Raw genomic sequence first — 57,671 nt, forward strand, 5'->3', positions numbered from 1 at the left:
CCAGGCGCAGTGCGCGTTGGTATTCATGGGGCGATCCCCAGGGCAGTTTTATGCTGAGCCCGCTGTTGGCCATTAAGGCAATAAGCTCGCGCCAGTGTGACTCCGGCCAATGCTTATTATCTCTGGTGGTTGCATGAAGGAACATCAGGTAGCGGTTTGCATCTGTCGGCAGGTTGCTGAGAAAATGCCCGGCAATCGCATAATCACCCACTGTTTCTGGTTTTTCATAGTCAAGACTTTTGGCAAAAAGCTCGCGCATGCGCTCAACGGCATGCTGCTTTTTACTGATCTCATGGCGTTTGTCGTACCACCAGCTGGCAAATGATTCGCGCGCGCTGTTGCTATCCAGACCATGCTTTTCACCTTTCGCCAGTCGGGTAACCAGCGCGGCACTTTTGATAAGCCCCTGAGCATCAATGATTCGATCGTAACTCTGCAACTGGAGCTCACGTTTAAAGGTAACGCGCTCTTCGCGCGCCTGGCTACCAAACCAGTTTTTACGCCAGCGGCGGATAGCCACCGGAAGTACGCGCTCAACGGCAGGATGCCAGCCTGGGATCTGGCTAAAATTTTCTTCTACAACCCAATCAAAGCGAATGTCTTTAACTGCGCACATTGCATCCGTCAGTGCTGGTAGGGTATGCAATACGTCTCCCATTGAGGAGGTTTTAACAATCAGAACCTTCATTCATGCTCCGCACTGGGGGTCAGTAGGCTATCAAGCTCGGCGATAACCCGTTCGGGCTTAATATCGATCAAGCTTTGATGATAGCCCTCAAGGGCATTGCCTTTACGAATTTTATGATAACCGCTGATTAGACGGATTATCCGGGCCTTATCGGAAAGTGGTGGGGTAAAATCAGGGCTGGTGGGGCCATAAAGAGCAACCAGCGGTTTATTCAGCGCTGCGGCTATATGCATCAGGCCGGAATCGTTGCTTACCACGGCGTCACAATTCGCCAGCAGTAATATTGCTTGTTCCAGCTGCGTCTTACCCGCCAGATTATGGCACCAGGTGCGCAGCTTACCGGCCAGAGTCATTCGAATTTGTTCACCGGCCAGTTCGTCTTTCGCCGAGCCAAATATTACAACCTGCCAGCCGCGTTGAATGAGTTCGCCCGCCAGCGTGGCATAGTGATAATGTGGCCAGCGTTTGGCTGGCCCAAATTCTGCGCCGGGGCAAAAACCGATGATCGGTCTTTCGCCCTGAAGCCCAAATTGCGCGGCGGCTTCAATTTTCTCCTGTCTGCTGACCTCAAGTTTTGGCCAGAGTAGTTCAGGGAGGTCGCTGGCCTGCCGAATTTTATCCGCAGGACAGGCTAAGGCTGCATAGCGTTGGACCATTAAAGGAAACGCGGTTTTATTAAGCTTACGGAGGTCGTTTAATAAACCGTAACGCATTTCACCGCGCCAGCCGGTACGCTGCGGAATATCGGCAAAGAAAGGGACCAGCGCTGATTTAAATGAGTTCGGCAGCACGAAAGCGTGTTCATAGCCGCAGCCGCGCAGCGCGCTGCCGATACGGCGGCGCTCTCCCAGCCTCAGCGCACCGTGACTTAATGGCATATCTAGCGCCTGATTAACTTCCGGCATACGGGACAGTAATGGGCGGCACCAGGCCGGAGCCATCACATCAATCACCCTGTCAGGCTGCTCAGCTTTAAGCATGCGATAAAGCGTCTGCGACATCATCATATCGCCTACCCATGAGGGGCCGATTATCAAAGCTTTCATTACTGAACCTCGTTATGCGCCGCGGTTCAGCCACGCCATATAGGCATAAACCCCTTCAGCGACAGTTTTGAATGGTTTGTCGTAGCCCGCTGCGCGCAGTTTAGTCAGATTGGCCAGTGTATAAGCCTGATAGCGGCCTTTCAGTTTGTCCGGGAAGGGTATGTATTCAACATCGCCTTTTTTATGAAAACCCAGGGTTGCGTCAGCTACGGCCTGGAAAGATTCAGCGCGCCCGGACCCGCAATTGAATATGCCTGATATAGCGTGCTCCCAGCACCAAAGATTGACGTTCACCACGTCATCAACATGAATAAAGTCACGTTTGAAGTTTTCGCTGCCTTCGAAAAGCTTAGGATTCTCTCCTTTTAAAATCTGTTCGTTGAGATGAAAAGCGACGCTGGCCATGCTGCCTTTGTGTCCCTCACGCGGCCCATAAACGTTAAAGTAGCGAAAACCGCACACCGGCGATTGAGCCTCAGGCAATATGTCGCGAACGTAGTGATCAAACAGCATCTTGGAATAGCCGTAAACGTTCAATGGCTGCTCGTACTGGCGCTCTTCAATGAAGTTTTCATTGCGGCCGCCGTAGGTGGCTGCAGATGAGGCATAAAGAAAAGGGATCTGGCGTTCGAGGCAGTAATGGAGTAACTCTTTAGAGTACTGATAGTTGTTATCCATCATGTACTTACCGTCCCACTCGGTTGTCGCGGAACAGGCCCCCTCGTGGAAAACGGCGTCAATATGACCAAAATCATCACCGGCAACAATGCTGGCAATGAAATCTTCTTTATCCATGTAGTCTGCTATATCCAGATCCGCCAGATTGATGAATTTAGTGCCATCTTTCAGGTTATCTATCACCAGAATATCGCTGCGCCCCAAGTCATTCAGCTTTTTAACAATATTGCTGCCGATAAAACCGGCGCCGCCTGTGACTATAATCATCTGCTTTACCTTAGATTACGGGAGTGAAAAAGGAGTTTTCACATGTTATATGGCCACTATCATAGCATCTCATCTTTCTGCACACAGCCAGATGACTCTGCAACTGAAAGGATAGCGTTGGGATTATGCATAAACTTTTCTGGAATCATGTGATTTGTCATGATGATTTCTCGTTCATTTGCTGATCCTCCAGTGATAGTGGCTAAGCATTATCCTATAAATGAGGTTAAAAACGTGGGGAAGGAAATGCTACCAGCGTTTTTATCAACCGCCGGGCACTGCGTCTGAAGAGGGGGAGCGTGTTTTTGGAATATGGGGACGGCCATACTGGATAAGCGCACTTTCTCCGTAATACGTAATACAGGTGTAAATTATCAGGGCGGCTTTGCCTGATATCGGGTTATTCATGTCCGATGCGCTGCGATCCTGAAAGTCAGATAAATTTATTCTGAGCGAGTAATACCGTTCACGGCTGGCGAATTGCCTTGGCCTTCAGACTGTTTAAGTCGATATGCAGCCCGGAGAAGCAGGCAGCCACCTTTTGTAACAGGGGACTGGAGGAGAGGCTGTCACTGACCAATATGAGCGCCCGGCTAGCCGGAACCGGAGGAAGCGGGTGTTTAATCATGCAGGTCTGAACGCCACGGAAAGAATCATGCCGTTTGTTACCAGGAAGTTTGACCGGTGGCGCGTTATTCGCGCTTCGCGCCTCATTAAGTAATTGGCTGGGGGGCACCAACGTTATATCAGCGGGAAGTTTGGGTAGCATTTGCTGTAGCACGCGTAGGGTGTTGGTATGTGGATGACCAATTGCGATTGCCCAGCCGTCGCGCTCAGCCAGTCGCACCGCGCGTATCAACTGCTATCGGATTGATGCTTCACTCTGATTGTCATCGAGAAAAACGCGCCGTTTAATGACCTTAACATTTGTACCCGTAGCTGCACTGATGGCCTGACTGCTACCGATCGTCATGCTGTCGAGAAAATAGTAGTTATAGTGACTCAATACCTGCATGACTTTATGCATTCCCTCCAGGCTGGAGGTCATGGCGCTGCCCATATGATTATTCAGCCCCACGGCATAGGGAACTTTGCGCGTAGCGTCGTGAATGATGAGAGCAATTTCTTCCTGGCTCATGCCAGGACGCAGTGTGTCTTTTTCCAGCGGCTGTTTACTGAGGGGCGCCATGGGCAGATGAATAAGAACTTCCCGCCCCTGCTGGTGAGCTTGCATCGCCATCTGACGTGCCAACGGTGCATTGGGTAATATGGCAATCGAAATAGCGACAGGCAATTTAAGCACCTGATTCTCTTCTTTTTGCCGATAACCAACGTCATCAATTACCAGTGCCAGTTTGCCGGCCCAGGCATTGCCGCTTATCAGCAGAGCGACAAGCGCACTAAGCAATATACGTTGTTGCAGCAAACCCTATTTTCCTAACCACGGTAGTGGATTGACTGCCTGTCCCTGGCGGCGAATTTCAAAATAGAGCGAAGGGGTGCCCCGACCGCCACTGGTGCCGACCCGTGCGATCGGTTGGCCTGCTGTAACCTCTTCACCGACTTTCACCAGTGCGCTCTGGTTATAGCCGTAAAGGCTCATATCGCCTTTGCCGTGATCGATCACCACCACCAGACCGTAACCTTGCAGCCAGTCGGCCATCAGTACCCGTCCGGCAGCGATAGCGTGAACCTCGCTACCTTCCGGTGCGTCAATAACTAAACCTTTCCAGCGTAGCTCACCCTGTAACAGTTCGCCGAAGCGATGGATGACAGTACCGCGTACCGGCCATACATCCTGTCCCGCAGGGCGACCCAGACCACCGATGCGCGACATCAAATTGCGCTCACTGGCGGTTGGTTTATATGTTGAGCCTCTACGGCGAGCCTGTTCCTGACGTTTACGTATCTGCTCGGCTTCACGCGTCTCGCGCTCTGTGCGTGCACGCGCTTCCCGCTCGGCTTTGGCAATTTCATCCCGCAGTCGGCTTTCGTTCTCACGCATTTCGACCAGCTGGGCCTGATCTTTTTCAAGGGAGGCTTCCAATTTTGTCAGCGTGTACTTACGTTCTGTACGCGCTTCTTCCAGCCTTTTCCGCTGGTTCTGATGTTGTATGAGTAACGTTTTTTGTTGCTGAAGTTTATGAGTCAGCGTTGCTTTCTGTTCCGCCAGCTGTTGTCGGGTCTGCTGGAGCGCGGTAATTATCTTTTCACGGGCTCTATTGAGATAGCCAAAGTAGGCAAGGATGCGCTCACTGCGCAGACTTTCTTGACCGCTTAGCACCATCTGTAGCGCGCTGTGCTGCCCCTGGCGGAAAGCGGCATCGAGCTGTTGGGCGAGGATCGCTTCCTGTTGCTTCTGCTGTTTTTCCAGTCTGGCGATTGAGGCTGTCAGGTCGATGATATCTCTTCTCAAGCCATCCAGGGCAATTTGCGAATCACGCAGCTGGCGGCTCGCCAGTGCAATGACTTTTTCCTGGCTTTGTAGCTGTGTCAATAGCTTGCTACGCTGCTGTTTTTGTTGCTGAACGCGTTTTTCTTTATCTGCGATGTTTTGCTGTATGGATTTAAGCTGTGCTTTATTATCAACGGCGGCGTTGGCGGAAAAAGAGCAGAGCAGAACCCCAGTAAAGATTGCACTGGCGCAAAAAGCGGACAATAGAGCACGTAACTGTGGTGAGTGACGTGGCGTCCTTGTCCTTGTTTTAGGTTGCGTCGCTTTAACCCTCATGGCGACGGATTATTTCACGTTGAATCAACTCTTACCAGCGATCTCACTACTCCGCTACTGATTTGCCTTAAAAAGAATCATTTTTTCTGCGTGGTTCGAACGCCAGTTTTTTGACTATATTGCGTTACCGAAGAGGTATCAATTGGTGGATATTGATATTATGAACGGGTTTCTGTAACTGAACGAGTTTTGGAAATTGGGCTACAGAAAGTGTCACTCTCATTGCCGGATGGCTGTACATGCAGCGTCCGGAATGTATACTCAGAGCCTTTGATTTAGCTTATTAACCCTTTCGGGAGTTCTTACCCCTCATGCAAGAGATTATGCAATTCGCAAGCAATCACACCATACTTAGTCTGGCATGGGTTGTTCTGCTGGTTCTGGTGATCGTGACTACCGTTAAGGGCATGTTCTCCAAAGTAAAAGTTATTAGCCGGGGTGAGGCCACCCGCCTGATTAACAAAGAAGATGCTATCGTGGTCGATATTCGTGGCCGCGATGAGTTCCGTCAGGGGCATATTTCAGGTGCATTGAACGTCCTGGCGAGCGAAATCAAAAAAGATAGCTTCGGTGAACTGGAAAAGCACAAAATACAGCCGATTATCGTGGTTTGCGCGACCGGTCAGAACGCACAGGACGCGGCAGCTAAGCTCTATGCAGCCGGGTTTGCTCAGGTTTCGGTGCTGAAAGACGGCGTTTCAGGCTGGAGCGGTGAAAACCTGCCGCTGGTTCGTGGTAAATAAAGGCGGAATTCTCATGGCGAACGTTGAAATCTATACCAAAACAACCTGTCCTTTTTGTCATCGTGCTAAAGCGCTGCTCAGTCAAAAAGGCGCTACTTATCAGGAAATCCCTATTGATGGTGATGCTGATAAACGCAATGAAATGATAACTCGCAGCGGGCGAACGACTGTCCCACAGATTTTTATTAATGCACAGCACATTGGCGGTTGCGATGATCTTTATGCGCTGGATGCCCGCGCGGATCTCGATCGTCTACTGAAATAAAATATGACGCGCACACAGCGCGCTGATGGATAACTTCATTTAACAGGACTATTAATATTATGTCAGAACAAAATAACACCGAGATGACTTTTCAGATCCAGCGTATCTATACGAAAGACGTCTCTTTTGAAGCGCCAAATGCACCGCAGATATTTCAGAAAGAGTGGGAACCGGAAGTTAAACTGGATCTGGATACGGCTTCCAGTCAGCTGGCTGAAGAAGTCTACGAGGTTGTTTTGCGCGTGACAGTGACCGCAAGTGTTGGGGAAGACTCCGCATTTTTGTGTGAAGTACAGCAGGCGGGTATATTCAGCATTGCCGGTATTGATGGCAACCAGATGGCCCATTGCCTTGGAGCCTACTGCCCGAATATTCTTTTCCCCTATGCCCGTGAGTGCATTACCAGCCTGGTTTCACGGGGTACTTTCCCGCAGCTGAACCTGGCACCGGTTAACTTTGACGCGTTATTTATGAACTATCTGCAACAGCAGGCAGGTGAAGAGCCGCAGCAGGATGCATGATGCAACGGGTAACGGATTCAATTAGCGTTATTGGTGCTGGTTCATACGGTACCGCACTGGCCATTACCCTGGCGCGTAATGGTCAGCCGGTTACGCTGTGGGGGCATAATCCAGCTCATCTGGCTCAGCTTGAAGCCGATCGCAGCAACCAGGCGTTTCTACCTGATATTCCGTTCCCTGATGTGTTAAATATCAACGCCTCCCTGGCTGGCACCATTGCGGTTAGCCGCGACCTGCTGGTAGTGGTGCCCAGTCATGTATTCGGCGAAGTATTGAAGCAAATTAAACCCTACCTGCAAGCCGATTCACGCATTGTCTGGGCGACCAAAGGTCTCGAAGTAGATACCGGACGGCTGTTGCAAGATGTGGCGCGTGAGATCCTTGGTAACGCTACTCCACTGGCTGTGATTTCCGGACCGACCTTTGCCAAGGAGATGGCTGCTGGATTGCCAACCGCCATCGCGTTGGCAGCGACCGATTTCCTGTTTGCTGAGCAGTTGCAGAAGCGTATGCACTGCGGTAAAAGCTTCCGAGTCTACAGTAACCCTGATTTCATTGGCGTTCAGCTGGGTGGCGCGGTAAAAAACGTGATTGCGATAGGCGCGGGTATGTCTGATGGTATCGGCTTTGGTGCTAACGCGCGTACGGCATTGATTACCCGAGGCCTTGCAGAAATGACGAGGCTGGGTAATGCGCTTGGCGCAGATCCCACCACGTTCATGGGCATGGCCGGATTGGGCGATCTGGTGCTGACTTGTACTGATAATCAGTCCCGAAACCGGCGGTTTGGTATGATGCTCGGTCAGGGCTGCGGAGTTGAAAAGGCTCAAGATAGCATTGGCCAGGTTGTGGAAGGATTCCGTAATACCAAAGAAGTCAGGTCTCTGGCGGCGCGGGTAGGTGTTGAAATGCCGATAACTGAGCAAATTTATCAGGTGTTGTATTGCGAAAAAAGCGCGCAAGAGGCAGCATTGACCTTATTGGGACGTACGAGAAAAGACGAAAATAGCCAGCGCTGAAACTGAACAAGATGTAGTACCACACTTGGCGCCGAGCGGCGCTTTTTTTTCATGAGGATTTAAGCAATGCAGTGTGTTGAGCTGGATCTTGTCTGGAGTCACATCAAAGCAGAGGCGCGAGCGCTGGCCGACTGTGAACCCATGTTGGCAAGTTTCTATCACGCGACGCTGCTTAAACATGAAAATCTCGGTAGAGCATTGAGCTATATACTGGCAAACAAGCTGGCTAATCCTATTATGCCTGCGATTACGTTTCGTGAAATAATCGAAGAGGCATATAAAGAAGATCCTTCCATGATTGATTCTGCCGCCTGCGATATTCAGGCCGTTTGCCTGCGTGATCCCGCGGTAGATAAATACTCCACACCGTTGCTCTATCTTAAAGGCTTTCACGCGTTGCAGGCTTATCGCATTGGCCATTGGCTGTGGAATGAAGGGCGCAGAGCGCTGGCGCTCTATTTACAGAACGAAATATCGGTTTCTTTTGCCGTTGATATTCATCCGGCGGCAAAGATAGGGCACAGTATTATGCTCGATCACGCAACCGGAATTGTTATTGGCGAAACCGCGGTCGTAGAAAATGATGTTTCCATTCTACAGTCTGTCACGCTTGGCGGTACCGGAAAAACCAGTGGGGATCGTCATCCTAAAATTCGCGAAGGCGTGATGATTGGCGCTGGGGCTAAAGTTCTCGGCAATATTGAAGTGGGGCGTGGTGCTAAAATTGGCGCGGGTTCCGTGGTATTGCATTCGGTGCCGCCGCATACTACTGCGGCTGGTGTACCCGCACGTGTAGTAGGCAAGCCTGCGTCGGAAAAGCCTGCCGTCGATATGGACCAACATTTTAACGGCACTGTGGCGGGATTTGAGTTTGGCGACGGTATTTGATCGCTGTCCGGGGTGACTCGGTTGGTTATTGCTGCCAGCCGACGCAGGCCACTCCCTATTGAGTATGACAAGTCGTTCCTAGCCATTCTTTTCTAATCATTTTCGATGCGCGAGAGAATTCGCTTATTCCCGTAACAACGCACCGGCATAATTCAGCTGGCGCCAGGCCTCATAAACTACCACCGATACAGCATTCGAAAGATTCATGCTGCGGCTTCCTGTGACCATTGGAATGCGGATTTTATGCTGTACTGGCAATGCGTCAAGGATCGTGGCAGGCAGCCCACGGCTCTCCGGACCAAACATAAGATAGTCACCCGGTTGATAACTCACCGTGCTGTGTGCAGAAGTGCCTTTCGTGGTGAGGGCAAACAAGCGTGAGGGCTGCTCCTGGGCAATGAATTCCTGGTAACTGGCATGGTGCTGGACGCGGGTAAATTCATGGTAATCAAGGCCGGCCCGGCGCAGGCGTTTATCATCCCAGGCAAACCCAATAGGTTCAATAAGGTGCAGACGAAAGCCAGTGTTAGCGCAAAGGCGAATAATATTGCCGGTATTGGGTGGAATTTCAGGTTCAAATAGTACGATATTCAGCATCAGTAGCGGCCCTCTGTAACGAAGGCCGCAGAATAGCAAATTAAATACGCTTGTTGTATAACGGTAGCCAAAGAGTAAGTCGCAGGCCTCCTAGAGGACTGTCATCTGCTTTGACCCAGCCATCGTGTTGCTGAATAGCGGTTTCAACAATCGCCAGCCCCAGACCGGTCCCGCCGGATGCGCGATCTCGTGCTTCATCAGTACGATAAAAGGGCCGAAAAATTTGCTCGCGATCTTCTTCGCTGACGCCCGGGCCATCATCATCAACATGGATGGTGATCCCTTGGTTGTCTACTGAAAAGCTTACTGATATGTGGTTATGAGAATAGCGCAACGCATTACGTACGATATTTTCCAGTGCGCTTTCCAGGGCATTAGGGTTGCCGTAAAGCAGCCAGGGGCCGGGGTGATAAGGTACATCCAGCTTCTTACCCATTTGTTCAGCTTCAAAGCTGGCATTATCCAGTACCTCTTCCCACAGATGATTTGCTTTAATTGCTTCACTGATCAGCGCATTTTTGTGCTGGGTACGGGATAATACCAACAGGTCGTTTATCATGCCGTCAAGTCGCTGCGCCTCGGTTTCGATACGTTCAAGCTCTTTTCCCTCGCCAAAGCGGCGACGCATCAATGCGGTTGCCAGTTGCAAACGGGTCAGCGGAGTGCGTAGCTCATGAGAAATATCAGAAAGCAGGCGCTGTTGAGCAGACATCATGTGCTCCAGCGCGCTGATCATCTGGTTAAAACTGGAGCCGACCGCGAGAAACTCCTGAGGGCCTGACTCCAGTTCGGGATGCTGGCGCAGGTTACCGCTGGCGACCTCATCGGCGGCAAACTTTAGCTTACGAGCTGGCTTTGCCAGGCTCCAGGCAAGCCAAAGGAGCAGCGGTGCGCTGATTAACATGGTCACCATCAGTAGCAGGAACGGACGGTCAAACAGCAAGTTAATGAAGTCAAGCTGAGAACTGCTGGCAGGGCGAATCAGATAGAGTTGATAATTATCTTCGCCATCCCGCACCAAAAATGGCCCCAGTATTTCGATGCGGCCATATTTTTTCTTTTGTGGATGGTCGGCATTATCGGATTGCCCGATAAAGTTTCGTATGATTTGCATTTCACTACGCTGAGCGCCAAGAACTCTGCCTTCGCTGGTCACCAGCAGTAAACGTTGTCCCGGTGGTGCCCATTTGTCGATGGCGCGGAACAGACGTTTCCACCACATGAGATCGTTAGGAGGATCCTGGCGCAGCTCAGCTTCAATGTGCTGTTCAATCATCAAACCCTGCCGCTGCTCACTATCGAGCAGCGGGGTTATCTGACGTGAATCAAGCTTAGGCAACAGCAATACCAGCATCAGCACCAATGCCAGCGTTAGCCAGAAAATGGCGAAGATACGGGTGGTAAGGCTTGAAATCATGCTACTGAGACCATCAGATATCCACGTCCACGTAAGGTTTTGAACCAAGGATGTCCATCGCTGCGATCGGGTAATTTACGACGTAAATTGGATATGTGCATATCGATAGCACGATCGAACGGTGTCAGACGTTTACCCAAAACCTCCTGACTAAGATGCTCACGTGAAACCACCTGACCAAGATGCTGAGCCAGCAGATAGAGCAAGGTAAATTCAGTTCCGGTCAGTTCAAGTGTCAGATCACCGAAGCTGGCCTCCTGGCGGCCGGGATTCAAGCGCAATAAATCCACTTCCAGCGTAGGGGAGCTGGCATCTTGCTGCTGTTGCTGCTCGCTCCAGTGAGAACGGCGTAAAATAGCGCGGATGCGGGCTACTAACTCGCGATCGTTGAAGGGTTTAGGTAAATAATCATCAGCGCCCAGTTCCAGGCCCAAAACGCGGTCCAGTTCGCTGCCGCGAGCAGTGAGCATAATCACCGGGGTTTGATGCTGCTGGCGTAGTTCTTTCAATGTATCGATGCCGTTCTTTTTCGGCATCATGACGTCGAGTAATAATAAATCAATTGAGCTGTCCAGGAGACTTAGCGCCTGTTCACCGTCACCGGCAACTACGACGTTAAAGCCTTCCATTTCCAGTAGTTCTTTCAAAAGCGAAGTCAGTTCGCGGTCATCGTCAACCAACAGGATTTTATTCATCTTTTCTTGCCCTCCGCAGGCAAAATACCTTGAACAAATGCGGTCATCCTATCACTTTACTTAGTTTTACACCCCCTGACGCATGTTTGCAGCGTGCCTCGTAGACTGAATTGCGTACCAACACAATACAGCGATAAATTTGGGAGTAAGCGATGCGCAAACTTACAGCCGTCGTTGCGATTTTACCGCTGATGGTTAGTTGCTCTGCTACTCTGGCTGCAAACGTTACGACGAGTGATGAAGCGCATCAACAATATCGTGGAATGACGACAGGCAGTATGACGCAATTTCCTCGAAATCACATGTTTGATGGCATTCAATTGACTGAGACGCAGCGTCAAAGGATGCGCGACTTGATGCAGCAGACGAGGCACGAACGGCCTTCCGTCGACATTACTGACCTGGAAACATTGCATGAATTAACTACGGCAGACCAGTTTAATGTAGCGGCCTACCGAGCGGAGTTAGAGAAAATAGCTCAGGCGGAAGTTGAAAGGCAGCTTGAATTCGCCAGGGTCAGGCATCAGATGTATCAGCAATTAACGCCAGCGCAACGAGCAGTTTTAGAACAGAATTATCAGCAGCGTATGCATGAACTGCGTGAAAGATAGAAGGTTAAATCGCTGCAAGTATTGAGTAAAAATCAGTAACAGAATATCCCTGTTTTCCTTGCCATAGACACCATCCCTGTCTTCCCCGCCATAATGGCGGGGTCTTTTTTATCAGGTACTTAGAAAAAATCCTATATAAATCAATCCTCCTTGCAACAGCCATAAGCAGTAACAAGAAGGATACAGCGCTACGGGTGTAGACAAGATGTAGACAATATTGTCACACCGCCAGCCCGCCGCCTGAGAATTTAACGTCACTGTATGTTGCTGTAATGGGAGGATCGTTAATTTTCGTATGTCCGGGATAACGCTGTAAAAAGGTGTATCGCGAGGCATATCGTTATCCCGATGCGTATACCTTCTCTTTCGTCACCGGTCAGCGATATAATAAGCGTCTGCAATATGCATACAAATTGGCGAGATAATATGTCTGAAATGGTTTTTTGTCGGGGATGTGGAAAACCGATCCACAGTACGGCTAGATCCTGCCCGAATTGCGGTGCGATTCAGTATCCTGAAGGCCGCAAAAGCAAAGTGGCCGCAGCATTGCTGGCATTTTTCCTGGGGGGATTCGGGGTTCATAAATTTTATTTAGGTCAGGTGGGGCTGGGTATTTTGTATCTGCTGTTTTGCTGGACGGCAATTCCGGCAATCATAGCCTTTATCGAATTCATCATTTATCTCTGTATGTCTGACGAAAAATTTGCCCGTAAGTACGGTTGATAGAGACGTATAGTCCCAGCTGGCGGCCATCGCACGTTAGAATCATCGTCGGCATTATTATCTAGCTGTCCTACTTAACTGATGGAGTCAGAATGTTATCAACAATGCTGGCGGCCATCCTGGCCCGGTTTATGGCACGGCAATCTTCCAAATTTAAGCTTCATCAACCTCTATTACGCTTTCAGGCGTGATTAAATCACCGTTATAAATGTCAGTCTGGTTTTGTTTGCCAGCAGTTTGAACGCTACGTGGTAGAAAGCCTGTTTTATATGAGCGGCTCGATGGGAAGACTACGGCCTGTCTTCGTTTTTACTAGGCGGAATAAATTTGGGCGGCTTTCTTGGGTTGCTGACGCAATAATTTTTCGACCGGAGCAAAACAGGAGGCAGCGCTGTGTAGCCATTTTGTTTCAGGTCTCTGACACAGAGGCGTTTTGTTTTCCTGTTAGAATTGTAGTTTAAAGGATCGAATAACTCAGAGATGTTATCTATGGATCATCAATACGGACGGCTGGTCAGCCGCGCCGCTTTTGCGGCAACGATAATGGCGCTGATGTTATTACTGATTAAAATTTACGCCTGGTGGTATTCCGGTTCGGTCAGCTTATTGGCGTCTGTGGTCGATTCGTTAGTGGATATTGCCGCATCGCTGACTAATGTTCTGGTAGTGCGCTATTCGCTACAACCAGCCGATGAGGATCATCGTTTTGGCCACGGAAAAGCGGAGTCACTGGCTGCGTTGGCGCAAAGTATGTTTATTTCCGGCTCGGCACTTTTCCTATTGTTGACCGGGTTTAAACACCTGGTTGAACCTCAATTGATGCAAGGCACCGGTCTTGGCGTTGTCGTTACGCTGATTGCGCTTTTCAGTACCCTTATCCTGGTATCTTTTCAGCGCTGGGTGATACGCAAAACGCGCAGCCAGGTGGTACGTGCGGATATGTTGCATTATCAGGCTGATGTAATGATGAACGGCGCAATTTTGATAGCACTGGTGCTGAGTTGGCATGGCTTTCTGCAAGCCGATGCGCTTTTCGCTCTGGGGATTGGCATTTATATTCTCTACAGTGCTTTGCGTATGGGGCATGAGGCCGTGCAGGTCCTGCTCGATCGAGCTTTGCCAGATGAAGAGCGTCAGGAAATTATTTCAATTGTTTCTGGCTGGCCAGGCATTGATGGGGCACACGAGTTACGTACCAGAATATCAGGTCCGACGCGTTTTATTCAGCTACATCTGGAAATGAATGATAGTCTGGCATTGGTAGATGCCCATAAGGTCGCCGAGCAAATGGAGCTGGCGCTATTAAGAAAATTCCCTGGCTCGGATATCATTATTCATATTGATCCTTGCTCGGTGGTGCCGCTCGATCGTCGTGGGCAGTACGAGTTATAGCTGGCTATCTATGCAATTGAAGCGGGAATTCCGGGGCAGCCATGTTAAAATGTGAAAAATAATAGCCGGATGTTGTCTGACCTGAATCAATTCAGCATCAGGTCTTTGATATAGTATAGCTATTAATCATTTTAATGCCGGTGGTACATTACCATTGCCAAAACGGCTTTGCCGGCCAGGAATTCAATGAGCTTCAACAGTATAGAGGTTGTCATGATCAAAAAAATCGGTGTACTGACAAGCGGCGGCGACGCACCCGGAATGAATGCCGCCATACGTGGTGTGGTGCGTGCAGCGCTGAGTGAAGGACTGGAAGTTTTTGGCATTTATGATGGCTATCTTGGCTTGTATGAAGATCGGATGATTAATCTGGACCGCTACAGCGTTTCTGACATGATAAACCGCGGTGGTACTTTCCTGGGTTCCGCGCGTTTTCCGGAGTTTCGTAATGAAGAAGTGCGGGCGATTGCCATTGATAATATGAAAAAACGCGGTATTGACGCGCTGGTTGTCATTGGCGGCGATGGTTCTTACATGGGCGCAAAGCGTCTGACCGAAATGGGCTTCCCATGTATTGGTCTGCCAGGAACTATTGATAACGACGTCGCCGGCACTGACTACACTATTGGTTATTTTACCGCGCTGGAAACCGTGGTAGAGGCGATCGACCGACTGCGTGATACTTCTTCTTCTCATCAACGTATTTCAATTGTTGAAGTTATGGGGCGCTACTGTGGCGATTTGACTCTCGCTGCTGCGATAGCGGGTGGTTGTGAATTTATTGTATTACCGGAAACGCCTTATACCCGTGAAGAGCTGCTGGAGGAAATAAAAGCTGGCATTGCCAAAGGCAAAAAACATGCGATTGTCGCGATTACCGAGCATATCTGCGATATTAATGAGCTGGCTCGCTATATTGAAACTGAAACCAAGCGAGAAACCCGCTCAACGGTGCTGGGACATATTCAGCGCGGCGGCGCACCGGTGGCCTATGATCGTATTCTTGCCTCACGTATGGGTGCCTATTCGATAGAGTTGCTATTACAGGGTTATGGTGGGCGCTGCGTTGGAATTCAGAATGAAAAGATGGTGCATCATGACATTATCGACGCCATTGAAAACATGAAGCGGCCGTTTAAAAGCGACTGGCTGGAAATGGCGAAAAAACTTTATTGATTTATCAGGGCGCTGGTTTAAGCGCCTTTTTGATATTCAGTATATTCTATAAAGTTATTACATTTTATTTTTAATTCTTTAATATTTTGGTAGGTCTGTGTCACGCTCTACTTATCCATTATCCTGGAGAGCGTAATAATGAAAAAGTGGCGTGTCGGCGCTGTCCTGCTGCTGGCCTCTGGCAGCGTGCTGGCGAAAGATATAAATCTGCTAAACGTTTCATATGACCCGACGCGCGAATTGTATGATCAATATAATCAGGCGTTCTCTGCATATTATAAAAAACAAACCGGCGATAATGTCACTATTCGTCAGTCCCATGGAGGGTCGGGTAAGCAGGCGACCTCGGTTATTAACGGTATTCGCGCCGACGTAGTGACGCTGGCGCTACAATCGGACATCGACGCGATTGCTCAACGCGGACGCATTGACAAGAACTGGATTAAACGCCTGCCTGATAACTCCGCGCCTTATACCTCCACCATCGTTTTTCTGGTACGCAAAGGCAATCCAAAGCAGATCCATGATTGGCGCGACCTTACGAAACCCGGCATCTCAATTATTACACCAAATCCGAAAACTTCCGGCGGAGCGCGCTGGAATTATCTGGCAGCCTGGGGCTACGCCCTCGACCAAAACCATGCGGATCAGCAGAAGGCGCTAAAGTTTGTACGCGCGCTGTTTAAAAATGTCACCGTGCAGGATCCCGGCGCACGTAGCGCGACAAATACCTTTGTGGAGCGCGGGCTGGGTGATGTCCTGATTGCATGGGAAAATGAAGCCTATATGGCAGTAAATAAGCTGCACGGTGGCAACGACAAGTTTGAAATCGTTACGCCGAGCGAGTCTATTCTCGCTGAGCCTACCGTATCCGTTGTGGATAAAGTGGTAGAGCAGCGCGATACGCGTAAAGTAGCCGAGGATTACCTTAAATATCTCTATTCGCCGGAAGGACAGACCATTGCGGCAGAAAATTTTTATCGACCGCGTGATCCCGTGGTGGCCAAAAAATTCGCACATCTGTTCGCTACGATAAAGCTGTTTACCATTGATGAGAAGTTCGGTGGCTGGCAAAAGGCGCAGAAAGCGCATTTTGCCGATGGAGGCTCCTATGATCAGGTAATGAAGCCTTGAGCGTCATAATCTCTGATTGCTGCGATGTAAGATTTGCATGATCTTCACCTCTGGTTCCATTACTTTAATATTTAATGATTACCAGGGGTGGCTGTGATGAAAGGACGAAAGCTCTTTTTCATTGGATTTTGCATTGTCATACTGTTCGCGCTTGTCGCCGGTGGTTATCTGGCATTTATCTTCCATAAAAACTCCGACGCGCTGTGGCGAATCATTAGCCAGCAGTGTGTTCCTAATCAGATCGCGCATCAGACACCGGCCCCCTGCCAGGAAGTTGATTTACGCAATGGCTTTGTGGTGATGAAAGACCGTAACGGCCCGCTGCAGTTTTTACTGATGCCCATCGAACCTATAAACGGTATCGAAAGTCCGGCACTGCTTCATCCCACGAAAGCTAATTTTTTTGCTGAAGCATGGTATGCCCGACACTACGCTGAGGCGCTTTACGGAAAGAGGCTGGATAGCTCTATTTTTTCCCTTGCGGTAAATTCCCCCTGGGGACGTACACAAAATCAGCTGCATATCCATATATCCTGCCTGCAGCCTGATGTTCGTCAGCGGCTTGATACGCTGGTATCGCAGCTTGATAGCCGCTGGCGTAGAGAGAAGCTGAATCAGCACGAGTGGTTAATAAAAGCCGTTTCACGTGACGAATTCAACCATAAGAGTCCATTTATATTCCTTGCCAATGGTGTTCCTGGCGCCCGGGAAAAAATGGGGAATTATGGGATAGCTATTGCGGTGCTAAGTGATGGGCGTCGGGCGATCATGGCCATTCAGCGCAACCTGCTTACCCTCAACCGTGCTTCAGCCGAAGAGATCCAGGACCATAGTTGCGCGCTGGTATATGGCCATAGCAGCGCGCCCGCTGTAGCAAAATAAATTAGTGAGGATCATCGTCTTCAACCGGCTTATCGTCCTTGTATTCGGCAGTGGCTATCCAGGCCGAGCAGAACAGCGTCAGGCGGGCAAATAAGTAAAAGAAGGCCATTAATCCGAGAACTGAACCAAATGCAGCCCCTGAAGGGGAAGTAGCCAGTTTAGGTAGTGTTAGCGTCATAACGAATTTAATCACTTCAAAGCCAATTGCGGCCAGCAGCGTGCCGCGAAACAGGGCTTTCTTGCGCGGTTTGTGGCGGGGTAATCTCCAGAATATCCATAAGAAAAGCAAATAGTTAGCCAGAACAGAAATGCTGGTTGCAATCAGGGTCAATGCCGGTTTCAGCCATTCAATATGCTCAAGTCCCAGCGCTGTTACGATAGCATTTTGCGCCGACCCGGCAACCGAGGTGAGGGTCAGCGTAATAATCAGTGCCAAAACCAGCCCGATCAGAGAGATGAAATCCCGGATATATTTACGCCAAAATTTTTCTTGATCCTGTGGGTTGCGCTCCCATACGTCGCGCGACTGAGCGCGAACGGCCTCGCGCAGATTACCCATCCAGCTGATGCCGGAATAGAGCGCGACCAGCAAACCCGTTAAACCAACGGTGGTTCGTTGTTGTACTGCTGTATTGACGGTATTTTTCAGGGTGTTCGCCAGGTTTGGATCGCTAATATTATTGGCGATTTTATTAATCAGTTCGGTAAGCAGGCCCGGATGCGATGCCAGAATGAAACCGATGGCGGCGAAAGATACCATCAGGATAGGGATCAGAGACAAAAATGAAAAGTAGGTAATGGCGGCGCCAAACTGACTGCCGAGTCGATCGTTAAAACGTTCACCGGTGCGTATTAAGTGTGCTACTGCTGGAATTGCCTGAAACCAGCTGACAAAACGGGAAACCCGGCTAATTGACTGATCTACGGTTTTATTACCGGTTTTAATATTGATCAGTGGCTGGGCATCGCCGTTGTTTTTCTCCTGCGGACGGGGAGTATGATGATTGTCCGTCATGAAACCTTTTTTCCTTTGCCAGTAAGATTCTTAGCTAGTATAGCCTTCATGGCTCAAGGTGCCTCTCCAATGACGGATTCAGTCGATTGATAAAAATATGAACGCGTTGGCCCTGATTGTTCGGGTTCTCTGTGGAAAGCGGTGGGCAATTAGCTTTGTCAGCCGCTTATTTTAATCGGGTCAACCTTTAAGACTGTATATCCTGCATAAACCAGAATGGTCGGTTGAGGGGTAGCCAGAGATAAAAAAACCACCTGCAAGCAGGTGGTTTTTACAGGCAATTCGCTTAGCCGTTTTTAGCTTGCGCGGCGGCTTTAACGATGGCACTGAAGGCGTCAGCTTTCAGTGAGGCACCGCCAACCAGCGCGCCATCGATATCTGGCTGAGCAAACAGCTCCGACGCGTTTTTATCATTGACTGAACCGCCGTATTGCAGGATTAGCTGCTGTGCAACAGCCGCATTCTTTTTGGCAATGTGGTCACGAATAAACTTATGTACAGCCTGGGCCTGGGCAGGCGTAGCGGATTTACCGGTGCCGATTGCCCAAACAGGCTCATAAGCAATAACAGTATTGTTAAACGCTTCGACACCCAGTGTGTTCAGCACGGCATCAATTTGACGGGAGCAGACCTCTTTCGTTTTGCCCGCTTCGTTTTCAGCTTCGGTTTCGCCAATACACAATACCGGGATCAGGCCAGCATCTTTAAGTACAGCGAATTTCTTAGCGACAAGCTCATCGCTCTCTTTATGATAGGTACGGCGCTCAGAATGGCCAATAATAACGTAACGGACGCCGATGTCTTTCAGCATCTCTGCGGAGATCTCACCGGTAAATGCGCCGTTGAGATTAATGTCTACGTTCTGAGCACTCAGCGTAATGTGGCTGCCAGCAATATCCTGATGAGCCTGCCCCAGATACATCACCGGAGGCGCAATAGCGACATCACAGCCGTCTACGCTGCTCAGCGCGTTACGCAGACCGGCGATCAGGTCGGCCGTCATATGTTTGCTACCGTTGAGCTTCCAGTTCCCCATTACTAATGGATGTCGCATCATATCCTCCACGCGAAACGCGATAGTGTTAATCTGACCGCCCGGTGGGCGGCATAATCTGCCTGACAGTATAAAGATCAAAAGGCCGTAGGGCTTTGCTTTTTGTCATTTTGTCTGGTTATCGGGAGCCAGAACCAGCTTAAGTGGCTCAATGGCCAGGGTAATTCCCTTTTCGCCATTGTCGGCGACGACGTATCGCAACGCGCCTTCATTTTTAGCTACGTAGCGCTGTCCTTTGCCTTCCGCCAGCAGGGTTGTTACCCGATTCAGGCTTTGTTCTTCATTAAGCATCGGTTCGAAGTAGCGCACGAAGGCTGCCATGTAGGCCAGTGCCTTATCATAGGCCGTTTTCTGCTCCGGCCCCTGGACGGGTAGCCAGGTGATTTGTAGGGTTTTGATTTTCCCTGTGCCGCGTTCCAGTGCCGTTGACGAGTAAAGGTTTTCATTAATTTTACTGGCGGCTCGCGTCAGATTGCTCTTGTCACTCCGGTTATCGATTGCCCGGTATTCGCTTAGCGGAAGTGAAGGATTACTGGCATTGTATTTCTCACGAAACTGACCGATTGTCATATCAAAAGTGGGCGCTCCAGTCAGCAAATATGCCGCCATTGGCATTTGGGCGCTTTGTTCCTGGGGATCGGCGTGACACAGACCGCTAATCAAAATAGAGACCGCTATTAAGCCTGTACGCAGCAAGTTGTTCATCGTTCATTTGCCCTGAAATTAACCAGGTCCCGATTAAAACCGAGTCGGGCGATTAATGTCAAAGGCGAGCAGGGGTTGTGACTTCGCATCGTTGACTGTCTGCGGCTAAATGCCAAATTTTAATCGTTATCATGCCGTGGCAGATTATTCTCAACGCGTTTATGCCGACGTGGATCCTCCTGATTCCAACGATGGCACTAAGCGTGTAAACCATTTGGTATAAGCCACGCAGCAGATTGTTTTCTTTGGCCGCCGTCACGGGGCCCGTTACCAGTAATGTTCGCTGGTTATATGCCCAGGCTTGCGTCGCAGATGCTTACGCATACCGCGACTCTCTTTCAGCAATTGCTGGGTGTCGCGCACCATTTGGGGATTTCCACACAGCATTATGTGGCTATGTTCGGCACGCATTGGTAGTCCAGTTGCTTCCTCCAGCGCGCCGCTTTCAATCAGCCCCGGGATGCGCCCGGTCAGCGAGCCGGTGCTCTCCTCACGGCTGACTACTGTCTGTATGCGCAGTTGACCCGCATAACGTTGCTGTAATTGCCGCATCAGCGGCAAGTAGCTGAGATCGGCAGCGTAACGTACTGCGTGAACTAACACTATATTACGAAAGCGATCAAGGTCCTCCCCCTGCTGCAGGATAGACAGGTAGGGACCAATAGCCGTACCGGTGGCCAGCATCCAGAGCGTGTCGCACTCAGGAAGTTCTTCCAGCACAAAAAAGCCGGCGGCGTCCCTGGTAATCATAATCTGATCACCGTTTTTAAGCGCATAAAGGCGAGGGCTTAACTTACCCTGAGGGACCATCACAAGATAAAACTCAAGGTTTTCATCGTTGGGTGCGTTAACGTATGAATAGGCACGCTGAACGCGTTCACCATCGATTTCCAGCGCCAGCTTGGCAAACTGTCCGGCAGTGAAATGCGCTATGGGTGCATTTACCGTGATGCTGAACAGGGCATCTGTCCAGTAATTTACCTGTTTCACCGTAGCATTGACCCACTCGGCCATGACGACTCCTCATATTGTGATTACGCGCAACAATTAGCATCATCTTCGCTACTGTATTGCTGAATTTCCAGTGCTGATCCACTACAAAGCTCTTGACGACAAATCTGGCGCAATTGAATGCAGCTGTAAATAGCCTCTGACAGAACGAATTCTGTATGTAAATCGTGACACCTGAGTGGGCAGAAATTTTCAGTCTGCCTCTCGAATTGTTAGGGATTTTTGGTATTTTTTCCGGCGAATTATTTTTATACCCGTCGTTCTTACTGAAAAATTAAAAAATGGCGAGTTATCACTCTGTGGTGAGCCTGATGAAAGGTCAAAAAAATAACGCGGTTTTGCTGATGCTGACCATGCTGGTCGCCGTGGGGCAGATGGCACAAACCGTTTATGTTCCTGCCATGTCGGCTATTGCTGCCACGCTGCATGTTTCCGATGGCTCGGTGCAGCGAGTCATGGCCGCTTATCTGATGACCTATGGTGGTTCACAGCTTATCTATGGGCCGCTATCCGATTCTTACGGACGGCGGCCAGTTATTTTGACCGGCATGGTCATTTTTATCATCGGTACGCTAACCGCTTTGTTTGCCAGCAACTTTGGCAGCCTGGTGCTGGGAAGCGCAATTCAGGGTCTAGGTACGGGTGTGGCTGGCGTAATGGCCCGCACGTTGCCGCGTGATGTTTATCAGGGCGCGGCACTACGCCATGCTAATAGCTTGCTGAATATGGGTATTCTGGTCAGTCCGCTGATCGCTCCGTTGATTGGCGCAGTGCTAATGTCATTGTATGGCTGGCGTGCCTGCTTTGCTTTTTTACTGGCCCTTTGCCTGGTCGTGAGTTTTACGATGCTGCGTTGGCTACCGGAAACCCGCCCCCATTATGAGGGGGTCAGGCTACCGTTTTTTTCCCGTTACCGCCCGTTGCTTATGGAGGGTAATTTCGTTCGCTACATGATTATGCTGATCGGTGCTCTGGCTGGTATCGCAGTATTTGAAGCCTGCTGTGGTGTGCTGCTCGGCGGTGTGCTTGGCCTGAACAGCATGACCGTCAGCATTTTGTTTATTTTGCCTATTCCGGCGGCATTTTTCGGTGCGTGGTTTGCTGGTAGTGATAGTCGTAGCAGTCAGACAATCATGTGGTATGCGGTTAATAGTTGTCTGACTGCAGGGCTGCTGATGTGGTTGCCATCATGGTTTGGCGTTATGAATGTCTGGACGCTGTTGGTTCCAGCGGCACTGTTCTTCTTTGGTGCCGGAATGTTGTTTCCGCTGGCGACCACCGGGGCGATGGAGCCTTGGCCGTGGCTGGCCGGTACTGCCGGCGCACTGCTTGGCGGCTTACAGAATCTCGGCGCAGGGGTCAGTGCCTGGTTATCCGCGATGCTGCCGCAGCACGGTCAGTTCAGTCTTGGGATGCTGATGTTTGCGCTCGCGCTGCTGATTTTAATCTGCTGGCTACCGCTTTCACGCCAGCCAGCAGACAGTTCAGTCAGTTCACACTGATCGCCGCCTTCAGCGTATCAAGTGGCGCAGCTCACTGTCTTTGCGGTCGAGATAATGTATCGACTGAATACGGCGAATGGTACGCGATTTACCGCGTATCAGCAGCGTTTCACTACTGGCTATATTGCCACGGAGGCTAATACCTTTTAGCAGATCTCCACTGGTGATGCCGGTAGCGGCGAAAACCACGTTATCGGTGCGGGCCATCTCCGACAGCGTCAGCACTGCGTCGGCTCTGATGCCCATCTGTTGACAGCGGCGAAGTTCTTCCTCACCGGTACGACGATTCTCGGGCGTATTACCTTTAACGTGATGACGTGCCAGCAGACGTCCCTGCATATCGCCATCCAGCGCGCGGATCACCGCAGCCGAAATCACCCCTTCGGGGGCGCCGCCAATACCATAGAGAACATCCATCTCGTTGTCTGGCATACAGGCCAGAATCGAGGCGGCGACATCCCCATCAGGAATAGCAAAAACCCGTATCCCCCACTGCTGCATTTGTTGAATTATTTCCTCGTGGCGAGGTTTTGCCAGAATGCTGACGGTCAACTGACTGAGCGGTTTATTCATCGCCCTGGCAACATTGCTGAGGTTGGTCTGCAAAGGCAGCGTCAGGTCAATGCTGCCTTTGGCTTGTGGCCCGACGATGAGTTTTTCCATGTACATGTCCGGCGCGTGTAAAAAGCAGCCTTTTTCGCCGACGGCCATTACCGCCAGCGCGTTGGCCTGCCCCATCGCCGTCATGCGCGTGCCGTCGATGGGATCGACGGCAATATCGACGCTGTCGCCCTGACCACTGCCGACCTTTTCACCGATCCATAGCATCGGTGCTTCATCGATCTCACCCTCGCCGATGACGATCTGGCCATCGATATCAATCTGATTTAACACGTGACGCATGGCCTGGACTGCGGCACCATCGGCCGCGTTTTTATCACCGCGCCCTAGCCAGCGATAACCGGCCAGCGCAGCGGCTTCCCTTACCCGTGAAAATTCAATTGCAAGCTCTCGTTTCATCGCCTTTTCCGGCTTTATAAGGAGGGCTGGTAGTTTAACACAGGCGGGATAGCTAAAAAAAACCTGCGGATGAAGCCCATAGGTTTCATGCCCCCCCGATTATTTGCTGATATTATTCCGCTTCGTCTTCCCAGGCCTGAGCGCGTTTTACCGCTTTTTTCCAGCCAGCATATTTATAATTACGCTCAGTGGTTTCAATCCCGGGGCGGAACTCGCGTTCAATCACCGACCTGGCGCGAACCTCTTCCAGATCGTTCCAGAAACCAACCGCCAGGCCTGCCAGATAAGCAGCACCCAGCGCGGTAACTTCCCGCACTTCCGGGCGCTCAACCCGCACGCCGAGAATATCGGACTGGAACTGCATCAGGAAATTATTAGCAACGGCTCCGCCGTCCACACGGAGTGATTGTAAGCGTGTATTGGCATCGTTTTGCATTGCTTCCAGTACATCGCGGGTCTGGTAGGCAATCGACTCCAGCGTCGCGCGGATAAGATGATTGGCGTTAGCGCCACGCGTCAGGCCAAAAATAGCGCCGCGGGCGTAGGGATCCCAATAGGGAGCGCCGAGACCGGTAAAAGCCGGAACCATATATACACCATTAGTATCTTTAACTTTTAACGCGAAGTATTCGGAGTCGGTTGAGTCGCCAATCAGCTTCATCTCATCACGCAGCCACTGAATTGAAGCACCGCCGATAAATACCGCGCCTTCCAGCGCATAGTTTACTTCGCCGCGCGGGCCGCAGGCGATGGTGGTGAGTAAGCCGTGTGAAGAGGTGACCGCTTCTGTCCCGGTATTCATCAGCATAAAACAGCCGGTGCCGTAGGTGTTTTTCGCCATGCCGGGTTGAACACAGAGCTGCCCGTAAAGCGCCGCTTGCTGGTCGCCAGCGATACCGGCAATAGGAATACGTGTGCCGCCTTTACCGCCGATATTGGTCTGACCGTAAACCTCGCAGGAGCTTTTCACTTCCGGCAGTATTTCTCGCGGTATATCAAGAATTTCCAGCATCCTCTGGTCCCATTCCAGAGTATGAATATTAAACATCATGGTACGCGAGGCGTTAGTGTAATCGGTAATATGTACACGACCCTGGGTCATCTTCCAGACCAGCCAGGAATCAACTGTGCCAAAAAGCAGCTCACCGCGTTTGGCGCGCTCGCGTGACCCTTCAACATGATCGAGGATCCATTTCACCTTAGTTCCGGAAAAATAGGGATTAATGACCAGTCCGGTCGTGTGCTGAATATATTCTCCCAGCCCCTCTTTTTTCAGTTTTGCGCAGTAATCTGCGGTGCGAGGATCCTGCCAGACGATAGCGTTATAAATAGGCTTACCGCTCTCTTTATCCCATACGATTGCGGTTTCCCGCTGATTGGTAATACCGATAGCGGAAATTTGATCAGAACTGATGTCCGCGTGTGCCAGCACTTCGACCAGCGTTGAACTCTGCGATGCCCATATGTCCATGGGATCGTGTTCCACCCAACCGGTTTTAGGATAAATTTGTTCAAACTCACGTTGTGATACCGCTACGATGTTGGCGTCGTGGTCCAGTACCACCGCACGGGAGCTGGTGGTGCCCTGATCGAGTGCGACGATAAATTTTTTATCTGTTCTCATAATACTGTCCTGATGATGTCAAGAGTCTGAGACCGCGGCCCGTTACCGTGGCAGTTCTGCTCTGAGGCAGATAAACAACATCGATAACGGGCGGCGATAAATTACACTTTCCGTTGTGCTTGCGCTGCGCCCGTAACAGGTTCCGCCAGTGTTTCGTTTTCAGTCGCTTTTCCCGGCAGGTTACGGGCAATCAGGCTGCGATAGGCGAAAGCGCCGACGATGGCCCCGACAATAGGACCGAAAATAGGGACCAGGAAGTACGGAATCTTTTCGCCACCGGTAAGGGCAACCTTGCCCCACCCGGCAAGAAAAGCGAACAATTTAGGCCCAAAATCACGGGCAGGATTCAGGGCAAAGCCGGTCAGTGGCCCCATAGATGCGCCGGTAATGGCGATTAGCAGGCCAATCAGCAGCGGTGCTAATGGGCCCTTTGGCAGTCCATTGCCGTCATCTGTTAACGCCATGATCAGACCCATCATCAAGGCGGTAATCACTGCTTCAACCAGAAAGGCCTGGCCGACGCTAATGTGTGGGTTAGGGTAAGTTGAGAAGATACTGGCTAATTCAAGGCTTTGAACGCTGCCACGCGCCATGTGATGCGTCTGCTCATAATCGTAAAACAGGCTGTAGTAAAGGCCGTATACCAGCGCTGCTGCGCAAAAGGCGCCCGCTATCTGAGCGAGGATGTAAGGAATAACTTTATCTCTTTCGAAATTGGCAAATAGCCACAGTGCCAAAGTGACTGCCGGGTTAAGATGCGCACCCGATACGCCAGCGCTGAGGTAAATGGCCATTGAGACCGCAATACCCCAGATAATGCTGATTTCCCACTGTCCGAAGCTGGCGCCGGTTAGTTTCATCGCAGCAACACAGCCTGCGCCGAAGAATAAAATGATACCGACTCCGAGAAATTCGGCGATGCACTGCCCTTTGAGCCTGCTGGTTGAATAACTCATAATGAATGTCCTGAAAGCGAAGTTAATTTTTTCTGCTGTTTGTATCATTCCATTGAGTTGCCCTCCTTAATGTTGGGCTGCTGTAAATTTATCGTTAACGAACATGTTCGAGAAATAGCGAAATCAAAAAATGTGTATTACGTCATATAAATGAGCGTTTTCGCGTATTCTGGTTTTACTGAAACGCTATTTTTATTTTCCTTTTAGCCCGAATTTTGAGCATTTTGTTAACAATTTTACCGCTCTTCACGTGAGAATTGTAAAAATAACCAGGTATAAACTGAAAAACGTTAAAAACCTTTTTCACTGTGACTTCGCTGCTGGACTTGAGCTAACCCTCTACTTACAATCGGGTATCTGTTGCTAACCGCGCAATCCGGCCTGGCCTGTTCATCCGCGGCTAGCATCATCATCGCCTTGCGATTAGGAGAGAATAAAAGATGTCATTTGAAGTTTTTGAAAAACTGGAAGCGAAAGTACAGCAGGCGATTGATACTATCACGCTATTGCAAATGGAAATTGAAGAGCTAAAAGAGCAGAAAGCGCATCTCAATCTGCAGATCCAACAGTCTGCTGGCAGCAGCGAGTCCCTGGCGCGGGAAAATCAGCAGTTGAAAGAGGAACAACATGTCTGGCAGGAGCGTTTACGTGCACTGCTGGGTAAGATGGAAGAAGTGTAACGCCAGCGTCAACTTTAAATATGAACGGGTGCCGCAGGCACCCGTTTTACATCGGTACGCGATGCGTTATTCGATGTCAAGTGCATCTTCAGAAAGGATGATGCCAGTATTGTCGGCATAAAGGTGGTCACCTGAGAAGAAGGTGACGCCGCCGAAGTTAACCCGCACGTCGCTTTCGCCTCCGCCCTCGCCGGCAGCACCGACGGGAATTGCGGCAATGGCCTGGATACCGATATCCAGCTCTTCCAGATCATCGACCTGCCGCACTGAGCCATATACGACGATGCCTTCCCACTCATTTTGCAGAGCAATGCGTGCCAGCGCAGCGTCTACCAGCGCACGCCGTACCGAGCCACCGCCGTCTACCAGCAGAACGCGACCGCGACCATTCTCTTCAAGTAAATCATATAGCAGACCGTTATCCTCGAAACATTTTACCGTAGTAATCTGCCCACCGAAGGAGGTGCGGCCACCAAAATTAGAAAACAGCGGTTCAACTACGTTTACCTCTTCATGGTAAATATCGCAGAGTTCAGAAGTATCGTATTTCATAGATTATTCTTCAGTTTGCCGCAGGATGAATGAGTATATCGCTTTAGGGCGGAAGATGGCAAAAACCCGCTTTGATTAAAATTGCGCTACGTCAAGTACATCGCGGATGTTGATACTATCAGTGAAATGAAGCCGGTCTGATGACCGGCTGTGGGAAGCGTTACAGAATGAAACGGCTCAAATCTTCATCAGCAACCAGTTCATCCAGGTGGCTGGAGACATAAGCGGCATCAATAGTGATAGATTCGCCATTGCGCTCGCTGGCATCATAGGAAATATCCTCCATCAAACGCTCAAGTACGGTATGTAAGCGGCGTGCGCCAATATTTTCTGCCGTTTCGTTAACCTGCCAGGCAGCTTCGGCAATGCGTCGAATTCCGTCCTCGGTAAAATGGACATCCACGCCTTCAGTCTTCATCAGCGCTTTGTATTGAACGGTCACCGAAGCGCTTGGCTCAGTGAGGATGCGTTCGAAATCGCCGGTAGTCAGCGCCTGCAATTCTACGCGAATGGGCAGGCGGCCTTGCAGTTCAGGGATCAGATCCGATGGACTGGCAACCTGGAAAGCACCGGAGGCAATAAATAAGATATGGTCAGTTTTAACCATGCCGTGTTTGGTTGAAACCGTACAGCCTTCAACCAGTGGCAGCAGGTCGCGCTGAACCCCTTCGCGTGAAACGTCCGGCCCGGACGTTTCACCGCGCTTACAAACTTTATCTATCTCATCGATAAAGACGATACCATGCTGCTCAACGGCTTCAATAGCCTGCTCTTTTAGCTCTTCATGATTAACCAGTTTCGCAGCTTCTTCTTCAATCAGAAGCTTGATTGCCTCTTTAATTTTCAGCTTACGCGGCTTTTGCTTCTGGCTCCCCAGGTTCTGAAACATGGACTGCAATTGATTGGTCATTTCTTCCATGCCTGGGGGGGCCATAATTTCAACGCCCATCGGCGAGGTAGCCAGATTTATCTCAATCTCTTTATCATCCAGCTCCCCTTCACGTAGCTTTTTGCGAAATGACTGACGTGCTGAGGAAGGCTCTGGTGTTGACTCGGACTGACCCCAGTTATTTTTTGCTGGTGGGATTAGCACATCAAGGATGCGCTCTTCCGCCATCTCTTCGGCGCGATAGCGATGTTTCTCAATGGCCTGCTGGCGTACCATTTTTAGCGCCGAGTCGGTCAGGTCCCGAATAATCGAGTCAACTTCTTTGCCGACATAGCCTACTTCGGTAAATTTGGTTGCCTCAACCTTGATGAAGGGCGCGTTGGCCAACTTAGCGAGGCGACGGGCAATTTCCGTTTTGCCGACGCCGGTCGGGCCGATCATCAGGATGTTCTTGGGCGTTACTTCGTGGCGAAGATCTTCGTCCAGCTGCATGCGGCGCCAGCGGTTGCGCAGCGCGATAGCAACGGCGCGCTTTGCACCTTCCTGGCCGATGATGAAGCGATTAAGTTCGCTTACTATCTCGCGAGGCGTCATTTCAGACATTATCAGGATTCCTTACGCTTTGGACGTTAATTCTTCGATAGTCAGATTATGGTTGGTATAGATGCAGATATCGCCAGCAATATTCAACGCTTTTTCGGTAATTTCACGTGCGCTCAGATCGGAGTTTTCCAGCAGGGCGCGCGCTGCTGCCTGCGCATAAGGACCACCTGAACCAATGGCAATCAGATCGTTTTCGGGTTGGATAACATCGCCGTTACCGGTGATGATCAGTGAAGCTGTTTCATCAGCGACCGCCAGTAACGCTTCCAGTTTGCGTAGTATACGATCGGTGCGCCAGTCTTTAGCAAGTTCAACGGCAGCTTTAACCAGATGTCCCTGATGCATTTCCAGCTTACGCTCAAAGCGTTCAAACAGGGTAAAAGCATCTGCCGTGCCGCCAGCGAATCCGGCAATAACCTTGTCATTATAAAGACGACGCACTTTTTTAACGTTGCCTTTCATTACGGTGTTGCCGAGGGTAGCCTGGCCATCGCCGCCAATCACTACCTGGCCATTGCGTCGAACACTAACAATTGTTGTCACGGGCAGACCCCTTAATGCAATCGAATAAGAATCCCCGCAGTTTACGCTGCGGGGTGAGTGCAATCAGATATGGGGCGGCTTTGACGGGTTTCAACCCCCGATGGCGATAGGGATGCAGTTTGTATGGCCGGAACCGCGCAAGGTTTGCAGGGCGCTATCGACCCCGGTGCGGCTGTTGTAAGGCCCTATAACGACGCGGTTCCAGCCGGAGCCAGAGGTGATCCGGCTTTCAAAGCCTTCAAAAGCCAGCTTAGCGCGTGTTGATTCGGCTTGTCCGACGCTTTTAAAAGAGCCACATTGTAACATCCAGCGCGGGGACTTGACTTTTTCCGTTGCGGACTCAGGCTGTTTAGCGGTGGTCTGCGGCTGAGGCGTGCGTGGCGTAGGTTGTGTCGGACGAGGCTGTAGAGATTGCACGGGCAGGCGTGACTGCATTTCAAGCTGATTTTGCAGGCGCTGCCGCTGTAAGGTTTGCTGGCGCTGTACAGGCGTCTGCTCATTCCAGGGAACCTCATTGAGCTGGGTTGGCTGCTGCTTCATATCAGCCTGCATTTGATCGAGCAGCTGGCGCTGTTCGTTCGTCAGTTGTGTTTGTGGATGAATAAAGCCGCCGGCTGATGGTTCTGTCGGGCTGGGGACCGTTACCTGACTATTCTCCAGCTCTTTGATGTAGCGCCAGCGCTCCTCCGGTTTAGGAGGCAGGCCATTACCGGGCGTTTTGTGATTGGGAATGACCAGCGCATCTTCTTTTTTATGATGGGCTATAAACCACAGGCCACCGGCAAAGGTAACCAGTACCGCGACGGCCAACGCAACCATAAATTTAGAAACAGCGGAGTTATTACCGCGTCTTTTTCCGCTGCGGCCGTTTGACGTTTTTTTACGGCGCGTGCCTGTCGAACGCCCGCGGCCTACATAATCTTTTTGTGCCACTAATCGTTCCGTCACTGATCAAGAGAAAGTGTCTGGCCAACATCCGGCGATGGAGACAAAGTTATTCGCCCGCCATGTTACTTAAGGGCCGGAGGTTTGACCAGCAAAGATACGCCCGATGTTCTGCTATAGCGCAGGTAAAAGCGCCATTCAGGCGCGCGGAGGCGCAGTGCTGGCTCGGACTTTCAGTCTAAACTCGCGCAGTCGGGAACCGTTGCTGATGGTTTTTCCTTCTAATTTTTCCAGTAACAGCGTCATTGCGTCCGCGCCAATTGCAAAGCGCGGCTGAATAACCGTTGTCAGCGGTGGATCGCAATACTGAGCCAGCTCAATATCGTCAAATCCAATCACCGAAATATCCTGTGGTACCCGCAGCCCCACACTCTTCGCCTGAGCGATAATACCCAGTGCCATAATATCGTTATGACAAAATATCGCTTCAGGGGGATTTGCCAGTGCTATCAGGACTTTCAGCGCATTTTTTCCGGCCTCGAAGGTAAAGTCTCCACGAATGATATAGGTGTTATCAATAGCGATGCCGCTACGACGTAGCGCCTGAATGTAACCCTGCAGACGATATTGGCTCAGGGGCGTGTCTTCCGGGCCGGTCAGGCAGGCAATTCGCCTGTGGCCATATTTTAATAAATGATTCACTGCTTCAAAGGCGGCGGTCAGATTATCAATGTGAACCGCCGGTAGCTCCAGTTCAGGGGCAAATTCGTTCGCCATTACCATCGGCGGCAGGAGGCGCACGTCGTTCGGGCTGCTGATAAAAGGCAGGTGCGATCCAAGCAGAACCATACCATCAATTTGACGCGTAACCACTAAATCCATCAGTGATGATTCTCGCTGATTCTGATGGGCACAATCGCTAATGAGTACCAGGTAGCCGTGACGGGTTGCGGTGACTTCAATACCCCGAATCATCTCACCGAAAAAAGGGTCGCAGATATCCGGCACGATAACCAAAATAGTATGTGTCTCGTTACGCTTTATGCTACGGGTTAATGGGTGGGGCAAATAGCCGATCGATTTTGCGGCTGCTTCAACCTTTTCTCTGGTGGTAGCCGAAACCTTTTCCGGATTCATCAGCGCGCGGGAGACTGTCGCAGTGGATACGCCTGCTTTCTCCGCGACCTCTTTCATCGTCGCACCCGGGGACACCTGTTTCCGCTCCAACGTTTTTACCTCTTTTCAGGCAACGGCTTCCCGGCCTGATTTTTTGCATGTCACTATTTTGTATAAAACCTTTCTCCATTGTTATCAGATAAACAATGTAATCCGTTACTTAAATTGCAAAAAAAATGTGACTTTCACCACTTTTTTCGATCCGTCTCGCACCGTTCAGCATTCGGTTGGATCGACATCCAGCGTCCACTTAACTTTTCGCGTCTCAGGAAGGGTTGCGACTAACGGCAGGCTCGATTGCAGCAGGCGCTGCAAACGGGGGCGTGAAGGATGTTGCAGCAATAGCTGCCAACGGTAACGACCACTTCGCTTTGCTTGCAAGGACGGTACTGGTCCCATGATCCAGCAGGCCTCATCTTTCAGAGGACTGGCCTCAAGCAGGTTACGCAGCTGCTGGAGGAAAAGTGCGGCTTGCTGGTTGTCCTGGTCTTCGGCACGAAACAGAATATGGCGGGTAAAGGGGGGGAGAAAAACGCTCTTTCGCTCGATAAGAGCCTGACGCGCGAAGGCGTCATAACCCTGATGCAGCAAGGTTTGCAGCAGGGGATGTTCAGGATGATGCGTTTGCAGCAAGACTTCACCCTGTTTACCCGCGCGCCCAGCCCGGCCTGCTACCTGAGTGTAAAGTTGAGCGAAGCGTTCTGCAGAGCGAAAGTCTGCAGAAAACAGCGCACCGTCGACATCCAGTAATGACACCAGCGTAACATCTTTGAAATGATGCCCTTTGGCCAGCATCTGGGTGCCGACCAGAATGCGGGCGCCACCGCGATGTACCTGAGCCAACTGTTGTTCAAGTGCGCCTTTCCGGCTGGTGGTGTCCCGATCGATACGGGAAATGGCAATACCAGGAAACAGATTGGCTAAGTTTTGCTCCAACTGCTCAGTGCCAAGCCCGACGGGCATCAGCTGAGTTGAACCGCACTGCGGACATTGATGCGGCACCTGACGCTGGCTGTCGCAGTGGTGGCAACGTAGCTGGCGCTGATGCTGATGCAGGGTATAATAGTGGTCACAGCGCTGGCACTCAGCAATCCAGCCGCATTCATGGCACATCAGTGCTGGAGAATAACCGCGACGATTGAGAAACAGTAGCACCTGGTTATCTGCTTGCAGATGTTGCGCTATTTTGCCCGCCAGCTGGGGAGATAGCCCTCCTTGTAGTTTAACGCCTTTCAGATCGATCAGCTGCTGTGTTGCCAGCCTGGCATTACCGGCACGTTTGCTCAACGTTAGCTGACGATATTTGCCGTTATGTACGTTTTGCAGCGTTTCCAGCGCCGGTGTCGCTGAGCCCATAATTACCGGAATATTTTCCTCGCGGGCGCGCATCACCGCCAGATCGCGCGCGTGGTAGCGCCAACCTTCTTGCTGTTTATAGGAGCTGTCATGCTCTTCATCGATGATAATCACGCCTGGACGAGCCAATGGTGTGAAAAGAGCCGAGCGCGTGCCGATGATAATGGCGTTTTCTCCCCGACGGGCGCGTAGCCAAACCGCCAGCCTTTCATTTTCATTCAGCGCAGAATGCAGCACATCAATGGGAGCGTTAAAACGCTCACGAAAGCGCGCGATGGTTTGCGGTGTGAGGCCAATTTCTGGTACCAGTACCAGCGCCTGACGACCACTATTAATCACATTCTCCAGTACGCTGAGATAAACTTCGGTTTTACCTGAACCCGTTATACCAGCCAGCAGCCAGGCGCTAAAGCAATTATCCGCACTGCGGATTGCACCGACGGCTGTGGCCTGTTCGGTATTAAGGCACAGGCGTTGGCCATGCATGATGGTTAGCTGACGCCAGTCGGCTACCGTGGCGTAGTATGGTCGCAGATCGCAAAGTCCTTTTTTACGTAACCCCTGCAAAACGGCGTTGCTGATATCATGTTGACTGATTTCGTGACGATAAAGTGCCCCCTGACGTAGAACGGCCAGCGCCTGGCGCTGTTTATGTGCGCTTTTCAGACTTTCAGGCGCCGTCTCCTTACCCTGCGAGGTGATATACCATTGCCAGAGGGGTGTTTCACGCGCTGGCTTCCCCTGACGTAAAAGTGTAGGAAGGGCGTGAAACAGTACTTCGCCAGGCGGATAATGGTAATAGCTGGTTGCCCAGTTGAGAAGCCGCCACAGAGAGGGAGGATAAAGAGAATCTCCGTCCAGCACCTCCTGAACGTTTTTTAACTGGGCTTGCGGTAGCTCGCTGTGAGTTTTAATTGCGGTGACGATGCCAATCGCGTTGCGCTTTCCGAATGGAACGCTTACCCGACCGCCGATACTCGCGGGTGGCAGGCCATCCGGCAGCAGGTAGTCAAACCGGCGGGCCAGCGGGACGGGTAAGGCGATCTCAACAACGGTCATCAAACATTCCGGCGGCAGCATAGAGTTGGACAGTGTACACCGTGATGGCGAAAATGTGAGGATCAGATTGCGCCAGACGGTTATTTTCTGTATAGTTCGCGGCCTTCGGCGTGTAATCATCGACGTCGGAATACACTAACTTTTTAACATCGTGTGGTGCCGGTGCAGACCAGTGGTCTGGCACGGGAGAGCGACACGGCCTTACTGAGGTCCGCCATGAAAAAAGATATCCATCCCAAATACGTCGAAGTTACTGCAACCTGTTCTTGCGGTAACGTTATCAAAACCCACTCTACCGTGGGTCGTGACCTGAACCTGGACGTGTGCAGCAACTGCCACCCGTTCTTTACCGGCAAGCAGCGCGTAGTTGATACCGGCGGTCGCGTTGAGCGTTTCAACAAACGCTTTAGCATCCCGGGCAGCAAATAAGTCCTGCGGATATAAAAAAAACCCAGCTTTGCTGGGTTTTTTTTATGCTTGATGATCGATTATTGCGCTTTAGCCTGATTGAGAATATTGCCTTCCCAACCGTGTAAGGCGTAATCGTTCAGGTGCAGAATGCGCTTTACCGGCTGCCCGACGTTAAAATTCACTTCGCTAAGTTTGATATAAACTTCTGAAGGTGCAAAGGTGGATTTGAAGTGATACTCACCGTGGCTTAGATCAGAAATTGTTGTCCAGTAAGTGCCAACTCCCTTATCTTGATTCTTCCGTTTCGTGTATTTCTCATAGACGTTAGACACCGCATTTTCTTCTTTACCGCTTGGATATCCGATTGGATAGGCCACGTTGTTTAGTGCCGACTCCACAAAACCTTGCGCCTGGTATTTATTATCAGGCTGCGGCAGATTGTGCAGGTTGAAGCTGGCGCGCACAAAGCGGGCGTCAGCCTCCTGGGTACCTGGGATGGCGTTACGATCGACATGCTGGTATTTCTTCAGATTTTCTAGCTGTTTTTCATAAGACGGTGGGTTGGTTAATACCGTATATTGCCTGCCGTGATAAATATGAACCACACCATTATCGATTTCTATAATTGCCGAGTCGCCGCTGCGATCTTCAATGGCAATATGCTTAGTATCCGTGGCGTAATCGATCGGTAATTTAGCGGCTTCCAGCCGGACGTTTTGTAATCCTTTAACCGCTTCATCTACGGTGGCGTAGTTATCGAGAATGTAGCTCAGCCAGGCGCGGCTCTGTAATACGGGCTTATCCTGATTGTTGATCTGCTGCTGCTTGCCGTTGGTATAGTAGAGGGTATGACCTGCCAGCCCTTTCTCATTTATACCATCCATCGGAAAGAGATTGTCGGCATAAATGACCACACTGCCGTAGCGTGACGTCCAGTGGACAGCATTTGCCACGTCGCCACCATTATGGGCAACGCCGCGTGGTGTAATCACCAGTGACGGGTCCACGGGGCCGAAAAAGTCCAGGTTGCGTCCGCTGACCATATAGCCCGGATACTGATTCATAAAGGCGCGGGTACAGGCATCCGCAGTGGGGGAGAGGGCGGTGGTAAGCAGCAGCGCAGCAACAGGTATTACGGCAAATTTTTTCATTGATAAAGCTCCTTATAGTGTTAATAAGGACAGGTTATGCCGATAATGCGCGTTGTAAGGAGTCAGTTATCGGGGGATATCCCCCCATAATGAGGTGAGTATGATCTCTTTCACTCTGCTTCAGCTGGAAGCGTTTGTTGCGGTGTGCCGTCACGGTACTATGACGCGCGCGGCTCAGGCGTTACGCAAAGATCGCACGACGGTAAGCGAGCTGATTAATTGCCTTGAGATTGATCTCGGCTGCGAACTTTTCGACAGGCAAACGCGCCCTCCTCGCCTGACGCCTTCTGGCGACCGTTTGTATCGTCAGGCGGTGTTATTTCTACAAGAGGCCCAGGCGTTCAGTGGTATTGCCAGCCAGCTGGCTGGCGGAGAGAGCCAGTCGTTGCAGGTCAGTTACGATGTTTTTATTCCGCACTCAATGCTTGTTAGCCTGAGCACGGAGCTTGCCAAAAGCGGCGTGACAGTTAATTTACGCTGCGAGCCACGATCGCAGGGCGAGCAGGCCTTGGCTGAGGGGCGGGCAGACATAGGTATTTATCAGGCGCTGAATCGCCCGGTGGGGCAGTCGTTTAGCTGGCAGACGCTTGGTGCGATAGAGTTTGCCGTTTATGCCAGCCCTATGTTGTTTAGTGAAAAACCAGTAACTATGATGGCGCTTGCTTCCCATACTCAGCTGTTACCCTGGGATTTCATGCCGGAATATCTGGCGCAGCGCCTGCAGATCGCCGACCATACGCAAAGCGCCAATGAGCGGGAACTTCTGATTGCTTTGCTGCAGGCCAGGCAAGGGTGGGCGATGCTGCCGACGCATTTTTTTACCCGGCAGAAAGCGGGCGTTGAGCGTATTGAAACCGTGATGGGGCGAAAAGGGATGCTGCATCCGGTCGTTGCCCTGTGGCAGCCGGGCAAGGTCGGGCACACAACGTTGCGTCATGTGCTCGACGTCGCTGAGCGAAGCTTTACCGTTTAGTATTCCCAGGTATCAGGGTCAATCCCTTTTTCCCGCATGATGCCTTTCGCGCCCTCAGGAATTTCATCGTTACGCTCTTTGCGTAAGTCGACGTCATCTGGTAACGGTTGCCCGGTAAAGGCATGCAAAAAGGCTTCACATAGCAATTCGCTGTTGGTGGCGTGGCGCAGGTTATTTACCTGGCGACGCGTACGTTCGTCGGTCAGAATTTTAAGCACGCTGAGCGGAATCGAGACCGTAATCTTTTTGACCTGTTCGCTCTTTTTGCCATGCTCAGCGTAGGGGCTGATATATTCGCCGTTCCATTCAGCCATGAGTTATCTTAATCCTCGTCAGAGTGAAAGTTACCTTGTGCGACTTTGCAGGCTATGCATGTCGACCAGGAATAATTATGCTGCAAATAGCGCGTCGCTACACGGATCGATAACAAGGTTAACGATAAATTGCTTGTCGATAACTACCGGCACGCAAAAGTGACATAATTTTAGCGAGAATCGTCTCGCTGCTCAATCTATACGCAAAGACATTTAGATGTCCAGATGTATTGACGTCTATTGATCCTCTGTTTAGGCTATAAGCCTCTTTTAGCTTCGCAGGAATGATAAGCATCATGAAAACGCGCAAACAGGCAACGATTGCAGTGCGTAGTGGTTTGAATAACGATGAGCAATATGGTTGTGTGGTGCCTCCCATTAATCTGTCTACCACCTACAATTTCATCGACTTTAATCAGCCACGTGTGCATGATTATTCCCGGCGTGGTAATCCTACTCGCGACGTCGTACAGCGCGCACTGGCAGAGCTGGAGGATGGCGCCGGCGCGGTGATGACGAATACCGGTATGTCCGCAATCCACCTGCTTTGTACGGTGTTTCTCAAACCCGGCGATTTGCTGCTGGCGCCCCATGATTGCTATGGCGGGAGTTATCGTCTTTTTGAGAGCCAAAGTAAGCGTGGCGCATATCGGGTGGCCTTTGTCGATCAGGGCGATGAAAAAGCCTTACAGGCTGTGCTAGCGCAAAAGCCTAAGTTGGTGCTGATCGAGACGCCGAGTAATCCGCTGCTGAGGGTGGTTGATATTGCCAGCATTTGTAAAGCGGCAAATGACGTTGGCGCACTGACGGTGGTGGATAATACTTTCCTGAGTCCGGCCCTGCAAAACCCACTGGCGCTGGGTGCCGACATGGTGCTGCACTCCTGTACGAAATATCTCAATGGCCATTCAGACGTCGTTGCCGGGGCGATAGTCGCACAAGATCTGACGTTGGCGACTGAACTGAACTGGTGGGCCAATAACATCGGCGTTACCGGCGCTGCTTTCGACAGCTATCTCTTGCTACGAGGTATGCGAACTCTTGGACCACGTATGGCAGCGGCACAGCGCAACGCGCTGGCACTGATTAATTACCTGCAACAACAGCCTTTGGTGAAGAAGCTGTATCACCCCTCTCTGCCAGAAAATGCCGGCCATCAATTTGCTACCCGTCAGCAAAAGGGGTTTGGCGCGATGCTGAGTTTTGAACTGGATGGCGATGAGACAGTACTCCGTCGTTTCCTCAAAGCGCTGACGCTATTTACCCTGGCTGAATCACTGGGGGGAGTGGAAAGCCTGATCTCGCATACCGCAACGATGACTCACGCTGGCATGTCGGCGGAAGCGCGTGCAGCTGCGGGGATTTCCGATACTCTGCTGCGGGTGTCAGTAGGTATTGAAGATCATGAAGATTTAATTGCCGATATGGATAATGCCTTCCGGATCGCGGCTGAGAGGTAACAAATGAGTACGACAGTAGGGGCGTTAGTTTCCCGGCAGTTACATAAGTTTGGTGGCAGTAGCCTGGCCGATGCGAAGTGTTATCAGCGCGTTGCTGACATCATGGCCGAGTACAGCCAGCCTGGCGATATAATGGTGGTCTCTGCCGCAGGCAGCACCACTAACCAGCTGATTAGCTGGCTGAAGCTCAGTCAGAACGATCGCCTGTCTGCTCATCAGGTGCAGCAGGCGCTGCGCCGTTATCAGAGTGAACTTATCGCGACCCTGCTGCCGGAGGTATACGCTGGCCCTCTGCTCAATGCACTCATTCGCGATCTTGAGCGTCTGGCCGCTTTGCTCGACGGTGTCATGAGCGATGCCGTTTATGCCGAAGTCGTCGGACAGGGTGAAATATGGTCCGCACGCCTGATGGCGGCGGTGCTTAATCAACGCGATTTAGCCGCCAGTTGGCTGGACGCACGTGATTTTTTGTGTGCTGAGCGTGCTGCGCAGCCGCAGGTGGATGAAGGTAGCTCCTTGCCTTTACTGCAGGCGCTGCTTGCACGATACCCTGAACAACGGTTGGTGGTTACCGGTTTTATCAGCCGCAACCTGGCTGGGGAGACCGTGCTGCTGGGGCGCAACGGGAGCGACTATTCCGCCACCCAGATCGGCATGCTGGCGGGTGTGGATAATGTCACTATCTGGAGTGACGTCGCTGGCGTGTATAGCGCTGACCCGCGCAAAGTTAAAGATGCCTGCCTCCTACCTTTGCTACGTCTGGATGAGGCCAGCGAGCTGGCGCGGCTGGCGGCACCGGTGCTGCATACCCGCACGCTGCAACCCGTTTCCTCAAGCGATATCAATTTACAGCTGCGCTGTAGCTATCAGCCTGAACAGGGTTCCACTCGCATAGAACGCGTGCTGGCTTCTGGCACCGGGGCGCGCATCGTTACCAGCCATGACGACGTATGTCTGATTGAGTTTCAGGCGGCGGCCTCTCACAGTTTTATCGCCTTACAGCAAGAAATCGACGCCTTACTCAAACGTGCTCAGCTTCGACCGCTGGCGCTTGGTATCCATCAGGATCGTAGCCTTATTCAACTCTGCTATACCTCAGAAGTGGTCACCAGTGCGCTGAGTTTATTACAGGGCGCTAGCCTGCCGGGCAGACTGAAACTCCGCGAAGGATTAGCGATGGTGGCGCTGGTAGGGGCAGGCGTTAGCCGCAACCCGCTGCACAGCCACCGCTTCTGGCAGCAAATTAAAGACCAGCCAGTGGAGTTTATATGGCAGTCAGCCGAAGGTATCAGTTTGGTTGCGGTGCTGCGTGTTGGCCCTACTGAACATCTGGTGCGAGGCTTGCATCAGTCGCTGTTCCGGGCGGAGAAACAAATTGGCCTGATGCTATTCGGCAAGGGTAACATTGGCTCGCGCTGGCTGGAGCTGTTTGCCCGCGAGCAGGAAACACTTTCCGCCAGAACAGGTTTTGAGTTTATCCTCGCCGGGGTGGTGGATAGCAACCGTAGCCTCCTGAGCTACGACGGCCTCGACGCCAGTCGTGCACTGGCATTTTTTGGCGACGAAGCCGAAGAGCGTGATGAGGAGTCGCTCTTTTTGTGGATGCGCGATCATCCCTATGACGACCTGGTGGTGCTAGACGTTACTGCCAGCGAAGAGCTGGCGGATCAGTATCTTGATTTTGCCAGCTATGGTTTTCACGTCATCAGTGCAAATAAAGTGGCAGGGGCTTCGGCGGGCGACCACTACCGCCAGGTGCGCGATGCTTTCGCCAAAACCGGGCGATACTGGCTGTATAACGCCACTGTGGGTGCTGGTCTGCCAATTAACTACACGGTACGAGACCTGCGTGAAAGTGGCGATAGTATTCTGGCTATCAGCGGTATTTTCTCCGGCACGTTATCATGGCTTTTTTTGCAGTATGACGGCAGCGTGCCGTTTACTGAACTGGTGGATCAGGCCTGGCAGCAGGGACTTACCGAACCCGATCCGCGTGTCGATCTGTCCGGTCAGGATGTTATGCGCAAACTGGTTATTCTGGCGCGTGAGGCTGGCTATGACGTCGAACCCGATCAGGTTCGCGTTGAGTCTCTGGTACCTGCAGGCTGCGATAATGGGTCAATCGACCATTTGTTTGAAAACGGGGACGTTCTCAATCAAACCCTGCAACAGCGTTTTGAAGCCGCGCAGGAGATGGGGCTGGTACTGCGCTACGTCGCACGCTTTGATGCTAATGGCAAAGCACGTGTTGGCGTAGAGGCTGTGAGGCCTGAGCACCCACTAGCCTCGTTATTGCCCTGTGATAACGTCTTTGCCATTGAAAGCCGCTGGTATCGTGATAATCCACTGGTTATTCGTGGGCCGGGGGCGGGGCGCGACGTCACTGCCGGAGCTATCCAGTCCGATCTCAACCGGCTGGCGCAGCTTCTGTGACCGCCGTTGAATAGCATCCAGCGCGCTGTTTGACAAACAATTGCCGCTGATCGTCGCAGACGTCGCTATCGGTTAAAGAGCCAGTCACAAGGAGCGTGCTGGCTGACTCAGGCAGGATCCAATCGAGTTTTCATCAATCCTTCAGAATACAGTCTTCTTCCCGCGTCTTAAGCCTACGTACCCGCGTTTTCCTCTGATGATGAACAGGCCTACGCGTAAATTTTGTGATGATTTTTTTTCACTTTCCCTGAAGATTTGTCACGCAGAATGGCCAAGATTTCATTGACGCTGTGGCGTAAAAGCGTCATTTTATTACTTTCGGACGTCTAAACGTATAGATGTTCAATATGACAAGCCATTTAAGCTACGATCGATGAGGTAAGGGTATGAGTTTCTTCCACGCCAACCAGCGTGAGGCGCTGAATCAAAGTCTGGCCGAGCTGTGTGGGCGGTTCAATGTCTCTTTTGAATTTTTTCCGCCGCGCACCAAAGAAATGGAAGATACTCTGTGGAACTCAATTGATCGTCTTAGCAGCCTCAAGCCTAAGTTTGTTTCGGTAACCTATGGTGCTAACTCTGGCGAACGCGATCGGACTCACAGTATCATTAAAGACATTAAAGACCGCACCGGACTGGACGCTGCACCACATCTTACCTGCGTTGACGCCAGCCGTGATGAGCTAAAAACCATCGCAGAGGATTACTGGAGAAGTGGGATCCGCCACATTGTTGCACTGCGCGGCGATCTGCCTCCCGGCAGCGGAAAACCGGGTATGTATGCCTGCGATCTGGTTTCTCTGCTGAACGAGGTAGGCGATTTCGATATTTCTGTCGCAGCTTATCCGGAGGTGCACCCGGAAGCGCGTAGCGCGCAGGCAGACTTGATTAATCTTAAACGTAAGATCGATGCTGGCGCCAATCGGGCGATAACGCAGTTTTTCTTTGACGTGGAAAGCTATCTGCGTTTTCGCGATCGCTGTGTAGCGGCGGGCATCGACGTTGAAGTGGTGCCGGGCATTTTGCCGGTGTCAAACTTCAAACAATTACAACGCTTCGCGACGCTGACTAACGTACGAGTGCCGGGCTGGATGACCAGCATGTTTGAAGGGCTGGATGATGATGCCGAAACACGCAAAATGGTTGGCGCGAATATCGCTATGGATATGGTAAAAATCCTCAGCCGCGAAGGGGTGAAAGATTTTCATTTTTATACTCTTAACCGTGCTGAAATGAGCTATGCCATTTGCCATACTCTCGGCGTACGTCCGGCAGTCAGTGCCGCCTGATAATTGCCATTTATTTCCTGTCATATTAAGCCAGTCCGCAAAAGAGTCTGTGGGATAATTCGTGGATTTCAAATGCGGCTTCCAGAGTAAAATACGCAACAAAGTCAACATTTTGTTGATTTTTCTGCCTGTTTTACTGCCCTTTTATGTCGATACATTCTGCCTGTAAGTTTTGGTGGCGTTATCATAATCGCAATGTTGATCTGTCTCAGATTGAACTGGCGATCGCCGCAGCACAGGTTTAACCGGCGCACTGGCTCATTAGCCTCATTGCGCTCATTTTCTGCTCATACCGACTGCGGACGCCAGATGCGCTAATTTCTCTGTTCAGAGCGATCACCGCTAAGCAAGCCGTTTTCAGCTTATCGCCGCTGGTGCATGGCCTGCGGGACGAACAGCTCAGCTAACAAATTGAATTCGCTTTTCCCTTTTCTGACACTTGCGATAGAAAGCCAGGACTGGGTGCGATGTGATCAGTAATTAAAGTGAAGTCTGATTAGGGGATGCATTATCAACGCTACTGGAGATTTTGGGTAAGGATTAATATTGATTAAAACACAGTGAAAACAGGGTATTAGAGTTTTTTTATCCAAAAATTTCAGACATTAAATTTCTAAAAAAATCTAATCGTTTATAGCGATCATAAAATATTATTCAATAGCCAAAAAATATTGAATCACTGTTATTGATCGAAATTACCCTTTTTCAATATTTGAGTTAAGGGGTTATAAATAAATTACGTTGAGCGTTGCCTGATAAGGATCGCCACTTCACTCAACAGCTTCGTTATCTATTTTTCTTTGGATAGATTCAGTCATCAATAAGTTAAGGGAAGGATATCAAATTGAGTATAGATGAACTATTGAAGCAGCAGTTCAGTGAACTCACAGATTTCAATCTTGACAATTTAAAACCAGATACTTTAATCCAAGATGTTGGATTTGACAGTTTAGACTTTCTTTCTATTCAAGTTGTTTTAAAAAAGAGAGTTCGACTTCCTTTTGGATTTTGATCGTATAGCAGAAAACATGCCCGAAAATATGAAGACTTTTTAAAATGCATTGAATTACAGTTTAAAGGTTCAATGTTATGAACAGAGTAGTCATTACCGGATATGGTGGAATATGTTCACTTGGAGAAGATGCTGTAAAAATTTGGGAGAGTGTATTAAATAAAAGCATGGGATATGATAATTATAATGATAGGAATATTAGAGCTAATTTTTTTGGCCGTATAAAAAACCGCTAGATACTCGTTGGATTTCTAAAAAAATTTAAAAAAACTCACCCAGATTTGCACAACTCGGATTGATAGCAGCTAAAGAAGCTATTGATATGTCATTTCCAGACTCATCAATTCTTGATCATTATCATAATACTGATTGTGGTGTTATTGTCGGAACTGGGCGGGGTGGTTTCGATAATATAGCAGCTAATTACTTTGCTTATCGGGAAGAAAATCCTTCAATCCAGGCACGTTTTCATACTATGCCGAGCATTGCCACAGCAGTAATTTCCGTGAACTGGAATCTGAAAGATTATCAGAGCACACCAGTGGCAGCCTGTGCTACGGGAAATATAGCTATTGGAGAGGCTTATGAAATCATAAAAAGTGGGAAAATGTCATTAATGCTGGCAGGAGGCGCTGAGAGCACAATGGGACATTTTCCGGTATGGTCAATTGATGTTTTATCAGCTTTGAGCAAGGAGAAATATGATCCACAGAAACCTTGCTGTCCTTTTAGCAAAGAGCGTAGTGGGTTTATCTTATCTGAAGGAAGTGCCGTAGTTTGTCTCGAATCACTGGAAAAAGCAAAAAAAAGGAATGCAAAAATTTTAGGTGAAGTTATAGGGTATGCTAACCATTCAGATGCCTGGCCAGTATTAACTGCACCAGCTGAAGATATGGAAGGAAAGATAAAAACTTTAGAAAATGCCATCAAATCTTCTGGCTTAACATGCAATGACATCGATTATATAAACGCACACGGCACATCAACTCCGATGAATGATCTGAGTGAAACTCAGGTTTCAAAAGAAGTTTTTGGTGATTTAGCCTATAAAATCCCCATGACGAGTACAAAGTCTTACACAGGGCACTTGATTTCAGCTGCTGGCTCTATGGAGACGATTTTTTGTCTGAAAGCTATGGAATATAAGATTATCCCAGCAACAATAAATTTTAAAAAACCAGATCCATTATGTGATCTAAATTATGTACCAAATGAGCATTTGTTACATTACCCTGTGAAACATGCAATGAATGTCAATTATGGATTTGGTGGGGCAAATAGTTGTCTCATATTGAAGGAATATCAAAATGAATAGAAAATTTAACCATGACGATATAGAGAAATGGGCGTTTTTCTCTGGTGATTACAATAAAGTTCATTTTGATGAGTCTGTAGCAATAAAAATGGACTTAACGATATAATTGTTCAGGGAATGCTCTATCTTTTATATTCGAAGTTATCATTGAAAAATCACCTTAGATTTCCAGCTGAGATCTCACATAGATTAAAGAGACCTGTTTATAGAAATTCTGTGGTTAGCTATGATTTATTTATAGAGTCCGATTACATCGTATCAAAAATCCAATGCTTAAATAGTGACTGCTCTGTCGTAGGTCGTGCACGTAAAGATGAAAATAGAAAAAAACAAAGCAAGCGAGTAATGAAATACTTATCGATGCTGAATTTATATCAGATCAATTAGCTATATTTAAAGAAACATATCCTGAGGTGAATATTCCTTGGGTTATTATGGATGCATTTATTTTCAGCGTTTGCTTTAAATATCAAAATGGTGATCCTTTTTACAGTAAGGCTTTGAATATTACCAAAGAACCTGATAAATCTAAGGTTGTTACATATCAGGTGGATCAAGACATTATTATCAACCAATACGACTTCCTTTTAAGACCTGAGAATTTAAAAGATTTAAGTTTTTTTCGAGGACAAGGATATCATTAAGCAAGATTTTTCCGTTTATAGCGTACTCAATTATCAAATATATCATAGGGATTTATTATTATATCAATCTTCAATGGGTAGCATTACACGAGCATTTTAAGCGCAATCTAAATCAACCGGGAAAACAAGTTAGAATAAAAATTAACATATTAAATCAGCAGATTAAATTTTATTTGGTGAAGATAAAATCCGTTGTTTTCTGGATTAACAGATAAGGGCTATTTATGCTATGAAACATAGGGGGTTATATGCTTCGTAGAAAGACTTTACTAAGAACGGAGACATCGTTGGTAACGACTTCCGCTATCCTTACAAAATCGGGAACTTCAAACAATCAGAGGGACAGGAAAAATGAAACTAAAAAAAAGGATTTTTGTTACGTCCGGCGATAGTGGCATTGGAAAAAGTATAGTTAAAAAGCTAACTGACGAAGGTTATAAAGTTGTTTTCACTTACCGATCAAAAAAGAGTTACGCATTAGAGATCGCCAATGATATAAATCAAAAAGGAGGTTGTTGCCTATGTTTTTACTGTGATGTCCGACATCACGAAAGCCTTAACAACTTATGTTCCAGTTTAATAAAATCTCATGGAGCTCCTTACGGGATAATAAATAATTCCGGCATGAAAAATGACAAATTACTTATCAATACTGAATTTAAGGATTGGCAGGAGATTATTGATACCAATCTAAATGGACCGTTTTATGCTATTCGTTCACTGTTACCATCCATGATTAATGTGGGGGATGGTTGCGTTATTACAATCAGTTCTGTTTCAGCGCTGCGAGGCAATGTAGGATAAACAGCTTATTCAGCTTCTAAGGCCGCATTGACTGGCTTAACTCAAAGTCTTGCCAGAGAGGTTGGGCGGTTTAATATCCGTGTGAACAATATTGCTCCAGGTCTTATTGAAACTGATATGCTGTCTTCCCTTGAACCTAAAAAGAAGAAGCAGTTACTCTCTCTGATATTATTAAGAAGACTTGGAAAATCTGATGACATTGCACACACTGTATCTTATTTAATCGGTGAGGGTGGGAAATATATAACTGGACAAAATATTTTAGTAGATGGCGGATTATCAATTTAATGAAGGGTGCATTATGAAATTAAGGATGGTACCGAAAGAAGTTTTTGATGTTATGTCACTCGATAAGAACTTTAAATACAAATGGATTGGCGACAATGTTTTTTCCTTGATTGGTCTTGGTACTTCATATTTTCTTGAATTTTTCGAGTTCTATGGCGATGCTATTAGCAAGTACTATGACAGATTTGTGAAAGATACATCATATGGGGATAATAGATTTAGCACATTTATTTCTCAAGAAAGAAGGCATGCAGCAGCTCACAAAAAGTTAAATCTTTTTATTGCTAAGAATGTACTCCCCCCACCCGCGAAAAGTATCACCCAAGGGTTTATGATTTCATGTTTACAACTTATAAATCCTTTGTAAAACCAATTGTTCAAGGTATTGAGAAAGATGAGGGTAATGGTTTAACTTTAGACAGCCCTTTCTTTAAAGAGGCACTGAAGAGTATTGCTGCCTTTGAAACTGAAGTGTGTATGGCAGCATTTTCCTTTTTTGAAAATGTCATGGATAATGGAAAATTGATTATATGTTGGATATTTCAGAGAATCTTGGTGTTCTATATTTATTGGAATATCATTATGCTGAAGAAATTGAGCATTGCCATGTTTCTATCGCGACATTTGAAAATATTTATGGCGAAAAATTATGGACTAAGGAGTTTATAGCTGAATATATAAAAAACGAGCAGTTTTAACGAGAAAATAATCAATGCAACTTTTTTTGTTTCCAGAGAGTTAAACATAGATATTTCACTTCAACAAATAAATGCAAGATTACCTAAAAGAACTAACTTTGTTAAACCAGGATTCGATGCCAAATCTTCACATCATCGAAATAAAATAAAATATCTAGTGGATAAATGGGACAATGAATGGGAGCCTAAATTAATGGAAAAGATAAGAAGCCGTCTTACAAAATAAAAAAACCGCAAGGTAATGTTGCATGATGTTTAGCTTTGTTACTGTTTCCTCACTTCTTTCCTATTTATTCTCAGGTAAATAAAATGCCAGAAAAAACTCCTCAATTACACTCCAAGTCTAAGAAAAGTATTTTTATTTTCTTTTTTTTAAAACAAGCGATAAACTATCTGAAATCATCAACGACATTGATGGGTTGTATGATGTATATCTTTTCAATCTTGAGGGTATCATTCCGGAACCTGGAGAAGATTATGAAGAGGATACGTTGAGGTGTAATGTTCATAAAATTAATTTTTTATATGAAAGCAAAATATTAAAATCCGGCTTACAACCAAAGGACGTTGTTTTCATTAGTGACGATGTCGTTACAGTTTATTTTTTATCATGGATACATGATTTTGCCCCGAGGTTTAACTCTGCAATACTCTTTTCATTAAACTCACTTTCCCTATCCTCTCACTCATTCAGACTAAAAAAACTTTCCTACGATTCTCATTCAGTAGTTAGCCCTATTATGATAATTTTATCCAATAAAAATAAATATGGAAAAATTTTTTTCAATTCTATACTCAATAAGAATTTTTCATCATTTATACTAAATGACTCATCAAAGAGTCCTTCTCTTAAAGAGAGTGTAAAGTCCTTCATTGAATTATCTTCTATAAAGTTAAAAGAAAACTTCCTTTTCATCAATGCTGAAAAAAAAGGATTTACCTATGAAGAGAACGCCAGGTTAGCTATCCCGGAAAAAAATAATTTTAAAAAAAATATACTGGACTGTACATTGGATTCTGCTCAGGATTGCTTTTTTTTTTCAGATGGTATAAAAACAGGAATAGTTCATGGTTTTGATTCCGATGCAATGCTTGATTATGTTTACAATAACAGGCCCGAGGGAAAGTGGATTATAGGGAAGTATTTTGATAAGTTATACTTAAATAGTATTCCATGGCAAGGGGCACGGCATCGAGAAAAGTGTGTTCATACCTACTTAATTGAATCAATTAACTACCTTTCTGATTCAGGATTTAGTGTTAACATATTAGATATAGCATCTGGCCATGCAAAGTATTTGTTTAGTTTATCAGACGATGACTTTAAAAAAATTAAGAATATTATTCTTCGTGATTATGATGAATACAACTTACATATAGTTAATGATATTATCAATAAAAGAAAGTTAGATGGGATTATTTCTTGCGAGAAGGGTGATGCCTTCTCTGCATTGGATTTGGCTTCACTTCCCACGGACAGGACTATTGCTGTTGCATCTGGTTTCTATGAGCTTTTTGATGAAAATGAGAATGTTTTACAATCTTTAAAGGGTATTTTTAATACTCTCGAAGAAGAGGGCGTTTTTATTTATACCAATTTCCTCTGGCATCCACGGCATACTTACATGGCACGAGTTATGACTCGTAATAAAGATAAAAAACCATGGTTAATTCGACGTCGTTTTCAACAAGAAATTGACGATTTAGTCCGGTTAGCAGGATTTACAAAGATTAGTCAAAAAATAGATCCATGGGGGATTTTTTCAGTTTCCCTGGCTAAAAAAACTGACAACATCTGAACGTACCACACATACTGCGCAACAGCGGGATTGTTCTTGATCGCAGATCCGTTCTTTACGCAGCTCCATCTTTGTCTAAAAGTTGTTTGCGCAGTAATGCTCTCGTTCATGTCCCATGTACCGCTGCGCGAATTTACTGGTGGCCTTACTGGGGTAGTGTCCGTGTAGCCGAGATAACTGCCAACAATGCGGTTGTTTGTTTATTAATGTTTTGAAGTACCCGGTGAAATTTCGTCCTGATTGCCGTATAGAACAATCTCGGACGTTTTCCAACTGACGCAGGTCATAAGCGCTCTGAAGACGTATTCAGAACTCAGGTTTACTTTCCAGCTCCTGCAATACGCATTGCCACTGGTGGAGTTAACTCTGTTCTACCGACAAGAAAACACAATACTGTAGCGGGTGTTACTCCGATATTGAGTGCAAAGCGGCGACCACTGAAGTCAATATAAATTGTCTCTTATAACTGACAGTTTATTTTATGGCTGTGCCTTCCCCAAGCCATCGGAAAAAAGTGCAGTAAAGGTATGCGGCAAGCGCCCTCGGTGGGGGGTAATTAGTGGCGAAAGGCCGGACAGAGCAACGTATTCAGAGAAAACTTACCGTTTCGTCAGACATCATCATCTCCATAACCGGGATGATGATGTCTGACGTGGTTATAAAGCAGCGTAAAAAAACCGCTTTACGTGATTAACCGGTATTGCGCATACCCGCGGCAATGCCAGCAATGGTGACCATCAGCGCTTGTTCTACATGCGGATCCACTCCTTCACCGGCAGCATCCTGCTGGCGTGACCGATGTAACAGTTCCGCTTGAAGTACGTTAAGCGGATCGGTGTAAACGTTACGCAATGCGATAGATTCGGCGATCCATGGTTGGTCAGCCATCAGATGGGCATCGTTGGCGATGGTTAATACCGTTGTGATATCCGCTTCCAGTTGCTGTCGTAGCTTCTGGCCAAGTGACCAGAGAGCGGGATCAACCAGTCGCTGATCATAATATTCCGCCAGCCAGAGGTCGGCTTTGGAATACACCATTTCCAGCATGCCAAGACGAGTAGAAAAGAACGGCCAGTCACGGCACATTGCTTCCAGTTGGTCGCGATGCCCGTCGTTCATTGCTTTATGTAGCGCGGCACCGGCCCCCAGCCAGGCGGGTAACATCAGCCGGTTTTGCGTCCAGGCGAAGATCCACGGAATAGCACGCAGAGATTCAACGCCGCCGTTCGGACGACGCTTGGCCGGCCGTGAACCTAAGGGCAGTTTGCCCAGCTCTTGTTCCGGCGTTGCTGAGCGAAAATAGGGGACAAAATCTTTATTTTCGCGTACGTATCCGCGATACATATCGCATGAGACCTTCGACAGATTATCCATAACGCTACGCCAACCGGGCTTCGGTTCAGGCGGGGGTAGCAGGTTCGCCTGCAAAATCGCGCCGGTATAGAGCGCCAGACTGGTAATGGCAACTTCTGGCAGGCCGAATTTAAAGCGGATCATCTCGCCCTGCTCGGTAACGCGCAGACCCCCTTTCAGGCTTCCGGGCGGTTGCGACATCAGCGCCGCCTGGGCAGGCGCACCGCCACGACCGATGCTACCGCCGCGACCGTGAAACAGCGTTAGCGTGATGTCGGCTTTTTCACAGGTCTTGATTAACGCCTCCTGCGCTTGATACTGCGCCCAGGAGGCAGCCATCACGCCGGCGTCTTTTGCCGAGTCGGAATAGCCGATCATCACCATTTGTTTGCCCTGAATAAAACCGCGATACCAGTCAATGCTCAGAAGCTGCGACATCACATCATTGGCATTATTCAGGTCATCAAGCGTTTCAAACAGCGGTGCTACCGGCAGTGCGAACTGAATGCCGGCCTCTTTTAGCAGCAGATGGACGGCCAGAACATCAGAGGGCGTTTTCGCCATTGAGATGACGTAGGCGGCGATCGAACCCCGTGGGGCTTCGGCTGTGACCCGGCAAGTTTCCAGCACTTCTCGCGTATCAGGCGTTGGTTCCCACTGACGTGGCAACAGCGGCCGTTTCGAATTCAGCTCACGGATCAGGAACGCCTGTTTATCTGCTTCGGACCAACTTTCATAATCGCCGAGGCCGAGATAGCGGGTGATTTCGCCAATTGCCTTGGTGTGCCGGGTGCTTTCCTGACGAATATCGATCCGCACCAGCGGCACACCGAAACATTTGACGCGGCGTAGCGTATCCAGTAGCAGCCCATTAGCGATGATACCCATCCCACAAGCTTTCAACGATTGATGGCAGGCATAAAGCGGATCCCAGAGCTGATCATTGTCAATCAGCAGATTGGCCGGACGCGGAAGTTTTTCGCCTTTCAGACGGCTTTCCAGCCAGGCCTGGGTCTCGAGCAGCTGCTGACGCAGGTTTTTCATTATTTCGCGGTAGGGTTCAAGCGCATTAGGCTTACCGCAAAGTTCGCGAATGTCATCAGTGCATTCCGACATCGACAGCTCAGAAATGAGCGTGCCAATATCGCGTAAAAACAGGTCGGTCGCCTTCCAGCGGCCCAAGCGCAGTACGTGGCGAGTGATATCAGCGGTTACGTTAGGATTACCATCGCGGTCTCCGCCCATCCAGGACGTAAACTGCACCGGAACAAAATCCACGGGTAACGTATAGCCCAGCGTTTCCTCTACCTGGCTGTTTAACTCACGCAGGAAATCCGGCACGCCTTCCCACAGGCTATTTTCTACCACCGCAAAACCCCATTTGGCTTCATCCACCGGTGTTGGCCGATGCTTACGGATTTCGTCAGTATGCCAGGCCTGAGCGATCAGCTGACGGAGGCGCCGCATTATCAGCCGACGGTCATGATCGGAAACATCATGATCGAGCTCTTTCAGGCAGTTATTGACTTCGACCTGCTTGTGGATCAGGGTCCGGCGGGTAATTTCAGTCGGATGCGCAGTCAGCACCAGCTCAAGCGACAGCGACTCAATCGCGTTACGTATGGTCTCTTCGTTCAGCACCGGCTGTTTTTTGAGATTCTCAAGAATGCTTTTCAGCATTTCAGGCTCATATACACCGCTTTTGTGCGAAATGGTATTGAACTGCTCAGCCACATTAGTGAGATTAAGAAACTGACTGAAGGCGCGGGCGACAGGGAGCAGCTCATCATTGGAAAGATTTTGCAAGGTTGTCAGCAATTCCTGGCGATGAGCGTCATTTCCTGCTCGGGAAGATTTAGAGAGCTTGCGGATGGTTTCCACCCGGTCGAGGATGTTTTCTCCCAGCGCATCCTTGATGGTGTCTCCAAGAAGTTTACCGAGCATACTGACATTACTTCGCATTGCGGAATATTGTTCGTTCATTGACCCTGTCACCTTCTTTTTTTAGTGGCCTGTTTTGCGAGGCTGGACGTAACCTTGTCTTTTATCTAGCCACGGTTAGTCGCGTTCGTCAATTGACTTAAATGCACGGAGTTCAGTGGCTAACTGTAGGTAATTTAAGAAATTTAATTCAGCTGTTATGACATTAGTTATGCTTATCGGCAAATTGGTAAAATATCCGGGGTAAGTCGTCATTTTCCAATCATATACCCCGGCTTCTGCCTAATGCTGGCAGAAATGGTTGACGACTTGGCTAATAATCTCGCGGGTCGGCTTAATAAATGCCATGTCGATATATTCATCCGGCTGATGTGCCTGATTGATTGAGCCTGGTCCTAACACCAGCGTCGGGCAAATTTCGTTGATAAACGGCGCTTCGGTACAGTAATTGACGATTTCCGTTTCCGTACCTAACAGTTTTTCAACCACCTTGATTAAATTATGTTCACGTGGACACTCATAGCCGGGTATGGGCGGATGCAGTGCGCTGACAGTCAGGCGGCCCGGCCAGCGTTCGCTTACCGGTGCCAGCGCTTCGTTTAATAAACCCTCTAAATCACTTAATGTCAGGCCAGGCAGTGGGCGGATATCCATATGCAACTCACAACAAGCGCAGATGCGATTCGCGGCGTCACCGCCGTGGATATGACCGAAGTTCATCGTGGGGTAAGGAATGGCAAAGCCTGTGTGATGATAACGTTCTTGCAGCGTATTACGTAGCTGCATCAGATGACCGATCGCGTCATGCATCAGCTCAATCGCATTAACGCCTCGCGCCGGATCGCTCGAATGTCCAGACTGACCCTGGATACGAATGGCATTTGAGAGATGCCCTTTGTGAGCGCGCACCGGTTTTAATGAGGTTGGCTCGCCGATAATGGCGCAGTCAGGACGGATGGGGGTATTTTCAGAAAAATATCTCGCTCCGGCCATCGTGGTTTCTTCATCCGCCGTTGCCAGAATATAGAGCGGCTTTTTCAGCGTTGAAATATCAACATTACGCAGACTATCTAAAATAAAAGCAAAAAAGCCTTTCATGTCGGCTGTGCCGAGGCCATACAGCTTATTGTCATGCTCTGTCAGGGAGAAGGGATCACGCGTCCAGCGCCCATCGTCAAAGGGCACCGTATCAGTATGTCCTGCTAATAGCAGACCGCCAGCGCCACTGCCGGTTTTAGCCAGCAGATTGAATTTATGACGCGTGCCAGGGACCGGTTGAACCTCAACGGTGAAACCGAGATCGCGAAACCATCCGGCCAACAGGTTGATTAAAGTTTCATTGCTCTGATCGAGTGCACTCTCGGTTGCGCTGATTGATGGTGTGGCAATCAGCTCACGGTATAGCTCGATAAAGGGTGGTAATTTTATCTTCACTGTTGACAGTCCTTGCGTTAGGATAGTATCAATATTCATGCAGTATTAGTGAATAAAAATACAATAATTAGATGCAGATGAAAACGCTTAGTGACGACTTTTCTGCATTGCATCGAGGGAAGCCTGCGTGCTTCGCTGCAACCCGTCATTTCATGAACCACAAAGGTACGGAATCTGATGTTGAATACGCTGATTGTTGGTGCCAGCGGTTACGCTGGCGTAGAGCTGGCGACTTATATCAACCGACACCCACAGATGACCTTAACCGCTTTAGCCGTTTCAGCGCAAAGCCCCGATGCCGGAAAACTACTTTCTGATCTGCATCCTCAATTGAAAGGCGTGATAGATCTGAGGCTGGAGCCGCTGAATGATGCCGCAACCTGGGCCAGTAAGGTTGACGTCGTATTTCTTGCTACCGCCCATGAGGTCAGCCATGACCTGGCACCGGTATTCCTCGCGTCTGGCTGCGTGGTATTTGACTTGTCTGGGGCATTCCGTGTTAGCAAACCGGGTTTTTATGATGCGTTTTATGGTTTCAGCCATCAGTATCCGCACTGGTTAAGCCAGGCGGCTTACGGTTTGGCCGAGTGGAACCATCAGCAGATCGCAGAGGCGCAGCTGATAGCCGTGCCGGGGTGCTATCCCACCGCTGCCCAGCTGGCACTGAGACCTCTGCTGGAAGCTGGCTTGATCAACGATGGGCAGTGGCCGGTTATTAATGCCGTCAGTGGCGTAAGTGGTGCCGGACGTAAAGCCAGCATAACAACCAGCTTTTGTGAGGTGAGCCTGCAACCCTACGGTATTTTCAACCACCGTCATCAGCCAGAAATCATCAGTCATTTAGGTTCATCGGTCATTTTTACACCGCATCTGGGTAATTTTTCGCGTGGTATTCTGGAAACGATTACCTGTCGGCTGAAACCGACTGTCAGACATGAGGATGTGGCCGCAGCGTTTCACAATGCTTATCAAGATAAGCCGTTGGTGAGGATATATGATAAGGGTGTGCCTTCAATCAAATCGGTAGCGGGTCTGCCGTATTGTGATATTGGCTTTGTGGTGCAGGAAGAACATTTGATTGTGATTTCCGCCATCGATAACCTGCTCAAAGGTGCGGCTTCACAGGCGGTGCAGTGTCTCAATATTCGTTTTGGTTTCCCGGAAACCGAATCTCTGGTTTATATGTAGGTAGCGACCGATGATAACTCCCCTGATTATTAAACTGGGTGGCGTAATACTGGACAGCAATGAGGCGCTGACCCGGCTGTTTGACGCTTTAGTGACGTACCGTGCTGCACACAGTCGTCCATTACTCATCGTACACGGCGGTGGCTATCTGGTTGATGAGCTGATGCAAAAACTCGGACTACCGGTTACCAAGAAGAATGGTCTGCGAGTAACGCCTGCCGACCAGATTGATATAATTACCGGCGCATTGGCGGGGACCGCCAATAAAAGGCTTCTGGCCTGGGCGAAAAAGCAGGGGATCAGCAGCGTGGGTCTCTGCCTGGGCGACGGAGATAGCGTGCGAGTGGCGCAGTTTGATCCTGCGCTTGGACACGTCGGTGACGCAACATTCGGCAACCCGGCGTTACTTAACGCTCTGCTGGCGGCCGATTTTCTGCCGATCGTCAGCTCCATTGGCATTACGTCAGAGGGGGAGTTGATGAACGTTAACGCCGATCAGGCGGCGACGGCGCTGGCAGGGACCTTGGGCGCCGATTTGATTTTGCTTTCTGACGTAAGCGGCATCCTTGATGCGAATAAAACGCGTATTGAGGAAATGACTACAGAAAAGGCCATGCAGCTTATTGATGAAGGCATCATTACTGACGGCATGATTGTGAAGGTGAATGCAGCGCTTGACGCAGCGCGTATTCTCGGAAGGCCAGTTGATATCGCCAGCTGGCGCCATGCTGAATTGCTCCACGATCTGTTTAACGGTGTGCCGATTGGTACTCGTATTCTGGCTTAATAATTCGAAATCGTATTCAAGGAAAATTAGACATGCATAATCAAGCTATTAAGAAAATCGTCCTCGCTTATTCAGGTGGTCTGGATACCTCGGCGATTATTCCGTGGCTGAAAGAAAACTACGGCGGTTGCGACGTAGTCGCCTTCGTAGCTGATATTGGTCAGGATCGCGAAGACCTGATCGGCGTAGAAAAAAAAGCGCTGCAATCCGGCGCATCAGAATGCTACGTGGTCGATTTGCGTGAAGCATTTATCCGTGATTACGTCTATCCGGTGCTGAAAACCGGCGCATTATATGAAGGTACCTATCTACTTGGTACCTCAATGGCACGACCGATTATTGCCAAAGCACAGGTAGAGCTGGCGCTGAAAGTAGGAGCTGACGCTCTGTGCCACGGTGCGACCGGCAAAGGTAACGACCAGGTACGTTTCGAATCAACCTACACCGCCCTTGCACCCCAATTAAAGGTGGTGGCTCCGTGGCGTGAGTGGGATCTGCGCTCACGCGAAGCCCTGCTGGACTATCTGAAAGTGCGCAACATTCCGACGACTGCATCGCTGGAAAAAATTTACAGCCGCGACGAGAACGCCTGGCATATTTCTACCGAAGGTGGCGTACTGGAAAGTCCGGCAAACGCTAATAATGATGATTGCTGGGTCTGGACTGTTGATCCGAAAAAAGCGCCAGATCAGGCAGAAAAAGTGACCGTAAAAGTCGAAAAAGGTGAAGTCGTTGCGGTTAATGGTGAAGCCCTCACCCCCTATCAATGTTTGGAAAAGCTGAACGTTATTGGTGCCAGGCACGGCGTTGGCCGTATCGATATTGTAGAAAATCGTTTGGTTGGCATGAAATCGCGCGGCTGCTACGAAACACCCGGAGGCACCATCATGATGGCTGCCCTGCGTGCCATTGAGCAGCTGGTATTAGATCGCGATAGCTTCAAATGGCGTCAGCAGCTGGGCCTGGAGATGTCTTATGTTGTGTATGATGGCCGCTGGTTTGCGCCACTTCGCCGCTCACTTCAGGCTTCCGCTGAATCGTTGGCCCAGGATGTGAATGGTGAAGTGGTGCTGGAATTGTATAAAGGCCACGTTAATGCTCTGCAAAAAACCTCGACAAACAGCCTTTATTCCGAAGCCTTCGCGACGTTTGGCGAAGACGAAGTTTACGATCAAAGCCACGCGGGGGGCTTTATTCGCCTGTTCTCGCTTTCATCGCGTATTCGCGCACTGAACGAAAAAAAGTAAGGCATATTCGTTAACTGACCAGGTATAAGGAAGCATGACTATGGCTCTTTGGGGTGGACGCTTTACGCAGGCAGCTGACCAGCGGTTCAAGCAGTTTAATGACTCACTGCGTTTTGATTACCGGCTGGCTGAGCAGGACATCATTGGCTCCGTGGCCTGGTCCAATGCGCTGGTCAGCGTTAACGTACTTACCGCTGACGAACAGCAGCAGCTGGAATCGGCGCTAAGGGTATTGCTTGAGGAGGTGCGCGCAAATCCACAGCAGATCCTGGACAGCGATGCTGAAGATATTCACAGTTGGGTTGAAGGCAAGTTAATCGACAAGGTTGGTGAGCTCGGTAAAAAGCTTCACACCGGACGCAGCCGTAACGATCAGGTCGCAACCGATTTGAAGCTGTGGTGTAAAGCCGAGCTTCCCGGACTGCTTAACGCCGTGCGTGAACTGCAAAAAGCGTTAGTGGCAACCGCTGAAGCAAATAAAGACGTCGTGATGCCGGGATATACCCATTTGCAGCGGGCTCAGCCGATTACCTTCGCCCACTGGTGCCTGGCCTATGTTGAGATGCTGGCGCGGGATGAAAGTCGGTTGCAGGATACCCTCAAGCGGCTTGATGTCAGTCCGCTCGGCTGCGGCGCGCTGGCTGGCACCGCCTATGAAATAGATCGCGAACAATTGGCCGGCCGGCTAGGTTTCGCTGGTGCGACACGCAATAGCCTTGATAGTGTTTCTGATCGTGATTACGTGCTGGAACTGCTGTCAGATGCTTCTATCAGCATGATTCATCTGTCGCGCTTTGCCGAAGATCTAATTTTCTTCAATAGTGGTGAAGCCGGTTTCATTGAGCTTTCTGATCGCGTTACCTCAGGATCTTCGCTGATGCCGCAGAAGAAAAACCCCGATGCGCTGGAGTTGATTCGTGGCAAATGCGGTCGGGTGCAAGGCGCTTTCACCGGCATGATGATGACCCTAAAAGGCTTGCCGCTGGCTTACAACAAAGATATGCAGGAAGACAAGGAAGGGTTGTTCGAT

General features: G+C 49.3%; 53 protein-coding genes and 2 pseudogenes (2 of these 55 cut by a window edge). 30 read left to right on the forward strand and 25 right to left on the reverse strand.

Going from position 1 to position 57,671, the window contains the following annotated elements:
• The 5 genes and pseudogenes from rfaC to envC all read right to left on the reverse strand — a co-directional run.
• Positions 1–688 carry the 5' portion of a lipopolysaccharide heptosyltransferase RfaC gene (gene rfaC / locus BM191_RS13785; RefSeq protein ID WP_092879153.1) on the reverse strand. The gene continues 281 nt to the left of window position 1, outside the view, so only the first 688 of its 969 coding nucleotides appear in the window; it begins with the start codon at positions 686–688; the stop codon falls past the left edge of the window.
• On the reverse strand, positions 685–1,734 hold the full coding sequence (gene rfaF, locus BM191_RS13790; protein ID WP_092879155.1) for an ADP-heptose--LPS heptosyltransferase RfaF: 1,050 nt from the start codon (positions 1,732–1,734) through the stop codon (positions 685–687). The genes rfaC and rfaF overlap by 4 nt, the downstream gene beginning before the upstream one ends.
• A gap of 12 nt (positions 1,735–1,746) precedes the next feature.
• The gene (gene rfaD, locus BM191_RS13795) at positions 1,747–2,679 is read right to left on the reverse strand and encodes an ADP-glyceromanno-heptose 6-epimerase (protein WP_092879157.1); all 933 of its coding nucleotides are present in this window, start codon (positions 2,677–2,679) and stop codon (positions 1,747–1,749) included.
• 466 nt (positions 2,680–3,145) lie between these two features.
• Positions 3,146–4,105 (reverse strand): annotated as a pseudogene (locus BM191_RS13800) (divergent polysaccharide deacetylase family protein).
• Positions 4,106–4,108: 3 nt separating this feature from the next.
• The gene (gene envC, locus BM191_RS13805) at positions 4,109–5,410 is read right to left on the reverse strand and encodes a murein hydrolase activator EnvC (protein ID WP_092879159.1); all 1,302 of its coding nucleotides are present in this window, start codon (positions 5,408–5,410) and stop codon (positions 4,109–4,111) included.
• Between the two features lie 311 nt (positions 5,411–5,721).
• Here envC and BM191_RS13810 point away from each other — a divergent pair, with 311 nt between their 5' ends.
• The 5 genes from BM191_RS13810 to cysE all read left to right on the forward strand — a co-directional run bounded on the left by BM191_RS13810 (position 5,722) and on the right by cysE (position 8,846).
• A complete protein-coding gene (locus BM191_RS13810; protein WP_092879161.1) occupies positions 5,722–6,153 on the forward strand; it encodes a rhodanese-like domain-containing protein in 432 nt (143 codons plus the stop codon).
• A 13-nt stretch (positions 6,154–6,166) separates the two neighbouring features.
• Positions 6,167–6,418, forward strand: coding sequence for a glutaredoxin 3 (grxC, locus tag BM191_RS13815; protein ID WP_092879163.1), 252 nt, complete (start codon positions 6,167–6,169; stop codon positions 6,416–6,418).
• A 59-nt stretch (positions 6,419–6,477) separates the two neighbouring features.
• The gene (secB, locus tag BM191_RS13820; protein ID WP_092879165.1) at positions 6,478–6,939 is read left to right on the forward strand and encodes a protein-export chaperone SecB; all 462 of its coding nucleotides are present in this window, start codon (positions 6,478–6,480) and stop codon (positions 6,937–6,939) included.
• Positions 6,939–7,958: an NAD(P)H-dependent glycerol-3-phosphate dehydrogenase gene (gene gpsA, locus BM191_RS13825; protein ID WP_092879167.1), complete on the forward strand. Its 1,020-nt coding sequence runs from the start codon at positions 6,939–6,941 to the stop codon at positions 7,956–7,958. The genes secB and gpsA overlap by 1 nt, the downstream gene beginning before the upstream one ends.
• A 66-nt stretch (positions 7,959–8,024) precedes the next feature.
• A complete protein-coding gene (gene cysE / locus BM191_RS13830) occupies positions 8,025–8,846 on the forward strand; it encodes a serine O-acetyltransferase (protein WP_092879169.1) in 822 nt (273 codons plus the stop codon).
• A gap of 123 nt (positions 8,847–8,969) precedes the next feature.
• Here the strand turns inward: cysE and trmL are convergent, their stop codons facing one another.
• The 3 genes from trmL to cpxR are packed head-to-tail and all read right to left on the reverse strand — an operon-like array spanning position 8,970 to position 11,555.
• Positions 8,970–9,443 (reverse strand): tRNA (uridine(34)/cytosine(34)/5-carboxymethylaminomethyluridine(34)-2'-O)-methyltransferase TrmL, encoded by a 474-nt coding sequence (trmL, locus tag BM191_RS13835; RefSeq protein WP_092879171.1) that lies wholly within the window; start codon positions 9,441–9,443, stop codon positions 8,970–8,972.
• 40 nt (positions 9,444–9,483) lie between these two features.
• On the reverse strand, positions 9,484–10,860 hold the full coding sequence (gene cpxA, locus BM191_RS13840) for an envelope stress sensor histidine kinase CpxA (protein ID WP_092879173.1): 1,377 nt from the start codon (positions 10,858–10,860) through the stop codon (positions 9,484–9,486).
• Positions 10,857–11,555: an envelope stress response regulator transcription factor CpxR gene (gene cpxR, locus BM191_RS13845; RefSeq protein ID WP_092879175.1), complete on the reverse strand. Its 699-nt coding sequence runs from the start codon at positions 11,553–11,555 to the stop codon at positions 10,857–10,859. The genes cpxA and cpxR overlap by 4 nt, the downstream gene beginning before the upstream one ends.
• A gap of 152 nt (positions 11,556–11,707) precedes the next feature.
• Here cpxR and cpxP point away from each other — a divergent pair, with 152 nt between their 5' ends.
• The 6 genes from cpxP to BM191_RS13875 all read left to right on the forward strand — a co-directional run bounded on the left by cpxP (position 11,708) and on the right by BM191_RS13875 (position 17,473).
• Positions 11,708–12,166, forward strand: coding sequence for a cell-envelope stress modulator CpxP (cpxP, locus tag BM191_RS13850; protein ID WP_092879177.1), 459 nt, complete (start codon positions 11,708–11,710; stop codon positions 12,164–12,166).
• Between the two features lie 426 nt (positions 12,167–12,592).
• Positions 12,593–12,889 (forward strand): TM2 domain-containing protein, encoded by a 297-nt coding sequence (locus BM191_RS13855; protein ID WP_092879274.1) that lies wholly within the window; start codon positions 12,593–12,595, stop codon positions 12,887–12,889.
• Between the two features lie 489 nt (positions 12,890–13,378).
• Positions 13,379–14,281 carry a CDF family cation-efflux transporter FieF gene (fieF, locus tag BM191_RS13860; RefSeq protein ID WP_092879179.1) on the forward strand — a complete coding sequence of 301 codons (903 nt, stop codon included), beginning with the start codon at positions 13,379–13,381 and terminating at the stop codon, positions 14,279–14,281.
• Between the two features lie 213 nt (positions 14,282–14,494).
• Positions 14,495–15,457: a 6-phosphofructokinase gene (gene pfkA, locus BM191_RS13865; RefSeq protein WP_092879276.1), complete on the forward strand. Its 963-nt coding sequence runs from the start codon at positions 14,495–14,497 to the stop codon at positions 15,455–15,457.
• Between the two features lie 138 nt (positions 15,458–15,595).
• Complete coding sequence (locus BM191_RS13870) at positions 15,596–16,591, forward strand: sulfate ABC transporter substrate-binding protein (protein ID WP_092879181.1); 996 nt, start codon at positions 15,596–15,598, stop codon at positions 16,589–16,591.
• A 96-nt stretch (positions 16,592–16,687) separates the two neighbouring features.
• Positions 16,688–17,473 carry a CDP-diacylglycerol diphosphatase gene (locus BM191_RS13875; protein WP_092879183.1) on the forward strand — a complete coding sequence of 262 codons (786 nt, stop codon included), beginning with the start codon at positions 16,688–16,690 and terminating at the stop codon, positions 17,471–17,473.
• A gap of 1 nt (position 17,474) precedes the next feature.
• On the opposite strand, the gene yhjD is transcribed toward BM191_RS13875, so the two are convergent.
• From yhjD to fpr, 4 genes are all read right to left on the reverse strand, one after another.
• A complete protein-coding gene (gene yhjD, locus BM191_RS13880) occupies positions 17,475–18,488 on the reverse strand; it encodes an inner membrane protein YhjD (RefSeq protein ID WP_092879184.1) in 1,014 nt (337 codons plus the stop codon).
• A gap of 286 nt (positions 18,489–18,774) precedes the next feature.
• Positions 18,775–19,542 carry a triose-phosphate isomerase gene (gene tpiA / locus BM191_RS13885; RefSeq protein ID WP_092879186.1) on the reverse strand — a complete coding sequence of 256 codons (768 nt, stop codon included), beginning with the start codon at positions 19,540–19,542 and terminating at the stop codon, positions 18,775–18,777.
• A gap of 105 nt (positions 19,543–19,647) precedes the next feature.
• Entirely contained in the window at positions 19,648–20,247 is a 600-nt protein-coding gene (locus BM191_RS13890) for a DUF1454 family protein (RefSeq protein ID WP_092879187.1), read from the reverse strand.
• A gap of 267 nt (positions 20,248–20,514) precedes the next feature.
• Positions 20,515–21,261: a ferredoxin--NADP(+) reductase gene (fpr, locus tag BM191_RS13895; RefSeq protein WP_092879189.1), complete on the reverse strand. Its 747-nt coding sequence runs from the start codon at positions 21,259–21,261 to the stop codon at positions 20,515–20,517.
• A gap of 308 nt (positions 21,262–21,569) precedes the next feature.
• Here fpr and emrD point away from each other — a divergent pair, with 308 nt between their 5' ends.
• Positions 21,570–22,760, forward strand: a complete 1,191-nt coding sequence (gene emrD, locus BM191_RS13900; RefSeq protein WP_092879278.1) for a multidrug efflux MFS transporter EmrD — start codon at positions 21,570–21,572, stop codon at positions 22,758–22,760.
• A gap of 9 nt (positions 22,761–22,769) precedes the next feature.
• Here emrD and glpX read toward each other — a convergent pair whose 3' ends face one another.
• The 3 genes from glpX to BM191_RS13915 all read right to left on the reverse strand — a co-directional run bounded on the left by glpX (position 22,770) and on the right by BM191_RS13915 (position 26,360).
• Entirely contained in the window at positions 22,770–23,780 is a 1,011-nt protein-coding gene (glpX, locus tag BM191_RS13905; protein WP_092879191.1) for a class II fructose-bisphosphatase, read from the reverse strand.
• A gap of 112 nt (positions 23,781–23,892) precedes the next feature.
• On the reverse strand, positions 23,893–25,404 hold the full coding sequence (glpK, locus tag BM191_RS13910; protein ID WP_092879193.1) for a glycerol kinase GlpK: 1,512 nt from the start codon (positions 25,402–25,404) through the stop codon (positions 23,893–23,895).
• A 101-nt stretch (positions 25,405–25,505) separates the two neighbouring features.
• Positions 25,506–26,360, reverse strand: coding sequence for an MIP/aquaporin family protein (locus tag BM191_RS13915; RefSeq protein ID WP_092879280.1), 855 nt, complete (start codon positions 26,358–26,360; stop codon positions 25,506–25,508).
• Between the two features lie 440 nt (positions 26,361–26,800).
• Here BM191_RS13915 and zapB point away from each other — a divergent pair, with 440 nt between their 5' ends.
• Positions 26,801–27,040: a cell division protein ZapB gene (zapB, locus tag BM191_RS13920; RefSeq protein WP_092879195.1), complete on the forward strand. Its 240-nt coding sequence runs from the start codon at positions 26,801–26,803 to the stop codon at positions 27,038–27,040.
• A 66-nt stretch (positions 27,041–27,106) separates the two neighbouring features.
• Here zapB and rraA read toward each other — a convergent pair whose 3' ends face one another.
• The 6 genes from rraA to priA all read right to left on the reverse strand — a co-directional run bounded on the left by rraA (position 27,107) and on the right by priA (position 34,103).
• Positions 27,107–27,592 (reverse strand): ribonuclease E activity regulator RraA, encoded by a 486-nt coding sequence (rraA, locus tag BM191_RS13925; protein ID WP_092879197.1) that lies wholly within the window; start codon positions 27,590–27,592, stop codon positions 27,107–27,109.
• Positions 27,593–27,752: 160 nt separating this feature from the next.
• A complete protein-coding gene (gene hslU / locus BM191_RS13930) occupies positions 27,753–29,084 on the reverse strand; it encodes an HslU--HslV peptidase ATPase subunit (RefSeq protein ID WP_092879199.1) in 1,332 nt (443 codons plus the stop codon).
• Between the two features lie 12 nt (positions 29,085–29,096).
• Positions 29,097–29,627: an ATP-dependent protease subunit HslV gene (gene hslV, locus BM191_RS13935; protein WP_092879201.1), complete on the reverse strand. Its 531-nt coding sequence runs from the start codon at positions 29,625–29,627 to the stop codon at positions 29,097–29,099.
• Between the two features lie 90 nt (positions 29,628–29,717).
• A complete protein-coding gene (gene ftsN / locus BM191_RS13940) occupies positions 29,718–30,560 on the reverse strand; it encodes a cell division protein FtsN (protein WP_092879203.1) in 843 nt (280 codons plus the stop codon).
• 150 nt (positions 30,561–30,710) lie between these two features.
• Complete coding sequence (gene cytR / locus BM191_RS13945; protein ID WP_092879205.1) at positions 30,711–31,739, reverse strand: DNA-binding transcriptional regulator CytR; 1,029 nt, start codon at positions 31,737–31,739, stop codon at positions 30,711–30,713.
• A 165-nt stretch (positions 31,740–31,904) separates the two neighbouring features.
• Entirely contained in the window at positions 31,905–34,103 is a 2,199-nt protein-coding gene (gene priA / locus BM191_RS13950) for a primosomal protein N' (protein ID WP_092879208.1), read from the reverse strand.
• Positions 34,104–34,319: 216 nt separating this feature from the next.
• Between priA and rpmE the strand changes: the two genes are divergently transcribed.
• On the forward strand, positions 34,320–34,532 hold the full coding sequence (rpmE, locus tag BM191_RS13955) for a 50S ribosomal protein L31 (RefSeq protein WP_092879211.1): 213 nt from the start codon (positions 34,320–34,322) through the stop codon (positions 34,530–34,532).
• A 59-nt stretch (positions 34,533–34,591) separates the two neighbouring features.
• Here rpmE and BM191_RS13960 read toward each other — a convergent pair whose 3' ends face one another.
• Complete coding sequence (locus BM191_RS13960; protein ID WP_092879213.1) at positions 34,592–35,665, reverse strand: linear amide C-N hydrolase; 1,074 nt, start codon at positions 35,663–35,665, stop codon at positions 34,592–34,594.
• Between the two features lie 100 nt (positions 35,666–35,765).
• Between BM191_RS13960 and BM191_RS13965 the strand changes: the two genes are divergently transcribed.
• A complete protein-coding gene (locus BM191_RS13965) occupies positions 35,766–36,638 on the forward strand; it encodes a LysR family transcriptional regulator (RefSeq protein WP_230479599.1) in 873 nt (290 codons plus the stop codon).
• Here BM191_RS13965 and metJ read toward each other — a convergent pair.
• On the reverse strand, positions 36,635–36,952 hold the full coding sequence (gene metJ / locus BM191_RS13970) for a met regulon transcriptional regulator MetJ (RefSeq protein ID WP_078004225.1): 318 nt from the start codon (positions 36,950–36,952) through the stop codon (positions 36,635–36,637). The genes BM191_RS13965 and metJ overlap by 4 nt on opposite strands.
• A gap of 296 nt (positions 36,953–37,248) precedes the next feature.
• On the opposite strand from metJ, the gene metB reads away from it, so the two are divergent.
• The 11 genes and pseudogenes from metB to BM191_RS14025 all read left to right on the forward strand — a co-directional run bounded on the left by metB (position 37,249) and on the right by BM191_RS14025 (position 48,691).
• Positions 37,249–38,412, forward strand: a complete 1,164-nt coding sequence (metB, locus tag BM191_RS13975) for a cystathionine gamma-synthase (protein ID WP_092879219.1) — start codon at positions 37,249–37,251, stop codon at positions 38,410–38,412.
• A 3-nt stretch (positions 38,413–38,415) separates the two neighbouring features.
• Entirely contained in the window at positions 38,416–40,845 is a 2,430-nt protein-coding gene (locus BM191_RS13980) for a bifunctional aspartate kinase/homoserine dehydrogenase II (protein ID WP_092879221.1), read from the forward strand.
• 386 nt (positions 40,846–41,231) lie between these two features.
• Positions 41,232–42,131, forward strand: coding sequence for a methylenetetrahydrofolate reductase (gene metF, locus BM191_RS13985; protein WP_092879223.1), 900 nt, complete (start codon positions 41,232–41,234; stop codon positions 42,129–42,131).
• A gap of 844 nt (positions 42,132–42,975) precedes the next feature.
• Positions 42,976–43,143, forward strand: coding sequence for a phosphopantetheine-binding protein (locus BM191_RS16615; RefSeq protein ID WP_177203348.1), 168 nt, complete (start codon positions 42,976–42,978; stop codon positions 43,141–43,143).
• Positions 43,144–43,220: 77 nt separating this feature from the next.
• Positions 43,221–43,379: a hypothetical protein gene (locus BM191_RS17255; protein WP_230479600.1), complete on the forward strand. Its 159-nt coding sequence runs from the start codon at positions 43,221–43,223 to the stop codon at positions 43,377–43,379.
• Between the two features lie 86 nt (positions 43,380–43,465).
• Positions 43,466–44,458 (forward strand): beta-ketoacyl-[acyl-carrier-protein] synthase family protein, encoded by a 993-nt coding sequence (locus BM191_RS13990; RefSeq protein ID WP_230479601.1) that lies wholly within the window; start codon positions 43,466–43,468, stop codon positions 44,456–44,458.
• Between the two features lie 413 nt (positions 44,459–44,871).
• Entirely contained in the window at positions 44,872–45,102 is a 231-nt protein-coding gene (locus BM191_RS13995; protein WP_143088838.1) for a hypothetical protein, read from the forward strand.
• Between the two features lie 351 nt (positions 45,103–45,453).
• A pseudogene (locus tag BM191_RS17260) lies at positions 45,454–46,194 on the forward strand (SDR family oxidoreductase).
• A 13-nt stretch (positions 46,195–46,207) separates the two neighbouring features.
• A complete protein-coding gene (locus BM191_RS14010) occupies positions 46,208–46,561 on the forward strand; it encodes a hypothetical protein (RefSeq protein ID WP_092879231.1) in 354 nt (117 codons plus the stop codon).
• Positions 46,534–46,863, forward strand: coding sequence for a hypothetical protein (locus BM191_RS14015; protein ID WP_092879233.1), 330 nt, complete (start codon positions 46,534–46,536; stop codon positions 46,861–46,863). Before BM191_RS14010 ends, BM191_RS14015 begins: the two co-directional genes overlap by 28 nt.
• A 448-nt stretch (positions 46,864–47,311) precedes the next feature.
• Positions 47,312–48,691 (forward strand): class I SAM-dependent methyltransferase family protein, encoded by a 1,380-nt coding sequence (locus BM191_RS14025; RefSeq protein WP_143088839.1) that lies wholly within the window; start codon positions 47,312–47,314, stop codon positions 48,689–48,691.
• A gap of 690 nt (positions 48,692–49,381) precedes the next feature.
• Here BM191_RS14025 and ppc read toward each other — a convergent pair.
• Together ppc and argE are read right to left on the reverse strand one after the other, a co-directional pair.
• Entirely contained in the window at positions 49,382–52,027 is a 2,646-nt protein-coding gene (gene ppc / locus BM191_RS14035) for a phosphoenolpyruvate carboxylase (RefSeq protein WP_092879239.1), read from the reverse strand.
• Between the two features lie 240 nt (positions 52,028–52,267).
• Positions 52,268–53,419 carry an acetylornithine deacetylase gene (argE, locus tag BM191_RS14040; RefSeq protein WP_092879241.1) on the reverse strand — a complete coding sequence of 384 codons (1,152 nt, stop codon included), beginning with the start codon at positions 53,417–53,419 and terminating at the stop codon, positions 52,268–52,270.
• A 177-nt stretch (positions 53,420–53,596) separates the two neighbouring features.
• Between argE and argC the strand changes: the two genes are divergently transcribed.
• The 4 genes in view from argC to argH are tightly spaced (at most 40 nt apart) and all read left to right on the forward strand, a layout consistent with a single transcriptional unit that may run on beyond the window.
• Positions 53,597–54,607 (forward strand): N-acetyl-gamma-glutamyl-phosphate reductase, encoded by a 1,011-nt coding sequence (argC, locus tag BM191_RS14045; protein ID WP_092879243.1) that lies wholly within the window; start codon positions 53,597–53,599, stop codon positions 54,605–54,607.
• A 10-nt stretch (positions 54,608–54,617) separates the two neighbouring features.
• Positions 54,618–55,394 carry an acetylglutamate kinase gene (argB, locus tag BM191_RS14050; protein ID WP_092879246.1) on the forward strand — a complete coding sequence of 259 codons (777 nt, stop codon included), beginning with the start codon at positions 54,618–54,620 and terminating at the stop codon, positions 55,392–55,394.
• Positions 55,395–55,426: 32 nt separating this feature from the next.
• Positions 55,427–56,641 (forward strand): argininosuccinate synthase, encoded by a 1,215-nt coding sequence (locus BM191_RS14055; RefSeq protein ID WP_092879248.1) that lies wholly within the window; start codon positions 55,427–55,429, stop codon positions 56,639–56,641.
• Between the two features lie 40 nt (positions 56,642–56,681).
• On the forward strand, positions 56,682–57,671 hold the 5' portion of the coding sequence (gene argH, locus BM191_RS14060; RefSeq protein WP_092879250.1) for an argininosuccinate lyase. The gene runs 384 nt beyond the window's last position; 990 of the gene's 1,374 nt are visible here — the first part of the coding sequence; it begins with the start codon at positions 56,682–56,684; its stop codon lies beyond the right edge, outside the window.

Origin of the sequence: Izhakiella capsodis (assembly GCF_900115045.1) — a bacterium.
GTDB lineage: Bacteria > Pseudomonadota > Gammaproteobacteria > Enterobacterales > Enterobacteriaceae > Izhakiella > Izhakiella capsodis.

Coding starts and splice junctions, on each gene's coding strand:
- BM191_RS13990 (WP_230479601.1), top strand. CDS start 43,466: ATGTCATTTCCAGACTCATCAATTCTTGATCATTATCATAATACTGAT.
- BM191_RS14010 (WP_092879231.1), top strand. CDS start 46,208: ATGAAATTAAGGATGGTACCGAAAGAAGTTTTTGATGTTATGTCACTC.
- priA (WP_092879208.1), bottom strand. CDS start 34,103: ATGACCGTTGTTGAGATCGCCTTACCCGTCCCGCTGGCCCGCCGGTTT.
- BM191_RS17255 (WP_230479600.1), top strand. CDS start 43,221: ATGAACAGAGTAGTCATTACCGGATATGGTGGAATATGTTCACTTGGA.
- argC (WP_092879243.1), top strand. CDS start 53,597: ATGTTGAATACGCTGATTGTTGGTGCCAGCGGTTACGCTGGCGTAGAG.
- fpr (WP_092879189.1), bottom strand. CDS start 21,261: ATGGCCGAGTGGGTCAATGCTACGGTGAAACAGGTAAATTACTGGACA.
- secB (WP_092879165.1), top strand. CDS start 6,478: ATGTCAGAACAAAATAACACCGAGATGACTTTTCAGATCCAGCGTATC.
- BM191_RS14055 (WP_092879248.1), top strand. CDS start 55,427: ATGCATAATCAAGCTATTAAGAAAATCGTCCTCGCTTATTCAGGTGGT.
- BM191_RS13890 (WP_092879187.1), bottom strand. CDS start 20,247: ATGAACAACTTGCTGCGTACAGGCTTAATAGCGGTCTCTATTTTGATT.
- metJ (WP_078004225.1), bottom strand. CDS start 36,952: ATGGCTGAATGGAACGGCGAATATATCAGCCCCTACGCTGAGCATGGC.
- cysE (WP_092879169.1), top strand. CDS start 8,025: ATGCAGTGTGTTGAGCTGGATCTTGTCTGGAGTCACATCAAAGCAGAG.
- rfaF (WP_092879155.1), bottom strand. CDS start 1,734: ATGAAAGCTTTGATAATCGGCCCCTCATGGGTAGGCGATATGATGATG.
- emrD (WP_092879278.1), top strand. CDS start 21,570: ATGAAAGGTCAAAAAAATAACGCGGTTTTGCTGATGCTGACCATGCTG.
- ppc (WP_092879239.1), bottom strand. CDS start 52,027: ATGAACGAACAATATTCCGCAATGCGAAGTAATGTCAGTATGCTCGGT.
- tpiA (WP_092879186.1), bottom strand. CDS start 19,542: ATGCGACATCCATTAGTAATGGGGAACTGGAAGCTCAACGGTAGCAAA.
- glpK (WP_092879193.1), bottom strand. CDS start 25,404: ATGAGAACAGATAAAAAATTTATCGTCGCACTCGATCAGGGCACCACC.
- BM191_RS13980 (WP_092879221.1), top strand. CDS start 38,416: ATGAGTACGACAGTAGGGGCGTTAGTTTCCCGGCAGTTACATAAGTTT.
- BM191_RS14015 (WP_092879233.1), top strand. CDS start 46,534: ATGTTTACAACTTATAAATCCTTTGTAAAACCAATTGTTCAAGGTATT.
- cpxR (WP_092879175.1), bottom strand. CDS start 11,555: ATGAATAAAATCCTGTTGGTTGACGATGACCGCGAACTGACTTCGCTT.
- rfaD (WP_092879157.1), bottom strand. CDS start 2,679: ATGATTATAGTCACAGGCGGCGCCGGTTTTATCGGCAGCAATATTGTT.
- metB (WP_092879219.1), top strand. CDS start 37,249: ATGAAAACGCGCAAACAGGCAACGATTGCAGTGCGTAGTGGTTTGAAT.
- trmL (WP_092879171.1), bottom strand. CDS start 9,443: ATGCTGAATATCGTACTATTTGAACCTGAAATTCCACCCAATACCGGC.
- BM191_RS13810 (WP_092879161.1), top strand. CDS start 5,722: ATGCAAGAGATTATGCAATTCGCAAGCAATCACACCATACTTAGTCTG.
- envC (WP_092879159.1), bottom strand. CDS start 5,410: ATGAGGGTTAAAGCGACGCAACCTAAAACAAGGACAAGGACGCCACGT.
- BM191_RS13855 (WP_092879274.1), top strand. CDS start 12,593: ATGTCTGAAATGGTTTTTTGTCGGGGATGTGGAAAACCGATCCACAGT.
- cpxP (WP_092879177.1), top strand. CDS start 11,708: ATGCGCAAACTTACAGCCGTCGTTGCGATTTTACCGCTGATGGTTAGT.
- BM191_RS13870 (WP_092879181.1), top strand. CDS start 15,596: ATGAAAAAGTGGCGTGTCGGCGCTGTCCTGCTGCTGGCCTCTGGCAGC.
- gpsA (WP_092879167.1), top strand. CDS start 6,939: ATGCAACGGGTAACGGATTCAATTAGCGTTATTGGTGCTGGTTCATAC.
- BM191_RS13875 (WP_092879183.1), top strand. CDS start 16,688: ATGAAAGGACGAAAGCTCTTTTTCATTGGATTTTGCATTGTCATACTG.
- fieF (WP_092879179.1), top strand. CDS start 13,379: ATGGATCATCAATACGGACGGCTGGTCAGCCGCGCCGCTTTTGCGGCA.
- rraA (WP_092879197.1), bottom strand. CDS start 27,592: ATGAAATACGATACTTCTGAACTCTGCGATATTTACCATGAAGAGGTA.
- pfkA (WP_092879276.1), top strand. CDS start 14,495: ATGATCAAAAAAATCGGTGTACTGACAAGCGGCGGCGACGCACCCGGA.
- zapB (WP_092879195.1), top strand. CDS start 26,801: ATGTCATTTGAAGTTTTTGAAAAACTGGAAGCGAAAGTACAGCAGGCG.
- cpxA (WP_092879173.1), bottom strand. CDS start 10,860: ATGATTTCAAGCCTTACCACCCGTATCTTCGCCATTTTCTGGCTAACG.
- hslU (WP_092879199.1), bottom strand. CDS start 29,084: ATGTCTGAAATGACGCCTCGCGAGATAGTAAGCGAACTTAATCGCTTC.
- metF (WP_092879223.1), top strand. CDS start 41,232: ATGAGTTTCTTCCACGCCAACCAGCGTGAGGCGCTGAATCAAAGTCTG.
- grxC (WP_092879163.1), top strand. CDS start 6,167: ATGGCGAACGTTGAAATCTATACCAAAACAACCTGTCCTTTTTGTCAT.
- glpX (WP_092879191.1), bottom strand. CDS start 23,780: ATGAAACGAGAGCTTGCAATTGAATTTTCACGGGTAAGGGAAGCCGCT.
- BM191_RS13915 (WP_092879280.1), bottom strand. CDS start 26,360: ATGAGTTATTCAACCAGCAGGCTCAAAGGGCAGTGCATCGCCGAATTT.
- yhjD (WP_092879184.1), bottom strand. CDS start 18,488: ATGACGGACAATCATCATACTCCCCGTCCGCAGGAGAAAAACAACGGC.
- argB (WP_092879246.1), top strand. CDS start 54,618: ATGATAACTCCCCTGATTATTAAACTGGGTGGCGTAATACTGGACAGC.
- BM191_RS13960 (WP_092879213.1), bottom strand. CDS start 35,665: ATGAAAAAATTTGCCGTAATACCTGTTGCTGCGCTGCTGCTTACCACC.
- rpmE (WP_092879211.1), top strand. CDS start 34,320: ATGAAAAAAGATATCCATCCCAAATACGTCGAAGTTACTGCAACCTGT.
- BM191_RS13965 (WP_230479599.1), top strand. CDS start 35,766: ATGATCTCTTTCACTCTGCTTCAGCTGGAAGCGTTTGTTGCGGTGTGC.